A 57,671-nucleotide genomic window follows, 5' to 3' on the forward strand; every position below is an offset into this window, starting at 1 on the left:
CCGCAAGGACGGCAAACCCGGCCGGAAACACGCACTGGCGGGGCCACGGTCGTTGACGTGGACGATGGACCCACACATCCTCATCGACGCCTTCCGCGACGCCAAGCTCATCGGCCAGGACGAAGGCCTACGACTCGTCGAACGCCCCACCCGGCAGGGCCACGGGTGGGCGGTCACGGTCGATCTGCCCGCCACGCGGAAGGCCGCCGACGTGATCCAACGCCGCGACGCCCTCGCCTCCGCGTTGGCGGTGGATGAGGTGCAACTGCTCATCGAGCGGGTCCGCGGCAGCGGTGGCCACGCCGGACGCGTGGCCCTGTGGGTGGCCGACGCCGACCCCTACGACACCCCACCGGCACGCACCCCACTGGTGGACGCGGCCCGGTGGGACGTGTGGCGGCCCGTGCCGTTCGGCCGCGATGCCCGCGACCGGCCCGTCACCCTGCCCCTGGTCTGGACCTCCCTCCTGGTGGGCGCCATCCCGCGCCAAGGCAAGACGTTCGCCACCCGCCTCGCCGCCGCCGGGATGATCCTGGACCCGCACACCCGCCTATATGTCGCCGACTTCAAAGCGGGCAAGGACTGGGACGCCGCCCAGACCGTGGCCCACCGGTTCCTCTCCGGCGACGAACCCGACCACGTACTCACCCTGCGAGACTGGCTGACGGAGCTGGTCGGCGAGGTCCAAAGCCGCTACCGGCGCATGCGCACGCTGGATGATGCCACCTGCCCCGAATCCAAGATCACCCCCACCATGGCCCGCGATACCGCGCTGGACATGCCGATCACCGCCCTGGTCATCGACGAGGTCCAAGTGCCCCTGGAAGACCGCACCCCCATCACCGCGGGCGGACGGAAACTCACCGCCGGAGAACACCTCGGCGAACTACTCACCTGGCTAGCCAAGAAAGCACCCGCCGCCGGAGTTATCCTCATCCTGGCCACCCAGCGGCCCGACTCCAAAACCATCCCCTCCGGCCTACGGGCAGTGCTGGGCTCACGGTTCGCCCTGCGGGTGATGGACTGGCGCGACTCCAACATCATCCTCGGCGAACAGATGAACACCCGAGGCCACGACGCCAGCCGCCTGCTGGCCGCGCACAAGGGCGTGGGCATCCTCCGCCCCGACGGCGAGGCCGACACCCCCGGCGACGAGCTGGCCACCACCGTGCGCACCTACTACATGGCCGGACAGGACTGGCGCACGATCTGCCAACGCGGCCACGCCCTCCGCGAGGCCGAGGGCACCCTCACGGGACACGCCACCGGCAACGAACCCGTACCACGGATCGACCACGCCACAGCGGCCACAGCGATCAGCACCCGAAGCGACACCGCGGCCGGGACCGCTGGACTGCCGGAACCGCTCGCCTCCGTCGCCGACTATCTCGCCGAGGACCTCCACCCCGAGCACGGACGCACATTCATCCCCACCGCCGAACTGCTCGACGCGCTGAATGCCGAACCCACCGCGTTCGCACGGCACATGAGCGACCACGGCTGCACCCCCGTCCGCCGCCGCATCCCCGACGACGACGGCACACCCCGCCAAGTACGCGGCTACCGCACCACCGACATCCAAACCGCCATCCACACCCACCAGCCCGACCACAGTGACGATCGCGAGACCGATGACGATGAGGAGTAGCCCGTCACGACCACCCGTCACACCCCACGGGACGCGTCACACGGGGTGTGACGGGCTGGCACGGGTGGTGAACTGGGGAAACGCGACACGTGACGGGTGTGACGGTGGGTCGAGAACCCGTCACGCCCGTCACGATCCGGCCTGCTGCGGGCCGATATCGAGACCATCCGGGGAGCTGTCACAGCCGGTCTGCTCGACCAGCCGCTCCACGGTCTCGGCCAGCCGATCCACCCGCGCGGCCAGCCCATCCACCCGCGCGGCCAGCCCATCCAGCCGGGCCGTGATCGCCTCCAACCGAGCCGCGATCACCTCCACGCCGCCGCTCTCGCCAGGCTGCTCGTCGTCTAGCATCGCTGGCCGCACTTTGCGCAGACCTGCCCGCCGCCGCCTTGCACTGGGACCGGGGCATGCGCCCCACCCTGCGGGCACCCACCCAACGCGGGGGAATCAGGCGGTCCCGGCTGCCGCTCCGTCCTCGTCGTCGGGGTCGGTGGTGTGGGGGTGTAGGCAGTGGGCATCGGTGACGGCCTCCACGAACAGAAACAACACGCCGGTCGCGGTCGGGATATCGAGATACAGCGAGTCACCCCGCGAGGCGATCGCCAAATGCATGCGACGGGAACGGGCCAGATCCTCGGTATCGCCACAGCGCACCCACCGTTGTTCCGCCGGTGCCCACGTCTGACGCGGATGCAGGTACGTACGGGTGTGGTGCTCGATCCAGTCCGCGACCGCGACCGGATCGACCAACACCGCATCCGGCACCCGCGCCAACCGCGCAAACCGGCACCGCAGCAGCGGACACGCACCGTCGGCGCGGGCAATCACATAGCCGTGCCAATGCACCCCGGCCCAGTACCACGCGTCCGAGATCACCACCCGGCTAGCCATCGCCCGCACCACCATCGAGCCGTCCCCCGGGTGGAGGTGCCAGCAGCAAGCAGGGCTCACACGGCATACCCCGGATACCGTCCAGCAGCTCCAGCTCACCCGCGCCGAACGACGCCCCGCAATAGGCATCCAACCGCGCCACATCGTCGCTCGGTTCCGGGAAGACGTGCGTACCACGCCGGGACTCGCCGACCGTGCCCGGCAGCGGCCGAGCCAACAACAGACGCACCCCCATCACGTCTCACCCCAATCGGGGTGGAGACCGGTGGAAACGGGCGAGGTCGGGGTCATACCCGTTCCCACCGGAGCCAACAACCGCGCCAGACCACCCGCCATCGGCCCCGGCCAGCGGCGCTGCCGCAGCTCATGGGCGCGCTCCGGAGTGACAAGGCGCGGATGTACCTGCACGAACCGCACGCATCGCCGACACGGTGGGCCGGGCGGATCGACCATCGAGCCCGGCATCACCACATGCCCACACAACGCCCGATACAACCCGCGACGCCGGTAACTCGCCGACAATTCGGCATGGGCGACCACGTGCTCGCGGCCATCGCTGACACATCCCACCCATGACGCCCGCACCGCACGTTCCTGCCGCTCGGGCCGAGCCTCGTTCACCGTCGCCTCCACACACACGTCACCGGACTGACCAGGCACAACCGCCTATGTCACACTGAAATCAGCTTCTCGTTGACACATGAGACTCAGACAGGACACGAGCGGGACATAACGGGGACGTATCCGAACACCACGAACGGACGGGAGAATCCGCGATGAGCGCTGAACACGAGCACGCGCGGCCACCGCGCACGGTGCTCGAAAACAAGATCCGCGAGCGCAGGCAGACCCTCGAAGAGTTCGCCGACTACGCCGAGCAGTTCGCCCGCGAACACGGCGAACCCGGCACCCTCAGCGTCCGCCACCTGAAGCGGCTCGTCGCCGGACAAGGCACGCACGGGCAACCGCTCGGTCGTCCCCGACCAGCGACCGCGCGCCTGCTCGAACGCATCTTTGACATGAGCATTGACAAACTCTTGTCGCCCCCTACCCCAGCACAAGACGAACACGACGATGAACGCGAGCTTCGCCGGATGCTGCATACCGCCGCCCGCATCGACGGCACCGCCCTGGATCTACTCCGCGAACAGCTCAACGCCACCCGGCGGCTCGACCGCCAACTCGGCGCACCCATAGCCCACGACGAAGTGCTCACCAAAACCCGCCAGGTCACCCAACTCCTCCACCACAGCCTCACCCCCGCCACACGGAGCCAGCTCGCCGCGCTGCTGTCCGAGCTGTGCAGCCTCGCTGGATGGCAAGCCCTCGACATGGGCCAGATGCGCACCGCGTGGCAACACTACGAACGCGGCCGGATGGCCGTCAGCGAGACCGAACAACCCGCCTACCGCGCCCACACCATCGCCGGACAGGCCTTCGTGCTCATCGACCTCGGCGACACCACCAACGCAGCCACACTGCTCGCCACCACACGCGAACACACCGGCCGCACCACCAGCCCGCTCATGCGGGCGTGGCTCGCCGCCGCCCACGGCGAAACACTCGCCGCCGACGGCCAACCACACGCCAGCATGCACGCCTTCGACCAAGCTCATGCGCTCCTACCCCGCGACCTCGGCGACACCGAGGGGCCATACGTCGCCCTCGACCCCATACACCTCGCCCGATGGCGCGGCAACGCCCTCGCACGCACGAGCAACCTCGGAGCCACCGACGTCCTGTCCACCGCCCTTCGCCAACTCGATCCCACCTTCACCCGCGCTGAAACCGCGCTCCATGCCGACATTGCCACCGCGTACACAGCCCTCACCGACCACGAGCGCGCCGCATATCATGCGCGTCGGGCTGAACAGCTAGCGACAGAAATCGGATCAACGCGACAACAACGACGAATCTCAGCATTCGGGGCTCTCCCGGCATAGATGGGGTTAATCGAGCGGGACTACCTCAAGATCGATGGGTTCGGCCCGACGCGCCGACCTTGAGACAGTCCCATGCGGAGAAACGAGCGCCTCAATGGACCGGGCGATGACCCGATGTATTCGACGAAGCCGACGGAGACAGGCGCTCGGCTCGCTATCCCTCTCCAGCAGTGACACGGGAGCTCAGCACGCGGCTGGCCCTGTCTCTGCTCAGCCGCATGCTGACGCTCCGACACATAGCGCTCTCATCTCGTTTTCGATGCCCGTTGATCCCCATGCCTCGCCACGATCAACTGCGTCCGACCCCCGGCCCACGACTCACCAATACATTGACACAGTCAGATCCTGAGAATACGGTAATTCGCGTAACAAAGGAAGGGCGACCGCGATGGAACTTCATGCGCAATTGTGGGACGTCGTGGGGAGTGGTCCGGCTGGCGCGAGTGCTGCGTATGTGGCGGCGAAAGCAGGGATAAATGTGCTGCTGCTTGAGCGTTCAGAGCTGCCTCGCTACAAGACGTGCGGTGGTGGCATAATTGGAACGTCAGAGCGTTTGCTTCCTTCTCGGGGCACAGGTTCCTGTCAAGGATCGGGTGCGGGCAGTGACCTTTAGTCTCAATGGTCGATTTACCAGAACGCGCTGGTCCACCTTGCCGCTTTTCACCCTTGTTAGTCGTGACGAATTTGACCTTGCGTTGACGCGTGCTGCCGTGGAAGAAAGAGCGACCTTGCTCACTGGGGTCACGGTTAGTGGGGTCGAACGGGAGGAGCGATTAGCGGCCGAGAGCGCTGCGGTCCGCGTGGTTACGCGCAATGGTCCGACATTTCGCGCTCGTTCCGTAGTGGCTGCAGATGGAAGCGCCAGTCATATAGCCCGGTCCGTGGGGCAACCTACGATCAGGTCGATATGGGGCTCGAGGCCGAAATCCCTGTGGACCGCTCGGTTGCAACGCGATGGTCGGGGCGTATCGCCCTTGGCTGGGGGCCTTTGCCAGAATCATATGGTTGGGTCTTCCCGAAGGGCGACTCGCTGACGGTTGGGGTCATCGCACAGAGAAGCAGCGGAGCGGATGTCAGGGCTTAGCTCAACGCCTTCATCGGGCGATTGGGACTGGAGTCGTTCCCGCCCCGTATTCGTTCCGGGCATCTGACGAAATGTCGCGCGGTCGACTCGCCAGTGTCCCGTGACAAGGTCCTGCTCGCAGGCGATGCTGCGGGTCTCCTGGAGCCATGGACCCGGGAAGGCATCTCGTTTGCCCTTCGTTCTGGTCGATTGGCGGGCGAGTACGCCTCGCGCCTCGCCCGAACAGAGGATGCTTCGCACATATTGAGGTATGGCCGTTCCTATCACGACGCGATCGTGGCCGATGTCGCGTCCGAAATGCGTGCCAGTCGCGTACTCCTCAGCTCATTCTCACGTTGGCCATGGGCATTCCATGCGGCCGTAACGACGCTGAAGAGCACCTGGGACGGATTGGGTGATTTTCCCGTGGAAATGGATCGCTCGAACACATAGCGTACGACAAGACGGCTGTACGCAGAGTTGTCAAACATATCGCGGCGCGTTCTCTTCGATAGCCGACCGCAGACTCGTCCTCGCACCGCAGACACATTGGGCGTGTCGCGATAAGAACTCTGTCCATCGTTTGTGATCAACGGTAGCGCATTGTCAGGCGGCGGCTGCCACGGAACGGATCCAGCGGGGCGGTTTTGACCGGGTCTTTCCAGTCCTGGTCGTGCTCGTCGAGCCCGTCGGACAGCACCCTGACCGTGCGGCGTTCGACGACTTCCACCCGGTTATGTATCGCGGCGCCGATCCCGCCCGCCGCAACCGTGATGAGGTTGACTCACGTGTCCGTGGCGATCACGAGTCGCTCACGGTGATAGCGTGAGATGGGCACATGCGAGCGGCTTCGCGGACGAACTCGTACTCGTCGATGGGTGGCGTTTCCTGTCGCAGCTCGACGGTTCCGTCGTCTCTCTGATCGAACACGTCGGGAGAGGTCAGCACACACAGCCCCGTTCCAACGCAGCGGTTCTTGTCGACGGAGACTTTCATCGGAGACTTCCTTCTCTCGCCAGGTTACGGGTAGATCGTGCACGCCGTAGATGGCACTGTCGTGCTTGACCGGCAAGTCATCGACGAGCATCGCGAGCACAAGGGTGGGGATCCACTGAGCGAGGGTCCGTACCGCGACCTGCGGATCGACGCGGGCCAGGGTCTGGGCGAGACACTGATGTACGCCGGAGCCAAACGCGACATGCCGGCTCGCATCGGCGCGATGGATGTCGAACATGCCAGGATCCGCGAGAACATCCGGGTCTCGGTTGGCGATGTCGTGTAGGACGATCACCCCCTCGACCGATCCGGTTGGGCGACCGTTGATGTCGGTGTCCTGCAGGGTCGCCCGGCGACGACCCATATGAAAGATCGAGAGGTACCGTAACCGGTCGTCGTGGCTCACCGCGCCTGTGTTCAGATGGTTTGCGGCGAGACGGCTGACCATCAACACGCTCCGTACATCCTCGTATGCCGTGGCAAGCCAGGGTGTCGAGTCGTCCCGGATGCGTACCCGCCCGGTCCGCGTGTCGTCGCGCACAGCGAGGGGTTCCTGCGAAACGCCGAGAGGACAACGCCCCGCGACGGGGGACGCAACCGATGGTTGTTCGGCTGCGCTCATCTGTCGCTCCTCCATATCAGGCACCGCACGCGTTGCGATACGTACAAACGAAACATGTCATTATGTCAATAAAAACTGACTCCCCCGGCCCTGTCAAGGGAACGGCGAGCAGGGTGAGGCCGGCAGCGGGCACGTGCGCCACGGATTCCACCGCCACTGCGGCATCCGTCAGGCACCCACCTACTCACCAACCCAGTGACGCACGGCCCGACTCAGCGGCGACGCGCTCGAGAATCTCTACAACGCCCCTGGAGCCGTCCACGCGCACGACATCCCCGGTGTGAAGCACCTTCGTGCCGACGCGGGTATTCACGACACACGGGAAGCCGAGTTCCCGTGCCACCACGGCGGCGTGACTCAACGCGCCGCCGATGTCGACGACCAGCGCCTTGGAGACGAACATGATCGCCGACCAGCTGGGGTCGGTCGTCGGTGCGACGAGCACCTCGTCCGGCTGCACTTCGGCGAACGACGGGTCATGGACGACGCGGACACGGCCCTCCACCACGCCGACACTGACGCCGATCCCGCTGACCTTCTCGTGATCATCAATGATCGAATCAAACGATACCGGTTCGGGGTCGCCCTTCCACATCGCCGGGACGTCCACGCTGCGGTACATCTCGCGGCGGGCTTTGCGTTTGGTCACGAGGTCCGCTACGTCGGCAGGTAGCGGTTCACGCAACTCCTCAAACGTGAGGTAGAAGATATCCTCGCGCTCGAGCAGCGTGCCGTCCGCGACCATCAGCTCACCGACGCGGCGGGCCGCGGCGCGGTTGATGTCGATGCACTGCACCATGCCGCGTTTGGTCACCCCGCGCATCGGGATGCCCGCGGCGGCCATTTTCAGCAACTTGCGGACGATCGGGCGTTGCAGGCGCGGCAGCGACGCGACCAGATCCTCTTGCACCTTCGGTAGCCGCCGCTGCGCCTCGGCCGTGCGACGAAGCGGGTCGTCCGCGGCGTCCCGAGCGGCGTACTCGTTGACCATCCGGCGGAGCGGTTCGGGGTCCTCGCGCCAGACCTTGCTCGCCACCTCACCCTCCGCGGGGCCATGGAAGCCATGCTTAGCGAGAACCTGCTCGATCGTGATCTCGCCGCGCGACGCGCGCCATGCGTCACCGATGATGGCCATTTCGGCCCCGCCGACGCCACTGAGCGTGGCGATGTCGCCGACCCCCGTCTTCTCGACCAGCGAGACGACCGCCTGGTAAAGCGGGCTGACCACACCGAACACGACAACCCCCTGCATTACCAGGTTGCGCCGGAAGCGCTCATAGGCCTCGAACAGCAACGCGAGCGCTTCCTGCCGGTCGAGCGTTTCGACACGACGCAGGCTCGCGCGCCACCACTCGTCCGTTTCCGCGGCAAGCCTGCGCGCCGCGTGGGAAGCGGTGAGCAGTGTCTTCGGTAACCGCCAGGCGATGAAAGCGTACCGCCGAGTCGTGGGGTGAAAGATGAGGTCGTCTGGGACACGGCCGAGCACACCCTTGACCGACTCCTCCCCCGTCGTGCCCGGCATGCGGTCGCCGAGCAGAGCGTAGAACTCGGCTTGCATCGCGGCACGGCCGAAGAAGGGGCGCACCAGCAGGCGGTCGTCGGGTGGCCGGGTCACCTCCTTTCGGCTAAGCGCGCCGACGCTCCAGGCCGACTTCCGGGCTGCATGGTCGACTGATTCTTTCCACAGGCTGTAGCCCAGTGGCGTGAGCACGCCCGGGAGGCCCTCGCCGATATTGTCGGTGGACCAGTGCAGGTCCTCGGCGCCGGTACTGTGCAGCACGTCCCACTCCTCACCGACCTGCGACCAGTCTGCCTTCGCCTGCGCCACCGCGGCCGGCGCGAGTTCGGCGGCGCGGCGGCTCCATACCGTTTCGGCGCGCGCCTGCAGCGTGAAGAGCTCGCGGCCAGCTCCGCCGATGGCCCACTCGACGTCCATGAGGTGCTCGAAGTCGTTCTCGATCCGCACGCCGAGATCGGCGAGGGCCAGGACTTCGTCGGCAGACAGGCACGGCTCGTTCTGTTTCGCGGCCTCGACTTCCTGTAGCCGGGCCTCGCCGCACTGCGGGTCGAACTGGTGGGCGTGTGTCTTCTGCGCGATCTCGTGGCGGCGCACCTCGCGGGCACCCTTGTCAACCCAGAATCGGTCGACGCCTACGTCGCCCCGCACGACGCCCTCACCGAGGCCGTACGCGGCTTCGATGTAGACGACGGAGCGGTCGCCGTCCACGGGCTCCAGAGTCATCATCACGCCGGCCGCGTCCGGCACGACCATGCGCTGGACGACGACGGCGATCGCGAGGTCCTCGGGCATCACGTCGAGCCGGGAGCGGTACGCGATGGCTTGCTGGGTGAACAGGCTTGCCCAGCACCGGCGGACGTGCCGCATGACCTCGTCGGCACCGGAGACCCAGAGAAAGGTCTCCAGCTGGCCAGCGAACGACGCCTCGGCCATATCCTCCGACGTAGCACTCGAGCGCACCGCCACGGACGCTGCGCCGTCCTGCACGAGCTGCTCATAGGCTGTGACGATCGACGCGACGATGTCGCCAGGCATCGTGACGTCCTCGAACAACGCCTGGATCTCGGCCGACAGCCGACCCGACTCCGCAACGGCCTCTCCCGAAGCGAGGATTTCAGCGATCTTCCGCTCGAGACCAGTTTCCACGATCACACGACGGTAGGCATCGGTCACGACCACGAAACCATCGGGAACGTTCTGATGGTGACCAGTGAGGGCACCGAGCCCGGCAGCCTTGCCACCGACGTCCTCGACCGGCGCGTCCGCGCAGTCACTGGTCCACCGGATGTAGCTCATTCACTCGTCCTTCATGACAAGACCGATCTGGTGCGCGTCGCCGTTCGCAGGCGGAACAGCCTCCCACCCCGGCGCCCGGCGATTCCGCCGGGCGCGGCCAACCGTCACCGAAGAGGCGGCAGCTAGGCGTAACGGACTCCACACTTGAACTTGTGACAATATTTGTAATAATGTAATCATGCCTCAAGCCGGTCCTGCAGGTCACGATTTGCGTCACTGCCCGCGAGCGCGCACGCTGTGCTACCGCCATGAACGAACGCCCCGGGCTACGATGGGCGCGCTGAAGCACACCCGTACATCCACGGCCTCCTCACGCTGACCCGAGCAGCGATCAGGCATACTGAGAATCATGCCAAGGCCTACACATCCGCTGTTGAGCCGAGAAGCCGTGGTAGCGACGGCAGTTCGAGTAATCGATTCCGAGGGGCTGGCGGCGTGCAGTCTCCCTCGGCTCGCACGCGAGCTTTCCGTCAAGGCTCCCTCGCTGTATCACCACTTCGACGATCGAGCCGACATCATGGCCGAGGTCGCACGGTACATCGTTTGGCAGACTCCGATCCCGAAAGAGCAAACGGGTGACTGGATCGAGTGGTTCGTCGAACTTGCGGTCAATTTCCGTAGAACCATCCTCGACCATCCCAATGCCGCTCAAATCCTCCTAGAATACGTTCCGCGTGACGTGTTGAGCACGTTGTACGACAACGCAGCTCGGCGTCTCCAAGAGGCCAACGTCCCGAGCCACCTTCACGTGATGATCCTGGACGGCGTCGAAGCATTGTGCCTGGGATCCGGCCTGACACAGGCGATGAGAAAGTCCGGCGGGCGGTCGCAGATCTTCCCAGCGGTCAACCACGACCAATCGGCGCTGGCCGCCGCAGTCACGGCAAGCCACTGGACGACGGCTGAGGAAGTCTTCGCCGAGGTCTTGCGCAATTTCTTACGTGGCGTAACCATGTCTGACGAGCCAGCAAGATCGACGACGCCAGTGAGTCTGTAACGCTTTCAGTACAACATATCAAATCGGCCTTATTGGCGACGCGGCCCGGATCCACCGGGAAATTGTGTCATGATCAATTTCCTGATGGTTCGTTAATCCTCGTTCCGGGTGGGTCACGCGGTTGGGAGCGCGGAGTCTGCTGGCCTGACCTTCCCCGCACGGCGCCGCGCAGGCTAAGCTCACGCATCGGTCGTCCCCCAGGTGCAGCGGCTCACCGTGATCTGCTCCCGGTTGAGCCGCAACCACACCTTCCTGGCCCCATAGACGCCGAAGGTGGCCTCGTACACCCGTGTGATCTCAGCTTTGAGCCGCTCGTCACGACGGGCCCGAGCTGAACGGCTACGGGCCTGGTGATCGTAGTAGGTCGATGGGGAGATCCGGCACCCGTGCTCGGTCAGCACGACACACATCGACTCATGCCGGCCGCGCACCTCACCGAACATGCGAACCGCGCCCTCACGCAGCTCAGGCGGGTACCTCCGCAACGCGTTCCCCGACATGACCCCATCCTTCCCAAGGACCGGTGTCTCCAGACACGCCGCGGCGACTCAATCTCGACCGACCCGATATCGGTGGTCACCGTCTTGGTTCGAGCTCCGTTGCGCGAGAGCGCCCAGTTGCGCCCGGCCTGGTCATGCTTGTCGTAGCCGATATACTCGACCGGCTCCGCCTCCAGCGCCGTCCCAGGTGCCTGCTTGGTCAGCCCGGACAGCAGCCCGTTCGGGCCGGTCAGCTCTACACCCTCGGTACGGGACTTGCTGACCAACTCAGCCGCCAACTCCTGCTTGCTGCTCCGTGGTTAACGAGTCCATCGACTCGGTCATCTCGCTCGTCAACGATCCTTCCCGCCAAGCAAGCTCGGCGTGTCAAGACCACGTACAGTGTTCAGCGACAGGCCCATCGCAGCGAGGCAGCCGGTCGATGTCTGGCATGTTGCTATGATCGTTGTATGGGATCGCTGGCTGTGGGCAATCTGCCGGCTGAGCTGACCAGTTTCGTCGGTCGCCGGCACGAGCTGGCCCGGGCCAGGGAGCTGCTGACAACGACCCGGTTGCTGACCCTGACCGGGCCCGGCGGCGTGGGTAAGTCCCGGCTGGCTCTGCAATTGGCCGAGCAGTCACGCCGCGCGTTCACCGATGGGGTGGGGCTGGTTGAACTGGCTGACCTGCAGCAGGGCGACCTGGTCGCACAGAGCGTAGCGAGCGTGTTCGGGCTGCGCGACGAAACCTCCCGGCCAGTGGAACGGCTCGCCGACTACCTGCGGGACAAGCACGTCCTGCTGATCATGGACAACTGCGAACACCTGGTCGAGGCGTGCGCAGTACTGATCAGCAAACTGCTGGCCGCTGCCCCGCAGGTGCGCGTCCTGGCCACCAGCCGACACGTGCTCGGGACCGAGGGTGAGCAGGTGCTGCGGGTGCCGCCGCTGTCGCTGCCCGCGGATGAGGACCGGCAGCTCGGCGAGCAGCAGGTGGGCACGGACGCGGTCACGCTGTTCGCCGAGCGAGCCACGGCCGCCGATTCCACGTTTCAGGTGACCGAGGCGAACCGGGACGCCGTGATCGCGCTGTGCCAGCGGTTGGAGGGGATGCCACTGGCACTGGAGCTGGCCGCGGCCCGGCTGCGGGCCGTCGACATCGAGCAGGTGCTGGCGCGGCTGGATGACGCGCTGGGGCTGCTGACCACGGGGCAACGCACCGTACCCCCGCGGCAGCAGACGCTGGAGGCCACCGTGGCCTGGAGCTACCACCTGTGCTCGCCTGGCGAGCAGCACCTGTGGAACCAGCTTTCGATCTTTTCCGGCGGGTTCACCCTGGATGCCGCCGAACACATCTGCCGGGTACCCGATGACGAGCAGCACGGGGTGTTCGACCTACTGTCCGGCCTGGTCGACAAGTCCATCGTCCAACGCAGCCACCCCACCAACGACCAGCCGATGCGCTACACGCTGCCGGAGGTGCTGCGCCAGTTCGGGCACACCCAGCTCGCCGCCTCCGGTGACGAGAACGCGGTGCGTTCCCGGCACCGCGACTACTTCGCCGAGCTAGCCAGCCGAGGCGAGCAGGACTACTGCAGCAGCAGGGATCTGGACTGGTTCCGCCAGGTACACCGGGAGCACGCGAACTTGCGCGCCGCCCTGGACTTCAGCCTCACACAACCCGAGCAAGCTCCGACCACGTTAACCATCGCCATGCAGCTACGCCCCTTCTGGCTGCACAGCGGCTATAACCACGAGGGCTACCGATGGCTGTGTACTGCACTGGAACACGCGACTGCAGCCACACCACTGCGCGCACGCGCCTTGTCGACAGCCAGCCTGTTGGCGGCATTGTTATCTGAGACCGACAAGGCCAAGTACTTGCTGGCCGAATCCCGCCAGCTCACCAGTCAGATCCGTGCTGACGAGGCTGCCGCTGAGGCCACACTCGCCTCAGCGTTGCTCGCGTTCGCCGATGGCGACTCCGATGAGGCGCTGCGCCTGGCACGTCTAGCGGCCCAACGGTGCCGCGCGGCCGGCATACAGGGTGTAGCCACCGAAAGCCTGAGTGCCGCAACAGTGTTCGCCCTCGGAATCGACGATCCAACAGCGGGAGAGCTAGCTCAGGAGCTCCTCAGCCTGACCACGAGTCAAGAGGCGCACCTACTGAAGGCTCTTGCGCTGTGGCTGGTCGGGCTGGCCCACTGGCGCGAGAACAATCAGCAGGCCGCGCAGGAGCACCTGGGGCAGGCCCTCGAACTGTTCACGCAGTCCGAACAGCCACTGGTGATCGCCCATTGCCTGGACGGGCTGGCCTGGTCAGCAGCCAGCAGCGGCGACTACTATCGGGCGGCCCGGCTCATGGGCGCAGCCAGGACCCGCTGGAAACGCAACCACCTGAGCCTCGCACACGCCATGACAGCCCGATTCGGCGCAGATCGCCAGCACTTCGTGCGCGCAGCACTCGGCGATTCCGCCTTCAACGCAGCATTCGATCGCGGCGCCAACTCCACCTTGGAGGAGATAATCAACTACGCCCTCGGCAAACGGGCGCCCGAATCGCAACAAACCGCCCCCAGCGCAGCATCGGCCCTGCTGACCACCCGCGAAACCGAAATCGCAGAACACGTAGCGCATGGCCTGAGCAACAAGGAAATCGCCAGCAAACTCGTCATCTCCACCCGCACCGTCGACACCCACGTCGACCACATCCTCCACAAGCTCGGCGTCCACTCCCGCACCCAAATCGCCATGTGGATCAGTGACCACAAGGGACTGTCCTGATCTTTGTGTGTGGGGTGGTGATCCGACAGGCTGGAGCGGTTGCTTCGGCCGGAAAGGATCGCCATGACAGACGAGAACACGAGCGGCGAGGGTCTGGATGTGCAGCTGGCGCAGGAGCTGGTCGAGCGGGCTCGCCAGGAGGGAGTGTCGCTGGTGGGCCCGGACGGGCTGCTGGCGGGGGTGACCCGCACGGTGTTGCAGACCGCGCTGGATGCCGAGATGACCGAGCATTTGGGATATGCCAAAGGCGACCTGGTTACCGACACCAGTGGTAATCACCGCAACGGCACCTCGCCCAAGACGGTGCAGACTGAGGTCGGACCGGTACCACTGGAGGTGCCGCGGGACCGGCAGGGCAGCTTCGAGCCGCAGATCGTTCCCAAACACTCCCGGCGTGTCGAGGGATTCGATGACGCGATCATCTCGCTGTATGCCAAGGGCCTCACCACCGGCGAGATCCAGGCCCACTTGGCCGAGATCTACTCCACCGAGGTGTCCAAGGACCTCATCAGCCGCGTCACCGACCAGGTCGTTGATGAACTCAACACCTGGCAACACCGGCCGTTGGATCGCGTATACCCGGTGGTGCTGATCGACGCTATCCACGTGAAGATCCGTGAAGGCCAGGTCACCAACCGCCCGATCTATGTGGTTGTCGGCATCAACTGCGACGGCGAACGCGACGTGCTCGGCCTATGGGCCGGCACCGGCGGCGAGGGCGCCAAGCACTGGATGAACGTGCTCACCGAGCTACGCAACCGTGGCGTGGCCGACGTGCTCATCTGCTGCTGCGACGGCCTCAAAGGCCTGCCGGAGGCCATCGCCGAGGTCTGGCCCCTGGCCACGGTGCAAGAATGCGTGGTGCACTTAGTGCGCTCCAGCCTGCGGTATGCCTCCAAGAAACACTGGGGTCCGATCACCAAGGCGCTGCGCACGGTCTACACCGCCCCGACCCTCGAGGCCGCCGAAGCCCGCTTCGCCGAGTTCGAACAGGCCTGGGGTGGCACGTATCCGGCGATCATTCGCTTGTGGCGCTCTTCGTGGGAACAGTTCACACCGTTCCTGACGTTCCCACCGGAGATCCGCAAGATCATCTACACCACGAATGCGGTGGAAAGCCTCAACGCGCGGTTCCGGCAGGCCGCCCGCCGACGGGGCCACTTCCCGAACGAACAGGCCGCGCTGAAGGTACTCTACCTGGTCATCCGCAGCCCCCAACGCAACCGCACGAACGTCACCGGACGAACCCCCGGATGGAAGGCCGTGCTGAACACGCTGACCATGTTCTACGGTGATCGCATCACCCTGACCTAAACACCATCACCGCCCCACACACGAAAAATCAGACACACCCGACCACAACCGGGGGTCGGTCAGTTGAACGGCTCTGTCCCACATTCGTTGGTGACGGTGTGTGCCGGTGTTCCGGCCGGATACGGCATGTTATACCAGCGTGAGGCTCGTGCGACGTCGATCAACTTCTGAGACTGGTGTCCTCAGGATTGTCTTCCCTGGCCATCGAGGGTGTCGAGGATGATGCTGGGACGATCGTGGGCCGGGCATCGACGCCGTGCGGGCCGGTGGCTAGCCCGGTATGCGCCGTCGAGACGGGGTAGGTGCATGCCTGTGTCGAACGGCGGGTGACCGACGTGCCGGTGGATGGGCGGCGGTTACCAGTGCGGGCGCGGATGTGCTGGGCGACGTCGGCGTGCTCGCCGCAGACATCCCACAAACAGCCGGGCCGGTGTGGCCGAGCGATATCAGCGCCGCACTGCCCGGCTGGCTGTGCACGTCGGCCGTGTCGTGCGGGATCTGGCCGGGCGTACAGGCGTCACCCTCCTCCGCTACCGCAGACTGCTCGGCTCAGGCTACCCAACGCCACCGCCGAATGCGGGACAGAGCCATCAATCAGACAGTCGCCCTGCCCACGTGTCATGCGGACCGAAGAATTAGTTCCGCCGCACGCTCGCCGATCATCATAGCCGGGGCGTTGGTGTTACCACTGGTCACGGTGGGCATAATGGAGGCGTCTGCGACTCTCAGCCCCTTGACGCCATTAACTCGCAATTCTGGATCGACAACAGAGCGGTCATCGTTACCCATTTTGCAAGTACCCACCGGATGGTAAGACGACGTTACATATTCGCGCGCATACTGCTTCCAGTCGGCGTCAGTTCGACACATGGCTTCTGGTTCGAACGGTTCCCCGATCAAGTCTGCGATCGCAGGTTGCTCCATGATACGTCGAACCTCCCACGCTCCACTAATGATGTCGCGAACGTCTTCCTCCTCAGCCAGGTACTGATAGTTGATCAGTGGAGGTGCCTCTGGATCAGAGCTACGCAGGCTAACAGTCCCGCGCGCCCGTGGATGAAGCAGTGTGGATGAGGCGAGAAAACCGTCGTACTTTGCTGGCTGCACGTTGAAGGCGCCGTCTTCATCCACGCCGCGGGTAATGGCCACTGGGACGAACTGCAGCTGCAGATCAGGGGTCTCACGTGCCGGATCCGTCTTATGCATGACTTGAACCTGCACCATCGTGATCGCCAGCATCCCGCTTCCGTAGAGAGCATAATCGCGCAAACCCTTGAGGAGGGTACTTGCCCTCATCTTGTTCGCTGTCGGAATATTGGCATGCCAACGTTGCATGAGAAACGCGTGGTCATGCAAGTTCGCCCCCACACCAGGATTGACATGAACTACGTCGATGTCGAATTCGTTAAGGGTATCCCTCGGCCCGATACCTGAAAGCATCAAGATCTTCGGCGAAGAAAGAGATCCAGCACACAATATCACCTCTTCGCGTACTCGCGCGCGTTCTAGCTTTCCGTCGAGACGATACTCGACACCTATAGCACGATCGCCGTCAAAAAGCACACGATGCACCATGGCCTTCTTCTGCACGGTCAAATTGCCCTTTGGTGCCACGCTACGAAGGTATTCGCGAGAGGCCTGCGACCGGGTTCCGCGCTGCCGGTGATTAACTTGAATCAAATCGACGCCATCCTGGATGGCTCCGTTGTAATCTTCTGTACGTGGATGGCCAGCTTGAAGTGCAGATTCCAAGTAGGCCAGGTTTGCTTGGTCCCGATAACCTTGAAGCTTTACCGATATAGGCCCATCGCCGCCCCGATATTCATTGGCGCCGCGCTCCCAGCTTTCCATCCGTTTGAACGATGGAAGTACTGAATCATAATCCCAACCGGAACAACCGAGCTTCGCCCATCCGTCGAAGTCAGCTCGATTGCCCCTGACATACACACATGAGTTGATTGAGCCGCCACCGCCCAGTACCTTTCCGGCCATCCACGCTTCGGGCGAGTTGGTTCGGGTAGGATCAGGTTCGACCGGATATTTCCAGTTGAGTCGCTGGTACGCGGAAACCACGCCAGCTGGAATCAAAACATCCGGCCTCCGGTCGGTGCCTCCTGCTTCGAGCAGGAGCACTTTAGCTCCACCTTCGGCGAGGCGACTGCCGACGATCGCACCCGAGGAGCCACCACCCACAACGACGTAGTCGTAGTTCGCGGTGCGCATAGAAAACTCCTTGTCAACTCGAGGAAAGCGCTACTAACGGCGGCCACGGAAACGAGCTCAGTCTATGGGCTTGAATGTGCTACCGACTTTGGTGCCGGCAGTGAATGTCATGGGGAGTGCGACCCAGCTTTGGTTGACGCCGACGTCCGGCGAGATCGTTGGGTTGGAGTCGACAACGTAATCGGGCATTCGTTCGAGGACTTGCCACAAGACTGTTTCGAGTTCGAGCCGCGCGATGTGCTGGCCGATGCAGCGGTGTGCACCCAGGCCGAAGGCGGCATGTCGATTGGGTGAGCGTTGCAGGTCGACTTGCTCCGGGTTGTGAAACACTGTCGGGTCGAAATTTGCTGCGGAGAACATCATGAGAAGCCGTTCACCCGGGTGGATCTTCTGGCCAGCGATCTCATAAGGGCACGTGGCAGTACGGGCGAGTCCGCTGACAGGCGCAGACACGCGGAGGAACTCCTCGATCGCGGTCTTCATGAGCTCCGGACCGCCCGACTTCAGCCGTTCCCGCTCTTGCGGGTGCTCGCCCAGCCACTTAACCGCTGCTGTCATAGCGGCGGTCGTGGTATCAACACCACCAGCCACGAGGAGGACCGCGTGCAGGAGAATCTCATCATGCGTGAGCCGGCGCCCATCGAACTCGGTCGTACAGAGGAACGTGATGAGGTCCGCGGACTCATCGGTTCCCGGATTTTGCTGCCGATCAGTGATCAGCTCGCTTAGCTCCTGCATCACCGTCATCATCTCCTGCACGGCCTCGGCGTGGCCGGCAGAACCAGGCGCGTACATCGTTGTGTGATGATTCGCATCCGCCCACACCCGCCAGTTATCCGTGTTAGCACCCAGCATCATCATCGTGAGCGCAGCAGGGACCGGAGAAGAGATGTCCTGAACGAACTCACACGAACCGTCCTCGATCACTCGATCGATGAACGCGGTCACCAAATCCTCGACGACCGGGCGCCATCCCTCAACGGCCTTCGGAGTGAAGAACGGCATGAGCTTCTTCCGGATCGCCGTGTGCTCCGGAGGATCCATCTCGATAAATCCGAGCGGAACCGGATACGTCGGTGGGATGGTCACCCCCTCGAAGCCTTGACGATTCCCTTCTGGATCATGGTCCGAGGAGAACGACTTGTCATCACGAGAGATCTCCCGGATCTGCGGGTACCCTGTGACCAGCCAATAACCCCCATGGGCCTCCGTCCACGCCACCGGGCACTTCTCTCGGTACTCATTCATCAGCGGACCAACGCCAAGATCCGTTACCTGCGCCGATAGCTCCGGGGAGTGATGGTCAAAGTCGACCACAACCCGTTCTTCGTTATCGTCGGACACTGAGATCCTCCTTAATGCCTGCGTCGCAACAGGGGCCACCGTGCGGCAGTTACGCGTGCCAACGTCCTGATCCAGAGCCAAGCCCAGCCACGGCTGTGTACAGCATCAAGAAGTTGACAGGATGACGGATTTTGTTCGTTGCCTCAGAATGCTCGCACCCGCCTCCCCTTGTCAAGTCGTCCTGCCGGGTCGCGACACAGCAGTCGGAGCCACGTCCCCCGACCCGGGGCCGGTTGACGTGGGGGTGGTTGACCTGGGGGTGCACGGACCGGGGGCGCGAGGTACGATGGGAATCTAAATGTATTAGTTATATACGGTCAGGGCTGGATGGCGGTACGTCCATTCATCGGCACCACAGATCGACAGCGACGCACGGCTGACGGCAGGACCGTGCGCGAGAGAGGATGACCTGATGCCGGCTAAGACCACCAAAGCGAGCGCTCGCACCAAATCCCCCGACCCCGACCTCATTGAGATCAGGTGTCCCGCCGATGATCGTTTCGTCGGCACAGTGCCCAATCTCGGGCCAGCCGAGGTCGCCGCAGCTGCCAAGCAGCTACGAGAGGCGCAACCGGAGTGGGAGGCTCTCGGACCTCAAGGGCGCGCTGTACATATGTTCAGATTCCTTGACTGGATACTGGATAATGAGCGCAGCCTTGTCGAGCTCATCCAGCAGGAGACCGGGAAGTCGTGGGGCGATGCCTCGCTCGAGATCACCATGGCTCTCGATCTGATCAATTACTACGCTGGTCACGCCGAGGAGTTCCTAGCCGACCGCGAGGTTCGGTCGTGGGGTGCTGCTGGGCTCAACAAGCGGCTGCGAGTGTACGCTCGTCCATACCAGCTGGTCGGGATGATCACACCGTGGAACGGACCGCTCGGGGGCCCGATGCTGGATGGTATCGCAGCCATGATGGCGGGGGCTGCCGTACTCTTCAAGCCGTCAGAATTCACTCCGCTTACATGGGCAGAAGCGACCCGCGGGTGGGTCGAGGACATCAATGCGCCGCCAGTTATCGCAAACGTCACCGGTGGCCCGGAAACCGGAGCCGCAGTAGTCGATGAAGTCGACATGGTCATGTTCACTGGATCTCCCAAGACGGGCCGAAAGATCGCAGCCAGAGCGGGCGAGCGCCTGATTCCCGCGAGCCTGGAGCTAGGCGGCAAGGATGCGATGATCGTACTGTCCGACGCTGATCTCGAGCGTGCCTCGAGCGCGGCAACCTGGGGTGCCATGATGAGTTCTGGGCAGGCCTGCATCTCCATAGAACGAGCCTATGTCGAAGCTCCCGTATACGATGAGTTCGTATCGAAGGTGACCTCGAAGGTCAAAGATCTCCGCCAGGGCATGGACGCACCAGGCAGTTTCGATACCGAGATCGGCGCCATGGTCACCGACGCACAGCTCGATACCGTCGAACGTCACGTCGAGGACGCGGTTGCAAAGGGGGCGAAGATACTCACCGGTGGACGTCGGAGCAGCGAAGGTCGCTTCTTCGAGCCCACTGTCTTGACTGGCGTAGATCACTCGATGCTGTGCATGCGTGACGAAACGTTCGGCCCCACATTGCCCATCATGAAAGTTGCCAATGAACAAGAGGCTCTTGCCATGGCAAACGATTCCAGCTATGGCCTGAACTCTAGCGTATGGACGCGCGACTCCGTGCGCGCCGACCGCGTGGCTCGAAACATCGAAGCCGGAGCAGTGAACATCAACGATGCTCTGGTTAGTACATTCATGCTGCCGGTGCCCATGAGCGGATGGAAGGATTCCGGGGTCGGAAGTCGCTCCGGTGGTGCGGCAGGGATGCTCAAGTTCTGTCGACAACAGAGCGTAGTCGCGGAACGCGTTCGTTTGGGTTCCGAACCTCATTGGTATCCCTACATACCGTGGAAGAACCGGCTCATGGCTCGGATGGCCCGGCTTATTGGTGCACGCGACTGGCGCCGTCGTTTAGGTCTGTCCCCGAAGACGCGCATCGAAGACCGTAGAAGGAAGGTCTAAAAACGAAGTCCCGGCTGCGGGGCACGCCTTTACGGATCCGTGGCTGCATCCCGATCGGCGCCCATCGCTTCCCAGCGGCCACCAACCAGGTCAACACCGCCGCGACCTGGGTGTGACCTTGTGAACCGTCACGGTTAAGGGACCGGCTTCGGTTTCAGATCAGCGCCGGTCGGCGTGGCGGTTGTTGAGCGTAGTACGTGGACTCGTACTCGGCCGGGCTCAAGTAGTCCAGGTGGGAGTGCAGGCGCGTTTTGTTGTACCAGTCGCACCACTCCATGAGGGCGAACTCGACTTCGGTGAGTGTCGTGAACGGTCCGTGCCGCTTGACGACCCAGGTCTTGAACAGGCCGATGATCGATTCCGCCAGGGCGTTGTCGTAGGCGTTGCCAACCGAACCAATCGACGCCGAGAGTCCGTGTATGGCAAGGGATTCAGTGAATTTCACAGAGGTGTACTGGGCGCCCCGGCATCCGTGTGGAATATCAGGTCAGGCTCGACCGGATGACCATAGTGGTCGCGCCGCCACACCGCTATGTTGAGTACCTTGGTAACCAGCGCTGCCGTCTTCGAACTCGCCCGCGGCCCAGCCGACGATCGCGCGGGAGAACGCGTCGAACACAAAAGCCACATACGCCCACCCGATCCAGGTCGACACGTACGTGAAACCGGCGACCCACACGTGGTTCAGTGCGGCAGCAGTGAAGTTTCGGTTAACCTTGGCACCAGAACGTATCCCGTCCTTGGCCGGAATCATGGTCCGGTGTTTCCGGCCCTTGACCACACCATTGGAGCCCGCCTCCCGCATCAACCGGTCGACCGTGCAGAACGCCACCCCGTGGCCCTGTCGCCGCAGGTAACGGGTAATCTTCCGCCGTCCATACATCGCTTCGGGCCGAGCCTGCAGATCACGCAGGGCAGTTTAGACCTGCGCGTCCGTGATGCCACGGTCCGAGGCCGGCCGATGGAGGGCCTTGCGGTAGGTCCGTGGCGTGATCTGCATCCCGTGCGCGCGCAATGCGCGGCAGATCGACTCGACGCCATAGACCTGACGGTATTCGTCGATGAACCCGACGATCAGCGATGTCGCAGGTCGAGTTCCCGCGCGAAGAACTTGAGGCAAGCTTCAGGATCTCGTTGGTCTGCTTGAGATTTCGGTTCTCTTTCCGCAGCCGCTGCAGCTCTTCCCTCTCGACCGACGACAGGCCCGATACGGTCGGCTCGCCCGCTAGTTCGCCGGCGGCGAGGGCCTTCTTGATCCACAACCGCAGCGTCTCGTGATGCATATCGACAAGCGGGCCGATCGCGCGAGCAGCGGCATACGCGGATCCGTACTCATCGAGCCGGTCGAGAACCAGACGCACAGCCTTCTCCCGGACTTCGGGCGGGTAACGCTTCGACATGATGGTGACCATCTTCGTCTACGCAAGAAGCGGCCCCCAAACCGTGACGGTTCAGTTCAGGATCGTAGGTGAGCTATGCCGGGGTACTCACTCTGATGCGCGACGAGGCCGCCGCAGGATTATGGCGCGGGCCGGCCAGCGGCTTCTCGCTCGCGGGCGCGGGCCATGATGCCCTCGTCACTGCAGAAGCCACTCTGGTGGCGTTTCAGGCACAGCAGCCCGAGCAGGCGGTGGTTGGTGTCGATAACCGCTAGACGGCGTCCGGAGGCGACGAGGCGTTCATGAATGGCGATGATGCGTTCGTCGGGATTGGTGGTGCGGTCTGTCAGTCTTGCCAGGGGTAGGGCCAAGTCGGTGGGAGCTCGCGTGCTGAGCAGGTCGGTTCGCAACAACGTGCCATGCAGGACGCCGTCGTCTACCAGTAAGAGCATGCGCACGTGAAGGTCGTCGTCGAATATTGCCCGGGCTTCTTCGAGGCTTGTGTCGATCGGAAGCGTTTTTGGGCGGGTGACCATCACCTCGGCCGCGGTGTGTTGGGCGAACTCGGCCCCCAGCTGCGTCTCGGCACCGAGGGTGTGGGCGCGCGTGCAGTAGCGCTCCGAGGTCTGCAAGATGACAACCTCCTTCGCGTCGTGGGTCCCAGCGAGCGACATCACGTGCGGGTTGACTTGGTTGCGGAGCAGACTTCCGTGGATATGTAACTCATCATCGTATTATGTGAAACAGGGAAGTGCCATTGACGTGGCTACCAAGGAAACACCACCCCCGACCCTACATTCAGGTCGGACCTTGAGCGGCGCATCTGCGGCAAAAGGCACTCCTGATCTGGGACGACGCGAAGTACTGCGGCCCGTATCTGACCAAGGTCGAGCAGCGCCTTCGAGGTGAACGTTACCGGGTGGTCGCGGGGTTTGGAAGTCACCGGCCAGGCTCTGAGGAGATCGTGCCGCCTGCCGGGCAGCCGCTGCTGCGCGGTCTGGCCGACAAGCCCGGCCTTACCGCGGGCCTGTCGCGGATGCTGGCCGGCGCCCGGCTGCTGGTGCAACGGGTTGACAGGGTCACTCCGACTGGCCTACCTTATCCCTTTAGGTAAAGTTGGAAGAGAGGCCTGAGCCTTCGACACGCCGGAAGTCTTCGAGTTCCGCGTGGTCGAGAGTGCACATGGTGGACCGCACCGACATGGCCGGTCTCTGTCGTCAGTCAGGTGGAGACGAAGAGAATCTGACCACCGATAGGGGCGCGGGATGCCGAGCGCGGCCAGCCTCACCGTCGTAGGGATGATTCGAAGTATCGCCCGATAGGATGTGATGGCACATATGTCCACGCGTACTCGTGAGAAGCGCACTTACTGCGGGATCTGTGAGGCAGTGTGCGGGCTCATCGCGACCGTCGACGAGATGGAGACGGAGGTCAGCGTCCGCCCGGACAATGACCACCCGTTGTCGGCGGGTTTCGCGTGTGCCAAGGGTATGGCGTACCCCGATGCCCGGAACGACCCGGACCGGGTGACTCGGCCGTTGAAGCGCCAGCCTGATGGCTCGTTCGCGGAGGTCGATTGGGAGCAAGCGCTTGACGAGATCGCAAGCAGGCTCAAGGACGTCATCGACCGGTACGGTAGCGAGTCGGTGGGCCTCAACGGCGGAAACCCGATCGGGTCCAATTATGGGTTATTTCTGAGCCTCTTCGGGATGGCTGCCGCACTTGGTACCAAGCACTTCTATATCGCGGCCTCTAGTCGACGTCAACAACTACTGGGTCGTCGGGGAGCTGCTGTACGGCCACGCACTCGTGAACTCGTTTCCGGACCTCGACCGCACTGATCACCTAGTGATGATCGGTGCCAACCCGGTTGTGTCGCACGGGAGCATGATGACCGTCGGCCGAGTCCGCGAGACCCTGCTTGAGATCCCTCGGCGCGGCGGACGCGTAACGGTTGTCGATCCACGCCGGTCCGAGACCGCTAGACTGTTCGAGCATGTGCCGATCCGACCTGATGCGGACGCTTGGCTGTTGGCCGGCATGCTACGTGTGATATTCGACGAGGAGCTGCAGGACAATGAGGCTCTTGCGCGCCAAACCACTGGTGCCGACTTCCTGCGTCGGCTGGTGGCGGGGGTCGACCTCGACCGGGTCGAGCACGAGACCCGAATATCTATCGACAAGATCGCTCAGCTCGCGCGTGACGTGGCGAACGCGCCTTCTGCGGCCGTATACGGCCGATGTGGGGCTTCCTTGGGTGCCCGCTCCACATTGGTGAAGTACCTGATCGACGCTGTCAACTTCGTGACGGGGAACCTAGATCGCGAAGGGGGTATGATCTTCGGTTATCCCATGATCAATCTGGAGAAGTTGCTGTATCGCTTTGGACTTACCGGATACGACCGCTGGCGCACGCGAGTGGACGACTTTCCCGAGGTGATAGGCACCTCGCCGCTGGCTACGCTAGCCCGCGAGATCACGACGCCCGGCAAAGGACAGCTCAGGGCGCTGATCTCGGCGTGTTCCAACGTGGCGAACACCGGTCCGGCATGCGAAGAGATCGACGCGGCGCTTCCGCAACTGGATCTGTTTGTTTCCCTCGACCTCTACCGGACGGAGACCAACCGTCATGCCGACTTCATCCTGCCCTCTGCCCACGCGCTTGAGCGTGACAACTTTCCAATATTCACACAGGGGCACAGCTACGTCCCCGTGGCGAAGTGGAGTGAAGCCGTCGTGCACGCCCGCGGAGAAGCCAAGGATGACTCGTGGAGCCTCGATCAGATCTGCCGCCGAACCAGGCTTGTGCCTTCGCCCCTGAAAGTCGGGAGATTGTTAGGACGGGTCGGCATCCGACCCAAGCCTGCGACTATGGTCGATCTGTTACTGCGAACCGGTAAACACGGTGACTGGTTCGGCCTGCGCCGTGGCGGCCTTAGTCGACGCAAGCTGTTGGCGAGCGGCCCGCTCAAGCTCGCCGACCGATGCCCGACCGGCACCCTCCAAAAGCATGTGTTCCACAAGGACGGCAAGGTGCACCTGGAACACGAGATAATCGAGTCGGAGTTTCAGCGGATGCTCGACTCACCCGCGCCTGAGGTGGGCGAGTTGCGCTTAATCAATCAGCGCCAGCTGCGCGGCCAGAACTCAAGTCTGAACAACATCCCGAAACTAATGGTCGGTGATCGGAGCCAGCGACTGTCGGTCAATCCGCAAGACGCCGAGGCCGTGGAAGTACTGGACGGCGAGACGGTCGAATTGACTTCCCAGTACGGGACGGGGACGATCACGGTCCCGGTGAGCACAACCGACGACGTCGCACCCGGGGCGGCTGCGCTGCCGCCAGGTTTCGGCCACAACGGCGGCTGGCAAGTCGCGAATGCCGCCGGCGGTGCGCGGTACAACGTACTCACACCCAGTCATCGAGAGAATGTCGATTTGCCCTCTGGTAACGCGAAGCTCAACGGGATCAAGGTAACGATGCGCCCTGTGCGAAACGATAGCCGGTCCAGGTCGCTCGGTCAGATCGACGCATGAGGCTTGACCATGAGCAACGATACGCGATGTGAGACCGGCACGGCCTGGCGTCCTGATTCCTGGTGTGGAGGTATCCACCCAGCCTGCGACCGTTGCCGTCCGGACGAGAGGAGTTCAACATGGCTTTCGTGATCACTGGCACGTGCGTGGCGGATTACTCGTGCGTTGAGGTGTGCCCGTCGAACTGCATACACCCAGGTCCGGAGGAGCCAGGATTCGAGCAGGCCGAGCAGCTCTACATCGATCCGCACGAGTGCATCGACTGCGATGCGTGCCTAGAAGTGTGCCCAGTCGATGCGATTTTCCCGGCAGACGACATTCCGGCGCAGTGGCAGCACTATACGCAGGTAAACGCCGACTACTTCCGGAGTGACGGCCATGATTGACAGCCGCCCGTTTCGAGTTGCAATCGTCGGGGCTGGACCCGCGGGAATGTACGCTGCGCGCCACTTGCTGGAGCCGCCTGCAGGGACGTACCTCGACGGCAGGTTAGTGAACCTGGCAACTTGTCCTGTCGAGGTCGACGTGCTCGAGCGGCTGCCCACCCCATGGGGGCTGATCCGTGGAGGTGTCGCGCCCGACCACCCCGAGAAGAAGGCCATCACCCGCGTATTCGACGAGGTCGTGCGGCGACCGGGCTTCCGATTCTTCGGGAACGTCGAGGTCGGCCGGGATGTGCTTCCGCAGGAGCTGTCGGCCTGGTACGACGCGGTGATCTACGCGGTCGGCGCCGCCGGCGACACGCACATGGGCATCGAAGGTGAGGACCTGCCCGGCTGCTACTCGGCGCGCGAGTTCGTTGCCTGGTACAACGGCCACCCCGATCACAGCGACCTGGACATCGACCTGTCCGTCGAGCGGGCGGTGGTGATCGGCAACGGGAACGTCGCCATGGACGTCGCGCGCATCCTGACCACCCCGATCGACGTCCTCGAGCGGACCGACATCGCGGACTACGCGCTAGCTGCGCTGCGGGCCAGCCGCGTCCGCGAAGTGATAGTGCTGGGCAGGCGCGGACATCTGCACGGCGCGTTCAACAACCCCGAGCTCGAGGAGCTCGGCGAGCTCCCCGGAGTGGACATTGTGGTGGAAGGTGAGGACCTGCCCGGCGACGGTGAGGTCGTCTTGGACGACGCGGACGCGGCGACGCTGCGCAAGGTGGACACCCTGCGGCGGTACGCCCATCGGCCGATCGTTGGCCATCCCCGGCGGATCGTGCTGCGGTTCCTCACGTCACCCGTGGAGCTGCTGGGCCACGACCGGGTCGAGGGCCTGCTCGCCTCCCGCAACCATCTCGAACACGACCCCGCCACCGGCCGGTTGCGGGCGCGGCCGACCGGCGAGGAGGCCGTCATCGACGCCGGCCTCGTGCTGCGTGCCATCGGCTATTTCGGCACCCCCATTGCCGGGTTGCCGTTCGACGACCACAAGGGCGTCATCCCCAGCGCGGACGGCCGCGTCCTTGACCACGGCACACCGGTACCGGGCACCTACGTCACCGGCTGGGTCAAACGTGGTCCGAACGGCATTATCGGCACCAACAAGAAGTGCGCTCGCGATACCGTCCGGTCGTTCTGGGCGGACGCCCACGCAGGTCGCCTACCCAGAGCTGACACGGTGGACGCACCGACCGTTCGCGAGATCGTCAAGCAAAGGCAGCCTGCTCTCGTCGAATATGACGGGTGGAAGGCGATCGACCATCATGAGCGACAGTCTGGGCAGGTCCTGGGACGACCGCGAATCAAGCTCACTAACACGACCGATCTTGTGGCGCAGGCCAGATGCCACCAGTGATCGTCATGTTGAGGCTTCCCGAGTGTCAAATGATCGATTGCGAGCACTTCGTCCTAGAGTTGGCGGCCAGCCTCGCACAACGCAGCGTGGCCGACATGATTACCACGCCGAACGCATGACCGGTCGGGATCACGGTTGACGAGGCGTGCGCGGCACTCCAACACTCGCACGTCCACATACTCCTGTTGACGCGCGAGAGCACGCGCTACGAGGCCCTTCTGCGCGTCGAACTGTCGGCGACCCTGCCTTCCACCACTCCTGCAGTCGATCGCACTACGCTGATAAACCATACAGTCGGGCCAGACGAGCGCATCTCGAGATTGGATCCTCGCGCAGGTACACCGCCGATTGTTGGCTCACCGATCCAGCGAACCCGACGCCGGGACGCGGGTATAGTGACGACAGCACATGGGACGGACACTCGGACTGCCCGCCATCTTCTAGCCGCGCACCGTATATCAGTGGCTGTTTCGTTCGCCACGTAGTATAAAACTGCTGGAGATGGTTGACACCGGGGCTTGATGATCATAGGGAGTTCTGGTGAGTCAGCTTCAGATGGAGGAATGATCAGAACCTGTGGATGGTCCTCGGCGAGGTGACGTGAAGGGGCGCACCTTCCCGAGGATGATCTGGAAGTCCAAGTAGTTCTGATCAGGACCGGCGTTGGCGCGCTGGTTCGGGAAGGTACGCCCATGCTCAAGGTAGTCCATGACGAGTCCGAGGCCAACGCGACCGGCGGAGCGGGCGGCGGGTCGTTGATCGATGAGATCGTGCGCGACGGTGCCCGTCGGATGTTGGCCGAGGCGTTGCAGGCGGAGGTGGATGCCTACATCGCTCGCTTCGCCGACGAGCGCGACGGCAACGGCCACCGGCTGGTGGTGCGCAACGGTACTCATCGGCCGCGTGAGGTGTTGACCAGCGCCGGCGCGGTGGAGGTGACCGCGCCGCGGGTGAACGACAAGCGCGTCGATGCCGCCACCGGCGAGCGGCAGCGGTTCTCCTCGGCGATCCTGCCGCCGTGGGCGCGCAAGACACCGAAGATCACCGAGGTGCTGCCGCTGCTGTACCTGCACGGGCTGTCCTCGGGCGATTTCGTGCCCGCGCTGGGCCAGTTCCTCGGCTCGGCCAAGGGCCTGTCGTCGGCGGTGATCACCAAGCTGACCGAGACCTGGAAGGCCGAGCAGCGCGCGTTCGCCGAGCGGGACCTGTCCGAGGTGGACTTCGTGTATCTGTGGACCGACGGCATCCACGTCAACATTCGCCTCGAGGAGCACAAGCTGTGCCTGCTGGTGATGATCGGGGTGCGCGCTGACGGCCGCAAGGAGCTCGTCGCGCTGGCCGACGGCTACCGCGAGTCGGCCGAGTCGTGGGCCGACCTGCTGCGCGACTGCAAGCGCCGCGGCATGCGCGCCCCGGTGCTCGCCGTCGGGGACGGCGCGCTCGGGTTCTGGGGCGCGCTACGCGAGGTGTTCCCGCAGACCCGCCAGCAGCGCTGCTGGTTCCACAAATCGGCGAATGTGCTGGCCGCACTGCCGAAGTCGGCCCACCCCGGAGCGAAGAAGGCGCTGGCCGAGATCTGGGGCGCCGAGGACCGCAGCCACGCACTCGCCGCGGTCCAGGCCTTCGATGCCACCTACGGTGCCAAGTTCCCCAAGGCCGTCGCCAAGATCACCGAGGACGTCGAGCAGCTGCTGGCCTTCTACGACTACCCGGCCCAGCATTGGGTGCATCTTCGCACTACAAACCCCATCGAATCGACCTTCGCCACGGTTCGACACCGGACAAAGGTGACGAAAGGACCAGGATCACGAGCCGCTGGACTGGCGATGGCATTCAAGCTCATCGACGCCGCGCAAGCCCGTTGGCGCGCGGTCAACGCACCCGAACTCGTCGCGCTCGTCCGCGCCGACGCCCGCTTCGTCAACGGCAAACTCGTCGAACGACCCGACGAACACGCCCCACCATCAGCCGCCTAAAAGATCTTCATCCACAGGTCTTGACAATTTCTCTTCAGATGGACCGCCAGGTGCGTCGGCGCCTGGCGGTGTTACGTCATGTGGAGAAAGTGTCAGCGAACGTGGCGCTGACGTGCCGCTATTTCGGCATCAGCCGTCCTACGTATTACCAGTGGTGTCGCCGGTACGAAGGCGGGCGAGTGGTCACCGTGCACTCCCCTGTCGGCCGTGGGCGTCAACGCCGATGGGCACCGCGAAATCCTCGGCTTCGAGGTCACCACCGATGCCCACCCGGAGTTGGTTGAGGCGATCCGCTCAACACTGCCCGGCGCGGCCTAACAGCGATGTCGGACCCACTACCTGCGAGATCTGCTGGTCAAGATCTCCAAGAGCAGCCAGCCGTGGGTAGCCACGCTGGTCCGCACGATCTTCGACCAGCCCGACGCCGATCAAGTGCACGCCCAGTATGACCGGGTTATCGCCGCGCTGCAGGACACGCTGCCGACCGCCGCTGACCATCTGGCCGGCGCGCGGGAGGACCTGCTGGCCTTCACCGCCCTGCCGCGGTCGGTGCGGCGGCAGGTGTGGTCGTCCAATCCTCAGGAGCGACTCCACCGCGAGCAGCGCCGCCGCAGCGACGTCGTTGGCATCTTCCCGGACCGTGATGCCATCACCCGCCTGCTCAGGGCAGTGCAGATGGAACACAACGACGAATGGACCGGGTACCGCCGCTACACCAGCATCGAAACACTCACCACAGTAGACGCACCCACAGCGACAGACGCCGAGGAGTTGAAGACAATCGAACCCCTCAGCGCCTAGACTAGCCACGGATCACACGGTGGCACCCCAAACACCACCACCACGGACGTGACCCGACGAGGGTTCGGTTCAAGCCCACAGATACAGCCCGAGGACGATGGCGCAGGCCGAAATGATCCAGACGTGGAACCCGCGCCGCAATGGTTCCATGGCATGTCGCAACTCCATGAAATACATACCTACGATGTGAGCCTTTGCGAACAACACGATAATCATAGCCGCCGTAGCCGCCGTCATCGAGTCCAAGCCCGCGCTGTGTCCGCTGTCTCCGGCTCCGAGCCACCACGAAACGCCCGTCAGGAGCATCAGCGCGAGCCAAGCGCCCACCACCGGTTTTTCCTTCACATATGTAAGCACCGCATCCTCCTACTGCATCAGATAGAACAGGCCGAACAGAACAATCCAGAGCAGATCCACCATGTGCCAATAGCAAGCGCCGGCTTCCGTCGCTCGCACATATTTGTGCCCGACACGCTCCCTGCGTGCTATTGTCCAAAGCATGATAATCGTACCGAGCCCTACTACCACGTGAACAAAATGGAGTCCAGTCATAACGTAGTAGAGCTCGTAAAATTTGTTTTCATCAGGAGTTTGTCCTGCTCCAACTTTTTCGGTCCACTCCCCTGACTTGACGACTGCGAATGCCAGCCCGGCAAGGAAGGTGCCGATGAACCACTTCTGTGCCGCAACTGCGCGCCGCCGGCGCAGGGCATCGACGCCGAGAGCCACGCAGAGCGAGGAGGTTAGCAACAGCAATGTGTTGAATGCGCCGACGCCGACGTTTAGGGTTTCCGTCGACTGATTGAATAGCGGCAACTGCTCTGAGCGCTCGTACATGAACAGCGCAAACAGCAGCAAAAACACTGTCAAGTCGATGAAAATGAATACCCAGATCCCAGTTTCCCCTGGGATCCAGGGTCGTCGGTCGCTTTGGGTAGCGACACGCGGGCTCGCAACGGTAGACGTTGTGGCTTCGTCAGCGTCTTTGGTCATTCTTCGATCCATCTCCTAGCATGTACGCTCGGCACCTGTTCCTAGTATATATACTCACTCGGTGCGGGCCCTTCCGAATGCAACCTGCTCGGTACCGAGTTCTCCGAATGCCACGTTCCGTCTTCGTCACCAACTTGTCCGTCTCCGTCACCAATTCCTGTGTGACGGTACTTCCTCTCGTACTGCCGGATTGCCCGTTCCGTGTACACAGTCATGACGAGGGCCCAGGTCAGGATCTCCGCCATGAGAACATAGAATGCGAGTAGGCCATTCCACGCCAGTGGTCCGGTTTTGAAGAATATCAAGAATAGTCCTGGGAACATCAGGAGGGCGCTACAAAGGGAGTAATATCCGACCCAGCGCGGGTAGGCTTGGTGTTTGCCGGGATTCCAGAGAATGCCAAGTCCGATTGCAGCTACCCAAATGATAAACGGCGGCACGTCCATGAGGAACATAAACCAGCCGAAATCATTCAACATTTGTGTTATTTCCGGCGACGTTTCAAGAGGCCGGAATGTAGCCACGCCCCACGGAATGTAAAGGATCACAAATATTGCTACGCCGCAACCGAGGGATACCAGTTGGGTGTAGGTCAGGACCGGGAAGCCCGCCTCGGTTCGCCTGGTCCAGACCGAAATTGCCACCCCCCACGGACCCATTATAGCAGCCCCGCACATCATAATCGCCATACCGATCTGCATCGAGACTTGGTTATCGGCGTACATTTGTGCGACCGCGTCTGCGCCAAGCTCCGGGCTCGGAGGTGGCATGAAACCTGCGAAGATAACGAATCCTATTGCCAGCAGCCCGACCCACACTGGACCAGCCCAGGTGCACCACCGTAGGGCTTTAGTGGTCATCCGCATTTCCATATCACTGGCCGTCCGCGCGTCCGTATCACTAGCCATCCGCGTGTCCATAGCAACTTGCTCCCATTTGCAGGGTCCTGCACATCGTTCATCTTGTCGTTTCGTCTGTAACGAGATCGACGATTAATTTCAGCCCGACCTCGTATTGAATTTCGCCCTATTCACTACGAGGAGAGCGAAGTTTAGGTAGTCGCGGCGTGTGCCCGCAGGACTTCGGCGACTCGAGACCGAGGAATGGTCTGGCTTTGTTGATCACCTCCCAGTGCGTAAGCGGGCCGGCTGAGCTCGTGTCCCTGCTGCGTGCTTCTCGGCACTGGCGATTGCAACCTGCTTATCCACTATGTGAGCTTCTCAGGGCGTTCGGGACGGAAGATCCGCAAAACTACGTAGGTCGGTTCGTATATCGAGTCGGCTGTCGCCGCGACGTCCTGGTGGTTCGGCCTACAAGTTGAGCCTGTCGTTGATGGAAGATGCCCGCCGAGCCGTCATGGTGGGCCACTTCCAGTTGATGCAGTCGCTATCACCGCACGTGGGTCATTTCGCGGTCCGCCGTCTGTGACGGGTACAAAGAGCAGCACATTACGTCCGTGGTCGTCGCTGAGCGCCAAACCGTGGTGAACGGCGGTCTCGGAGGCCGACGCGTCGCGTCGGCATGGTCGCCGACGGCAGACCGGTGAGAGTGCGTTGAACGGTTGCCGTGCGCAAGCGCGGTGACGCCAGGGGTAGCGGAACTTTGGGGGTCACGGTGTCGGTGTCGACATGTTTGGTCAGCTGCCCGCTCGCCGGCCCCGGGGCAGTCGCGGAGGACGTCAGTTCCGAGTCTTTCCGGCTCATTCCGTAGACCGGCCCCGGAGAGTTGAAGCAGGTTCGGTGCGGCAGTCGCGCCTGCTCCCACGACGACTTGGTCGCGGATGTGCGTACGGTGGCGCCTTCCGCGGAGTCGGTACTCGACTCCGATCGCACAGTCGCCGCGCACGTACACGCAGGAGTCAATCGATCCGCTGGCGCCGAGCACCTTGCCGGCCATCATCGCCTCCGGTTTGCCGGTGCGCATCGGGTCCGGACCCATGGGATATCTCCACTTGAGGCGCTGGTTGGCAGAAATCACGCCGGCGCGGACCAGGACGACGTATCGGCGGTCGGTACCTCCGGCCTCGAGGGGGGTACCTTCGCTCCCGTCTCGGCGAGGCGACCGCCGACGATCGCCCCTGAGGAAAGTCCCCCACGACAACGTCGTCGTAGTGATCCGTGCTCAGAGATCTCCTTGCTGCTTTCTGAGAGCATCGGCACGCACCCTGACCTGCCATGCTCGGATACAGGTCCTGCCTCTCGGGCGAGCACGGCCTCATCGTGTGTGAGTTACATCCACGTCAATCTTAAAGCTTAAGATTTGGCTCGTCTACCCTACCCGGCCGGGTATAACTACTGCCGGTGACCTCGGGTTCGCGGCAGAGTTGACCAGGGCGACGGGCGGCGAAATGATAACACAAAAACAGTCCATGTCACTGTGTCTGACACGATGATGCGACCAACGACGTGCTTCGACTCCACGGTCTTGCTCGCTTTGGACCTGTCCGATGAGCGGTGCATCCGGACCGGCACGCCGAGCGTGGCTCGGCGAACAGACCAGTCGTGCACGAGATGATGAGCCGATGTCGGCTCCGATCGATCAACGCCAGCTTGTGCAGCCATGGGTGGAGTCCGCCCGCGGCGAGGGGGTCGAACTGGTCGGCCCGGACGGGATGTTGACCGGGCTGACCGATCAGGTGTTCGAGATCGCGCTGGCGGCGTAGATAATCGAGCACCTCGGCTACGGGCGCCGCGATCCTGCCAGGCATCACAATGCGAACTCGCGTTGTGGTGGCCGGGCTAACACGGTGGGTGACCGAGATTGGGCCGGTCGTCATCGAGGTGCCGCAGGATCGGGACCGCAAGTTTCGAGCCGCAGCTGGTCAAGAAGCGTCAGCCACGGCTCTCCGATCGCCAAGGCATAGGCGCGGCCGATCGTTGAGCTCGGTGGCGGTCTCGTCGAGCTGCCCGGCTGTCCACGAGCTTCGATCGGTTCCCTCCGGTAGGTACTGGCGCAGTACGCCGTCGACGGTCTCGTTGCTGCCACGCTGCCAGGGCGACTGCGGGTTGACGAAGTAGATCGTGACGCCGATGGCGTGTTCGATATCTGACGTTCAGGTACCCGCTGTAGCCGCGATGCAGGTCATTATGGGCACTCAGACCTGACTCGACGCTGCTACCACCAGCTACCGCGCCTCCGGTTCCGACTAACAGACGCGTACGGTTATTAGTTATACTGTTTCTTACGTTATACTCTCCAAGGTGCGGCTAGTAGCTGTCCGAGCGGCTAGGAGAACCGATTCGGGACAAGAATTTTATAATCGAACGAGTGGCTATTTGTCGTTTGTCTTCCGTGACAGCATGTGTAGCGTTATCAATTTCGACGTACTGGGCATGCGGGACGACCCGAAAGAACTCCCTCGCATCGTTTTCATCTACGAGTTCACTGCTACCCCCTCGGATCAACAGAACCGGATTTGAAACATTGCCTGCTGCGGATTCGAATCTTTCCGGGGTTCCTCGAGTAAGATGTAAGCTTTCGGGATCGAGAAATGCGGGATCCCAATGCCACCGCCAGTAACCATCGTCGCACTTCCGCAGGTTCTTCAGCAAACGTTCCGAGCCTCTGTTTTGGCTGCTGGAAGGCAGAAATCGGGATATCGCCCTAGCGGCGACTTCCAGCGATGGCCAACCTTCGATGCCGGTGCGCATGAACTCAATGATCCGTTGACTTCCCGCAATACTGATACGGGGCGTAACGTCCACCAAGACGAGAGCGACGCAATCCACCGCCGGATGTTCACCTGCCGCGGCGAGTGCCGCGAGCCCCCCCATGGACGCTCCGACGAGCATGGCGGGTTTGTCGAATTGGCTAGCTACCGCACGGACGTCGTCAACCAACGCATCCATTGAGTAATCGCCATCAGGCGCCCACCCACTTTCCCCGTGTCCGCGCAAATCGACGGCCACGGTGCAAAACCCGCAGTGCGTTAGTGCCGCGACGGTGTCGCTCCAACTGCTCCTGGTTTGCCCAGCTCCGTGTAGCAGAATGACCGGCTGACCATCTGATGGCCCACTGATCTCACATACCAGCGTCACACCTCCCGGTACCCTAAATTGTACGTGAGACATACCGCCAGCCCCTCCTCGCAGGTATCAGGCGAACGCTTGCTCGGTTCCGCAATGCTCTGATGGCAACATCAGAACCGTTCACGCAAGGCGCAACCTCGGAATTTGGCAACTTAACAGTGCAGCCTCGAAGAATGAGGGTTGATCGCCCGTTGAGTAACATTCTGCCTCGTTCTACAGCCTGATTCAGATCCTCCACCGTCGGCTTTTCGGCCTTATGCTCCTCCGCTGCGCAATTACCGTAGAAATTAATTTCATCCAAACATAATTTGTGGCCTATATTCTTGATTCCCATTTTCCTGCCCATAGCATTTTTCTACATGATTTGCGGGGCGTAAAATTGATGACACGGTCCAGGTGTCGTTGCCGGTGAGTACGGCTTGCAGGTCGGCGGGCTTGTCGTGGCGTGCTTTGCTGACCTGCTCGCGAGCGGCGTCGTCGTAGGTGGGGCGTTGCACCTGGCGGAAGATCCCGGTGGGGGTGTGGGTCAGGGTCTGGTCGTCCAGGCGGGACAGCGCGAAGGCGTAGGCGGGGTCGTCGATGGTGGGGTCGTGGGTGACGATGTCGGCGGTGGCGACCTCGCTGGTTGCGGCGACCTCGAGTCCGCCGAAGCCGGAGCGGACCACCGCGTACTCGCCTTGTGGGCCGAAGGTGACCGGCTCGCCGGAGCGTAGCGGGATCAACCTGCTGGCTGCTTCGTCCTTGTCCTTGAGGACGTCGAACGCGCCGTCGTTGAAGATGGGGCAGTTCTGGTAGATCTCGACCAGCGCCGAGCCGCGGTGGGCGGCAGCGGCGCCCAGTACCTCGGACAGGCCCTTCTTGTCGGAGTCCAGGGCCCTGCCCACGAAGGTGGCCTCGGCGCCCAGGGCCAGCGAGATCGGGTTGAACGGGGTGTCGACCGAGCCCATCGGGGTGGACTTGGTTACCATGCCCTGGTCGCTGGTGGGGGAGTACTGGCCCTTGGTCAGCCCGTAGATGCGGTTGTTGAACAGCAGGATGGTCAGGTTGACGTTGCGGCGCAGCGTGTGGATCAGGTGGTTGCCGCCGATGGACAGGGCGTCGCCGTCCCCGGTGACCACCCACACCGACAGGTCGGGCCTACTGGTGGCCAGACCGGTGGCGATCGCGGGGGCGCGGCCGTGGATGGAGTGCATGCCGTAGGTGTTCATGTAGTACGGGAAACGGCTCGAGCAGCCGATCCCGGAGACGAACACGATGTTCTCCCGCTTGAGCCCCAAGCTCGGTAAGAACGACTGCACCGTGTTGAGCACGATGTAGTCACCGCAACCGGGGCACCAGCGCACTTCCTGGTCGGACTTGTAGTCCTTGGCCTTGCCCGGCTCCTCGGTCGTGGGCACATCGTCCAAGCCGCCCAGGGCGGGCAGCCCGAGATCAATCACGGTCATACGGATCTAGTCCTTCCCCGCTCACGACGTCCTGTTTCCGTCGAGACAACTTCCCGAGGAGCCCCCTCTTCGCTCCTCGAGGCGCGGGTGCGAAGCGACACCAGGTGTGGCCGTGCCGCGCTCCCACACCGGGGACGAACCCTTGCGCTGGGTGGCCGCACTCGCTGCAGGCCATCTCGTAGAGGGGGTAGAGCTTGATTGGCTCTGTGTCATCCGACTGTGGCGTGGCCTCGTTCGACGACATGGCAGAACACCTCCTGGAGTTCTTCTGCTTTGAAGGGCTGGCCGGCGACCTTGGTGTGGCTGATGATGTCGACCAGGTAGCGCGCGCGCAGCAGCTGGGCGAGCTGGCCGAGGTTCATCTCGGGAAGGATCACACGGTCGTAGGCGGCCAGTATCTCGCCGAGGTTGGCAGGCAGGGGGTTGAGGTGGCGCAGGTGAACTTGGGCGATCGGCAGGCCCGCGGCTCGCACGCGGCGGCAGGCCGCGCCGATCGGGCCGTAGGTCGAGCCCCATCCGAGGGCGAGCACGCTGGCGTCGCCGGTCGGGTCGTCGACGGTGGCCTCCGGCACGGTGATGCCGTCGATCTTGGCCTGCCGCAGCCGCACCATGCGCTCGTGGTTGTCCGGGTCGTAGGAGATGTTGCCCGCGCCGTCCTGCTTCTCCAGGCCGCCGATGCGGTGTTGCAGGTCCGGGGTGCCGGGCAGGGCCCACTCGCGAGCCAGTGTCTCGGCCTCGCGGACGTAGGGCCAGAACTCGCCGGAGCCGTCGGTGGCGTTGGGCTCGGTGGCGAAGTCCACGCGCAGGTCCGGAAGGGTCTCGACGTTCGGGACCAGCCAGGGTTCGGAGCCGTTGGCGATCGCCCCGTCGGAGAGCAGGAACACCGGGGTGCGGTAGACCAGCGCGATGCGGGCGGCTTCCAGCGCGGCATCGAAACAGTCGCCCGGTGAGGCCGGCGCCACGATCGGCACGGGGGACTCACCGTTGCGCCCGTGCATCGCCTGCAGCAGGTCGGCCTGCTCGGTCTTGGTCGGCAATCCCGTCGAGGGGCCCCCGCGCTGCACGTCGATCACGATCAGCGGCAGCTCGGTCATCACGCCGAACCCGACCGTCTCGGACTTCAGGGCCACCCCGGGCCCGGAGGTCGAGGTCACGCCCAGCGCGCCGCCGTAGGAGGCGCCGAGTGCCGCGCCGATACTGGCGATCTCGTCCTCGGCCTGGAAGGTGGTCACACCGAAGTTCTTGTGCTTGCTGATCTCGTGCAACACATCCGAGGCCGGGGTGATCGGGTAGGAGCCGAACATCACCGGAAGCTCGGACTGCTGCCCGGCGGCGAGGATGCCGTAGGCCAGCGCGAGGTTACCGGTGATCTGCCGGTACGTGCCGGACGGCAGCGACGCCGGGGCGACCTCGTAGGTCGTGGCGAACGACTCGGTGGTCTCGCCGTAGTTCCACCCGGCCCGGAACGCCAGCACGTTGGCCTCGGCCAGCACCGGCTTACCCGCGAACTTCTCGCGCAGGAACCGCTCGGTGCCCTCGGTCGGGCGGTGGTACATCCACGACAGCAACCCCAGGGCGAACATGTTCTTGGCGCGCTCGGCGTCCTTCTTGCCCAGGCCCGTCTCCTCCAGGGCACCCTTGGTCAGCGTGGACATCGCCACGTGATGCACGGTGTAGGGCTCGAGCGAGTCATCGGCCAGCGGGTCGCTCTCGTAACCCACCTTGGTCAGGTTCCGGGAGGTGAACTCGTCGGTGTTGACGATCACCGTCCCGCCACGCGGCACATCACCGATGTTGGACTTCAACGCGGCCGGGTTCATCGCCACCAGCACATCCGGCCGATCGCCAGGGGTCAGGATGTCGTAGTCGGCGAAATGCAGCTGGAACGACGACACACCGGGCAACGTGCCCTGCGGCGCCCGGATCTCCGCCGGGAAGTTCGGCAACGTCGCCAGGTCATTACCGAACGCGGCGGCCTCCGAGGTGAACCGATCGCCCGTCAACTGCATACCGTCGCCGGAGTCGCCGGCAAACCGCACCACAACCCGCTCCAGGCGAGTCACCTCAGTAGAACGGCTTGCACGCAGTGCCGTGGAATCATCGGTGGTCATCAGTGAAGAGCTCTCGCTTTCCCGATAGGTGCGGCCTCGCTGCCTTGCGTGTCCCTAGTTGGCCGCTTCCTCGCTGAACGCATGCATTAACCTAATGCCTACAGGTTAGGTTAATGTGTGCACGGCGAGCAAGGCATTCGTGTGCCTGAGGTCATCTGTGTGTCTGACGTCATCGCAAGTGCACCAGCGACGCCAGACCCCTGAATCGCCTGCACGCTCCGGTCCAACCGCTAGCCGGATCGGCACCGAAATCCGGCGTCGATACACGGTTTGACCTGGACGATGACAGCGTCGGGCTCGGAGGTGACGATCCGAACGAGGCGGCCTGCTCGGTGAGCAAGGCGTCGCCGGCGGCTCCCACATTGATGACGTCTTCCGGCGAGTACGTCTGCCAGGTAAGCGCATCAGCGGCACCTGGAAGCAGGTGCTATTCCGCGCCACCCCGGAATCGGGCACTGGACAGATTGATCTCGATCATCTATCCGATCGAGCAAGGTTCCCGCCAGCCGTTGCGAGACGCTTCTCGACCGCGGGCAACGGCTTCCCGATGTGAACGCCCATGCCTTTCGCGGCAGTGATAGCCGCCGGGAACCGGTACCGACCTCACACGACGGTCAAAATCTTACTTCGGGACAGCGAGCCCGGTGGTCCTCCGGCACCTACCTAGCCGACATCGCACGTCAACTCCGCCGGATGTGGAGTATAATGTTGACTGTGAGCGACGTCAACAGGACTACGCCCACTCACCATCCCGCGGCCGCGGACGATAGTCTCGGTCGTCACCGCATCCGCAACGGCCAAGCCGTGATCGTCACCCTGCGGTAGCGGCAGGTTCGCCGCTCGCCGGACTGATCGGCCACATCGGCAGCTACCCTCCGCGGCCATCACACGGCCACGAGCGCCGTGGCGGGATACTGACCCGGCCGCGAGTACTGCGCACCCCGCCCTGACTACGCGCTCATCATCACCATGACGTGCCAAACCGTACACGGGACCCGACCCCACCGCCCCGTGCCACGGACCCGGTGCGACAGGCGAGGTCAGTTACCTGCCCTGGCACCGAGGAAAGATCAATACCTGCTCCAATGGCCCGAACGCCGCCACCAACTCGCAGACTCGGGTCAGAGACCCTACCAAGCCGGCGGAGATCGAAGCTGACGTGACCTGGGCGTATTGACAATCGCTTCGCCTGGGCTAGACTAATGCTTATAGGTACCGTCGGACGCCTCGCGTGGGCGTGGAGATGCCCGTATGGTAATGCGCTTACCTGAACGGGGTCCCGTAGACCTTCACTGGCCGCCAGTGAGTCGGCGTTAATAACTCTATGTCGATCCGTTTTGCCGGAAGTGTGGACGCTTCCGTGAAGGGAGTTTATCTTGGCCACGTCACCGAAGCGGCCTGAGGATTTCAAGTTCGCGTCCCCCGAAGTTAATGCTTGCCCCTATCCCTTTTACGCCGCAGCGCGCTCTGAGTGCCCAGTATATGAGATTCCCGGCCAGAAGAACACCTATCTGGTCAGTCGATACGAGGATGTTCAGTACGCTGCCAACACTCCTGAGCTGTTCTCCAGCCACCGGCCAGCGTTCGGAGCCGGAGATCCTGAGATGGAAGCGATCGCGGAGGAAGGATACCCGATGGTCCCGGCGATCGTGACTAACGATCCACCGGAACACACTCGCTTTAAGAGGCTGGTGAACCGGCCATTTACCCTTCGTTCGGTTAAGCGCCAGGAGCCCGCGATGGCCGATAGGGTGGATAAGCTTATTGATTCGTTCATCGACGACCGTTCGGTCGAGTTGATGGATCAGTTCGCCAAGCCGTTTCCTACGCACGTCATCGGAGATTTCCTTGGCGTTCCTGAGGAGGATCAGAAACGCTATTTTCAAAGATGGGCCGATGATATCGCTGACTCGGTGTCACTGCAGATCACGAGAGAACGTGCGCTGGAGTGCAAGCGTAGTCTTGTCGAGATGCAGAAGTATTTCGCTCAGCTGATCGAGGAACGCAAGTTGAATCCGGGTGACGACCTGATCAGCGATATGGTCACCGCGCGGAGCGAAGACGATAATCCGCTGGATGTTCCGGAGATCCTGGAGCTTATTCGAAACTTTGTTGCGGGCGGCGTGGAGAGCACCGCAAGTCTAATTGGTTCTGCGATGTATCACTTGCTGCTGAACCCACAGCAGCTTGATTCCGTCTACAACGACCATTCCCTGATACCGCAAATGCTGGAAGAGGCGTTGCGTCTTGAGGCGCCCGTTCAGTGGAATCCTCGGCTGATCGAGCGAGAAGATGTGAGTCTGCGAAGCGTACAGCTTCCGCAGAATTCTCGGGTCATGCTCGGGTGGGCTGCGGCGAATCATGATCCAGAGGCATTTGGCGACGATGCCGATGAGTTCAACATTTTCCGAAAGGATCCTCACAAGCACCTTTCGTTGGGCAGCGGTATTCATACTTGCTTGGGCGCGACGCTTGCGCGGAGCGAAGGCCGCATTGCTTTCGAGCGCCTCTTCACGCGGTTGCGTGACATCAAGCTGGCTGTGCCTGCCGATGAGGTTACCTACGTCGGCGCGTTCACCCGTCGGCTGGATCGATTGCCACTGGAGTTCGACATCGCCGCATGACGCACTCGCCCTGACCGCCGAAGTGATGCGACCCGCGACGGAAAACGTGGGTGGACGATGGTCGAACCTATGCCGAAGGAGAACATTTGATGCGTTTGGATAAGAAGGTCGCGATCGTCACCGGTGGAGGCGCCGGGCTCGGTCGGCAGTCAGCATTGCTCTTCGCTGAGGAGGGCGCAAGCGTGGTGATCGCGGACCGGAACGCGCAACGAGCGGACCAAGTGGCCGCGGAGATCACCGATAAGGGCGGGTACGCCATCGGTGTGGAGACGGACGTTTCCAGCGAGGATCAGGTCGAAGCGATGGTGGATCGCACAATGGGGACATTCGGTAAGCTCGACATCCTGTTCTGTAACGCAGGAATACCGGCTCCCCGTACAGCGTTCGAAGATCAAAACGTCGACGAGTGGCGTAAGGTACTCGATGTGAATATCATCGGCTACTTGACATGTATCAAGTATGCTATTCCACGGTTGCGTGAAAATGGTGGCGGCGCGATTCTCACCTGCTCATCGGGAGCAGCGATTTCGGCGGTACCTGGCGTACCCGTGTATTCGGCCACAAAAGGAGCGATCAACGCGATGACCCGGGCGTTCTCTCTGGATCTCGGCGCTGACAACATTCGCGTGAACGTGCTCTGTCCCATGGGTGGTATGTCAGCCAACTTTTACCGCAACCCGGACGACCCGCTCATCGACGAGAACACTCTGTACGTCGACTACAAACCAGAAGACTCACCCGGACCGTTGCACCGACCCAATCCACCGCGGCTGATCGACCACGCCCGGGCCGCTCTGTTCCTCGTCTCCGACGAGGCGGCGTGGGTGACGGGCGTAGAGCTCCGCACGGACGGTGGTATGGCGGTTCGTCCGCAAGTCGACGTCGAAGGCACGATCCGAGCCTACGAGACCGCGAAGTTCGTGTCGTGAACACGGATCCACCTGTCCCGAAGCATTTTATTCGAGGGAACCGGACCCTACTGCCGGCCACACCCCAATCGCAGCGTGCGTATATCAGGAGACCAGTTCCATGAGTAACGTGACAACCAGGGCCACCTTCGTCTCAGCTCCACCCGATAAGGTTGCCGCTGTCATCACCGACTTGGAGTCCTATCCTTCCTGGCAGAAGGAAATGCAATACGTTGAGATATTGACGAAGGACGACCAATCAAGGCCGGTCAAAGTGAGATTCGATATATCGGCTATGGGACAAGAAGCCAGCTACACCGCAGTATTCAGCTATCCCGAGGAGGGCGTGATCGAGTCCCACCTCCTCGAGGGCGACATGATAACCAAACAAGATCAGCGCTACGTACTGTCACCTACGAACGATGGAACCGAAGTCAGCTACACGCTCGAACTCGACGTCAAGTGGCAAGTACCCGACGTCATGCTCAAAGCAATCATAAATAAAGGAATCAAGACCAACCTCGACGGCATAAAGAAGCGATCCGAAACATAACCCGCGCAATTCAGAACCAATGGCCCTGCGACACACATCACAAAAGGAAATAGACACTGACTCGGAACGCGCCTCGTCGTTGGAACGGCTAATCCGGCGCAGCAGCCGGATTAGCCGCTCTAACCTGACCGGAACGCGGGAAGGACAAATGTGCGGATCATCGACCTGTACTCGTCTGCAGTATTCTGATCACGTTCCATAAGGCGCATCAACATCAGCCCGACCTCGGCAAGCCAACGGTAAACTTCACGGGTATCCAATTCTGCCGACATCTCCCCGCGTTGCACCGCGGCATCGAGATAGCCGCCCCAGAACTCTCGGGCGAAATCTGCTGCCGACCCTGTCGAGTCGAGAACATCCGTCAACTCCGAGTCGTCCATTTTCACGAGATGCCGGGTAAACGGATCGCGCCGCCCGTGGTCAGCCACGTAAAGCAATCCCTCGACAAGCGCATCTTCGAACGTTGGCTGTTGCTCAATGAAACGGTGCGCTCGTTCATTGAGCGCCCGTGAGTGCTCGGCCATCAAGGCGATTAGCAGATCTTCACGATCCTGAAAGTAGCGGTAGACGCTGGGACGTGAGATCCCCGCCTCCCGTGCGATGTCGTCCATCGTAGTCTTCCGGATGCCATGTCGATCGATGCATCGCTCGGCAGCCCTCATGAGCTGCTCCCGTGCCTCATCGGGGCCTTTTCCGAGACTACTTCGCGGGGACCTGCGTGCCATGCATCGATGTTACAAGATTCGTGTTCGTGTCCGCGTATCGGCCCGACGATGCGGGATAGTTGTCGCGGGGAACGAGCACAGGATGCTGGCGCCACACGTCGCCGGCTCGTCCAGCTGTGGTGTGTTCCGGGGTTGGCGGAGTCGGGTTGGTGGATCTCATACCGCAGCCACCAGTCGGGTGCCTGGAGTCGGTGGTGCCACCGGGCGCGGGCTGGCGGCTGGCATGGCCGTGCCCAGCGCGTTCGTCGCCGGTGCTGAGGTGGGTGACGAATCGTTCGGCCATTCCACCACGCGACGGGAGTGGTCATCGAGCACGAGCGCTTCCTCTCTTGGGGTACTACCTCTCGTATCAACTCGATGCCCCGCTGGACCGCACGCAACTCGGTCTTCAACTCGACAATCCGACACTTGGCTACGACCGGCTCGGCCTTCGCGACGCTGGTCAGGCCCGGCTCGAGACCGCGGTCGCTACGCTCCCGCCGACACCACGTGTAGCTCGATTGATCACTGAATCCCTGGTCACGTAGCACATCGGCCAGCGGTCGACCGGCCTCTACCAGGTCCAGAACTTTACACCGGAACTCCGCCGAATACCCACGTCATCCCATGCCACTCTCCGTTCACGGCCGAGTGGCACACAGTCCAACAACTCACCACCGGGCAACCCGAGACACACCGGGGCGGTTCAGGAGTCACATCAGGCGCCGAGCGGCTGGCGCTAACCCTGCCAGCCGGCCCCAAGCCAGCCATCATCCACACTTCCAGGTGGTTCAAGACCTGCGACATCCACAGATCGGTACCCCGAGACCGAGGTCGCGACGGCGCTCACCAGCCTCCAAAACGACGTCGACGAGCAACGGAACCCACGTACCAAGGCGACCGCCAGCCAACTACTGGACAGATACCTGAACGTCACCACCGTCGACCCCGCCACGATGCGCGGCTTCATGGGCTACTACGGGAACCACATCAAGCCGCTGCTCGGCGAGACTCAGGTTGGCAACATCGACGCGCACGTGCTCGATTCGTTCTACGCGAAGCTACGCCGATGCCGCTCCCATTGCGACGGCAGGAAACGGGTCGACCACCGGACAGGAAAGCCGCACAGATCCGTACCGAGGCCGGAGACGATCCGGACCGGGCCACGCTGATCTGGCTCGCGATGACCACCGATGCACGTCGCGGTGAGCTATGCGCGCTGCACTGGCGCAACGTCGACCTGACACTGAGACGATCTCCGTACAACGGAGCATCGACCAGGCACGACGGAAGCAGCCGTAGCGCGGCCGATACCTCCTCGCCGGTGGGATCGACACCGAGTAACGGCAGCACCTGCGGCGGGTTGACCACCGGGGTGAGCCGGTCGCCGCGACCACCGCCGCCACGGTGCGGGCCGAGACGCGGTGAGCCAGATACGTCGGTTAGTAAGCGGCCGTGCGCAGCAACGCGGTCGGAAACGCCAGCACACCCAGCGACGGGGCCGCTGGCCAGACCGTGTGGCTGCCCGTCGAGACAACCACTGCGGTGCTCATCACGCGACAGGCGCGGCAACGGCTGGACCTGGACCGCGAGATCAAGGACACCGGCCCGCTCATCCGCGACCGCTTCCGAACCCACCCGTAAGACGAGACCATTGAGTCGCTGCCCGACCTCGGCCCGATACTGGGAGCGGAGTTCGTCGTGGCAACCGCCTGGCCTCCTACGTCGGGCTCGTGCCCGTGCCGCATGATCCCGGCCGCGTCACCGGCAACCTGCGCCGACCCAAGCGCTATAACCTCAGCCTTAACCGAGTGTGCTACACGGCCTGTCCAGCATCAAAACCGGCGGAACCTCGCGCACCTTGCACGGCAACAAACGCGGCGAACGACTGATCCACATCCGCACTGTTTTCGCCCTGGCCAGATGCCTCGTCGACGTACTGCGGACGCTGCTGCGCGACAGCCGGCCGTTCACCCCAACCGCGCCACAACCGATCAACACGGCAGCTTGACGCGATCATTCAGATTCCTTCCCATTGGCGGAGTTTGGGCACGACGTCGGCGGCGAACTGTTCGAGGAAGCGCTGCTGGTCGTGACCGGGCCCGTGCACCACCAGGTGGGTGAACCCCGCCTGCAGGTAGGGTTCGATCCCGCGCAGGGCCTCATCCGGGTCCGCGGCCACGATCCAGCGCTGCCGCACCTGCTCGATCGGCAGATCGTCGGCCAGTCGCTCCATCTCCTCGGCAGTGGTGACCGAGTGTTTCTGCTCGGCTGTCAGCGACAGCGGCGCCCAGAACCGGCAGTTCTCCAGGGCCCGTTCGTAGTCGCGGTCGTAGGAGATCTTGATCTCGATCATGCGGTCGATGCCCGCGGCGTCCCGCTCGGCGGCAGCCGCGCCTTCTTCCACGGCTGGCTGCAGCTTGTCGGTGTAGAGCTCCATGCCCTTACCGCTCGTGCAGATGAACCCGTCGGCGGCGCGACCGGCATAACGGGCGACCATCGGCCCACCCGCGGCGACGTAGACCGGCACCGGGATCTCCGGCCGGTCGAAGATGCTGGCGTGCGACAGCGTGTAGTAGTCGCCGTCGAAGGTAATGTCATCGTCGGTCCACAGCTGTCGCATCAGGCGCACCGACTCGCGCAATCGGGCGAAGCGTTCCTTGAACTCCGGCCACTCACGGCCACTCACGGCCACCTCGTTGAGCGCCTCCCCCGTCCCGACGCCGAGCATGACCCGGCCCGGATACAAACACCCCATGGTCGCGAAGGCCTGGGCCACCACCGCGGGGTTGTAGCGAAACGTCGGCGTCAGCACAGAGGTGCCAAGCTGCACGCGCCGGGTGCGCTCGCCCACCGCACTCATCCACGACAGTGGATCGACCACCTACGAGGTCGCCGCCGCCCTGCGCACCCACGAGAGCCTGACCGTGATCACCAACGACCTGCGCATCGCCAAGTTCATCGCCACCGTCCCCGACATCCGGTTGCTGGTCACCGGCGGTGAACTGCTCGGATCGGTATACACACTCGTCGGCGACCGCGCCGAAGCCTTCCTGGCAGACTACGCCGCCGACTGGACCTTCCTCGGCGCCGATGCCATCCACCCTGCCGCCGGCATCACCAACACCAACACCCTCGAAGTCCCCATCAAACGCGCGATGATCGCCGCGGCCGTCTCCACCATCGTCGTCACCGACAGCTCCAAGTTCGGTCACCACACCCTGGCCAAAGTGGCCGCCCTCGACGAGATAACCCAGATCATCACCGATCCCCAGCTGCCAACCGGCACAGCGGAACAGTACGGCGACCAGCTCACGCGCACGCCCCACCGAGTCCAAACGAAATCCCGCGCCGTCATCGAAGATGAATATAGCGCGCGATGATCTCGACAGTAGCGTCCGTGCCGTCGACACGGAGTCGCTCCCCGAAGCCGATCACCTCGGTTACGGTACATGTCCCAATGACGCACGGCATCCCCGGCTCACGCCCAAGCGCGAGCGTGTGACTAAGCGGACTGCCGTTGGTCAATGACAACCGTGGTCGCGGTGAACATGGTCGAGCTCCAGCCGGGATCGCTTGCGCGGCACTACCAGAATTCCGTCTGGTACCAGCTGATCAGCCGATCCTTCTTACGCTACTGTTGATCAGAGGCATGCAGAGTGAACATGGAGTGAAGCCCTCTTCGACTGCTTCCTCCCGAGTGAGCTCGTCGCTTCGTCGATCCACCAGCAAACTACAATCCGGTTGGTGAAAGCGCTTACGGCCGGCAATCACGTGTACCCACTCGGTGTCGTGGTCCGGCACGGCACTATCGTCAGTTCCGGCGGATACCTCAACATCGTGTACGGCTTCGCCGCTGTCCGCCCTCTCCTCCTGCCCCAACGCCACGGCAATTCCGTCGGCGGGCCGCACATCGGCTCCAGATTCGCCGATATCCTCGCTCGTAATTCGCTCCGTTTCCGAAACTATTCCGTCACGCTCCACAACGTCGCTTCCCGCAGGAGCCGTGGCGCCATCGCCGCACGCGTACGTCGCTGCGATCTTCCTCTGGCGGGTGCGTCGATCTGCCCACGCACGCCAGGTCACCATCACGATACTGATCAGCGAGAAGACCATGGCGGCAGCGGCAAGTTGCGTCACGCCGCTTATCTGTGATACCAGAAGCAGCACCGCCGCCACACCGATGAGCACAAAAGCAATCATGCTACTTCACCTGTTCATTGGTTATAGTGGCGATCCCGTCTGGCGATGTTCCCAGCCTGCCCTGGCATGCCTAGACATGATCGCCGCCTGGATTCTTCGGGCCTCTCCGCAACCCGTGCACGCCGGTCGCTCATCGTGTTCCACTCGTCGCGGACCGCAGCAGGCCGGGTCACGCGCTCATCGTTCAGGACTACCTCGGACAAGCGGCGGATGGCTCGATGCTGAAGTGCGCGCACGGCACGCTCGTCGCGTTGCATGATCTCAGCAGTCTCACGTACCGACAGGCCCTGAAAGAACCGCAGCCTCACACAACGGCGCTGCGGCCGTGATAGTCGCTGCAGGTATCCGTCGATCTCGGCCGCAGTGCATCGTTCGATTACGTCGGCCTCAGGCCCACGGGACGCCCCGGCATATGGATCAACATCGGCTGTCGTTACCACCGACGTGCCCCACCACGACTTGGCGAGGTCGATGACGATGTTGCGCGCGATAGTGCACAGCCATGCCCTGAGGTCCTTCCCGATGTCTGTCACGAGCTCGATCCTGCGCAAAGCGCGCAGAAATGTCTCGCTCGTGACGTCCTTCGTCACCTCTACATCACCGGTGCGGTGGTAAACATAGGCCCATACCACACTCGCGTACCGTCGATAGATCTCCGCGAAAGCGGCGGTATCACCTTCTTGAACGGCTTCAACCTGCTCCCATACCACGGAGCTGTCGGGTGCGTCGACAACAGCACCGGTCATATTGCTCACCACCGTACAGTCCGCCTAAGCGGAATGGGCGCGGCATGAGGCATCGCGAGCAGGTATGTCATGACGTTCTCCACTTGGCTCACGCCCTATCGGGGCGCATCGGTCGGCGGCGCGTCTGGGTCGTCCGGGCGGTACTCATCTGCATAGGTGACGTCAGCTTCCGCAATCCGCTCACCGAGCCAAGTACGCCACGTGTCGAGGGTGCGCCTGCTGTTCATGTCGGCTTCAAGGTCGTCTTTGACCTGGTCGAACGACAACTGTTCCTCCGGAGTAATCTCGAGAACCTGGCCGACGTTGAAGCCGTGTTCGGTATCCACAGGCCCGAATACCTCTCCTTCCTCGGCCTGGAATGCGGCTTCGGCGTACCGTTCGTCGAGCTGGTCAGCAGTCACTGTGCCCAGGTCGCCGCCGTCGTCCTTGGTGCTCTGGTCGAGCGAATGCTCAGCCGCTAATGTCTCGAACTCCATCCCATCTTTGATTTGCTGCACGATGCTGTTGCCTTGTGCTTCGGAGTCCACGACAATATTGCGCAAGTGCCGCTGTTCGGGCGCGACCATCTCGTCTTCACGGTCCTCGAACTCCTGCTGCACTTCCTCGTCGGTGACCGGCTGAACGTCATCGGTAACCTTCTCGAAAAGCCTGCTGGTCGCCAGCTGTCGTTTGACTTCGTCGACGACGTCGCGTTCGGACACGCCCCTTGCACTCAGAAACTGGACGAGATCGTCGCGGCCTCCGGGCAGTTGCTCTTCGACCATTTTATTGAGAGTGTCTTGTGCCTCCTTGTCCGCGATCACGATCCCGTGGTCTCGAACCGCCCGATCGATAATCGAACTAACCGCAACCGACTTCGCAGCATCCCGCTTGAAGTCCTCCCGCTTGGGACCTTTCTCGGGCGGTTCGACGCCGTAGAGCGCTTGGAGGACATTCATCCGGTCCTGGAACTCGTCCTCGGTGACGACCGTGTCACCTGCGCGGAACACAGCGCCGTCTGGTAGCCCACCCATCACTCCCACGGCTACCTGGGTGGACGCCCCGGCGAACACCAACACACCTAGCACCAGGCTAATCACCCGGGCGCGGCCGCGCGGCACCAACTTTGGCCAGCCTCGCACGGTCGCCAGGGCAGGACCGGGGGCAATGCGGATCTTCGGGAGCCTCATGGTGTCACGCCTATCCTGTTCAAAACGCCTTGTCTCGACTCGGCTGGACCATCGGCGGGAGTCGGGCTACGCCACGGCAGCGCCCACAGCACGACAAGGGCTGTGAGGTATGAGAACACCACGCTCGCGGCCAGCAGCAGACCGAACTCCCGCAGCACCGCGATCCCGGACAGAGCCAGAACCAGGTAACCGACCGACCCGGCCAGGGCCGCGGTACCCACGCCGCGCCACAGACGGCTGCGGTGCTCCCGGCCGTAGCTGGCGAGCATCACCGCGAACTCACAACCGGTCGCAGTGGTCAGTGAGGCGATCGCCACCGTCAGGGGACTGAGCGTCCCGCTGAGCGACCAGGCCAAGGCCAGCACACAGCCGGTCGCCAGCAGCACCGTCAGGATGGCGCGCCCCGCATCGCTACGGTGCCGAAGTCCCGCCAGCAGCACCAGGCCTGCGCCGCCGACACCGACTAGGTTGATCAGAACACCACCGTCGGACACGAGTTCCAAGCCTCGAGCCGCCGCTACTGGCAATCCGACCAACTCGACCTCGTAGCCTTCAGGAGGAGGCGGGAGTACCTCGCGCACCTGCCCCAGCAGGGCACGCTGCTGCTCAACGTCACGCAGTCCGACGCCGAACGCCATCAATGCGGCCTCGCGGTCAGGCCGGATCACCGCCGAGGTCAAGTACCTGGGCAGCAGCTTCGCGCCCGCCGCGATTTGCTCACCACTCGGTTCGTCGCCGAGGAATTGCAGCAGACTCGACATGGTGATAATGGGATGCATCTCGTCACCATGCTGACGGACCACAGCCTCCTCGGCCTGCCGCGTCCACTCCACCGCGTCGGGAGCGAGCACATTCTCGCCTCGCAACACGACACTGACCTCACCGGAGGAGCCCAACACTTCTTCGGCGTAGCGGGCGTCCTGTAGCTCAGGCAACCCACGTGCGAGCTCCTCGGGGCGAGTCTCGATATCCATCTGTGGGACTGCGATCCAGCCGATCCCGGAGACTCCAACCACGGCCGCGAGTACAACGACTCGCTTCCACAGGGCAGCTCGAGGCAAGACATCACCGCCGAGATCCGGCCGTGGTGGTGCAGGCGCGGCTGCGCCGAACATCGCACGCATGCCCAGCGCAATCCCCACGGTCACCACGATCCCCACTGCGACCGCCACTCCCAACTCGCGCACGAACGGCAGCGGTGATAACGCCAACGAGCCGAAAGCCGCGGTCGCGGCTACGGCGAGGACCAGTACACGTCGTCGCCGACCGGGCTGGGACAGGTAGAACGGGAAGTCGCTGCCGAGACTGAGCAAGATCGGCAAGAACGCCACCACACCCAATGACAGTGGATGTTGAAACCAGCCGAACACGGCCACCGTCACCGCGGTACCCGCGACCGCCGCCACCAACGGCCGCAGGCGGGCACGCCGCGACCGGCTCCACGGGACAAGGAAGAACACTAAGCCCACTGCCGCCAGCGCAACCCCGCCCAGCAACGGAAGCTCGCGCTGCGCCCGCTCGGTCAGTCCTGATGTCACTACCGGCACACCTGTGACGGTGGCCTTCTGCACTTCCAAGTTTGATTGGTCCACCGCTGAACGCACCGAATCCGTCAGGCGACCCGCAGCCGCCTGGTCGAGCTCCGCCCTCGGACGCACCAGCACGGCGACCGTGTCCTCGTCCGGTACGACAAACTGCCACTGCGATCGAGGTGCGCCATCCTCGGTGTAAAGCACCGTCGAAACGAACTCGGAGTTGCGCAGAGTCGGCAATCCGGCGGGCAATCCTTGCACCAACAACGCTCCGTAGCGACGGTCGAACTCGGCCACCGCTTTCTCACCAGCCGCCTCGACCTCAGCTCGCCCGGCACCGTCATCCTTGGCCTTCTGCCGGGCCTCGTTGCGTACCGCGTCCCGCCGACCACTGATCTGCGCCAGCAGATTCTGCGCCGCGCCCGCTGTCTGATTCAGCACCGTCGCCGGGCCATACACGCCAGCCACATCTGGCAGCTCAGACAATTCACCTTCAAGCCGCAGCAGTTCCAGTAGCTGCTCCGACAGTAGCTCTCGCGGCTTTTCCGACTCCAACAACACCACCACCGGATCGCCACCGAAGGAGCGTGCCTTGTCCTGCAATGCCTCATACGCCCGATCACCCGAAGGCAAGAACGAACCTATGCCCGTGTCCACCCGCACCTGGGCAAGCCCACCTCCGGTAAGTCCGGCCAGGATGACGATCAGCCCAGCAGACAGCCAGGAGTAACGTCCTCGTGGCCGACGCGCCAGCAGCCACCGAAGCCCAGGCCTCGCCCGGAGCCTTCGAACCAAACCGGCGATCATTTCGGAGCGCGCTCCACCTTCGGGTAGTCACCCTCGAACGGCGCCGGATCCGCTGCCTGACCTGGTGCCGGATACGGGTTGTTCCAATGGTTCGGATCCAGCTCCGTCAGCGGTTCAGTACCACCACGCAGACTGCCCGTGTTGAAAATCGGCGCCAACCGGAGCGGGCGAACAACTCCGTTCTCGACCACCTTGTTCATTGAATCGCCAAAGTTGGTCAACATCGCGCCGACATCGCGACCATAAGGCTCGAGATACGCCAGCATCGGGTTGACATCGCGCAGCAACAGTTCCGCCTCGGGCACCAGAGACCGAACGTCAGTTCCAAAGGTCGGTACCCGATTGAGCGTCGCGGGTGCCTTGTCCAAGACGCCGTCCAAATCTGGCAACAGGCCACGGAGATCCGCGCTAACCGCCGGGAGCTGGTGCAAGGCCTGATCCAAATCGGGAGCCGCGGCGCGCAAGTCCGCCGCCACCGGGTCAAGAGGCTTCGACAGTTCGCCCAGTTCGCCTGTGGCCGTCCGTGCTGCGTCGAGGAGTTCTGGCATACTCCGCATGGTCCGCTTGATCGCCTCATCCTGTCCGGCCGTGGATTCGGCAAGACGATTTGCGTCGCGCACGACGTTCGCGATCTGTCCTCGTCCGGTGTCGAGCGCATCCAGAAGCGTCGATGCTTCCTTCGTCAGAGTCTTGAGGTCGTCGGACTGAGCGGCGATCGCGTCCAGCGCAGTGTGACCCTCACGGCCCAGGTCCCCGAGACCGGACATCAGCTTTTGGATGTCCTTGTCGCTGCCTTTAGTGGCTTCGCCGAGCGAGCGAACCGTCTCACTGAGAGCCTCGCGTGTCTCGGAGTCAAGCGCCTTAAGCACTTCGTCGATCTCGACAGCCGGTCGTACAGCCGATTTCGGCAACGTCGCGCCGTCCGGGAGCTCCGGGCCATCGCCGTCTTCGATCGCGACCTGGGATTGCCCAGTGACCGATTTCATGCCGACTCGGACCGCAGCTCCTTCATGAAGCGGCGCTACCTCTCTGTCGAGACTGAGCACCATTCGCGCGCCATCATCCTCAAGGGTCTGCTCGGCGACTCGACCGACGACTACGCCAGCGACCGTCACGTCGCTGTCCGCTCGAACGTTTTTCACGTCGTCCGTTTGGAATGCCACTTGATAGTCGTCTGCATCGTTGACACCTGGCACTACGCCACCGGCTTGTGTCCAGAGGAAAGCGAAGCCAAAAACAAAGATCGCTACGAAGCCCGCCACCGAACACATGCGGACGACACGCTGAGAGATTCTGTGCGATCTCATTCGCCGCCTCCTTGCGTCCCTTGTTCCTCATGCGTATCGAGTCCACCCGAAGGGTTGGTGACGTCGAGAGTGAAGTTCGCGCGCCCGAATCCACCGTTATCGTCGTGAATGCTGAATGCGGATGACGTCTGGTATACAAACGCGGCGAGGTGGTCCAGCCACGGCACTATGCGCTCAGTCGCGTCCGGCAGGTGACCGGTCACTGGAGCAAGGTCACCCAACGTTGCGTTTACATCTCTCGCCAATGGCTTCAAGTCAGCGACGACAGGCTTAGCCTTGTCTACGACTGGTGCAGCCTCATCAACAACCGTCCCCGCGGAGCCGACGGTTTCGGTCAGGCCTCGCAGCGTGTCGGGAAGCTCGTCAGATACCCCATGCAACGCGGACAGCGTCGGATCCAGTTGCTCGGTGAGAGCACTCGCGCTCGTCATCGCGTGTCTGACATCCTGAGTGAGTCCGGGCAGCTCAGCAAGAGTCGCATCGAGCTCCTTGTCCCGATTCGCCAGGACACCCAGGGACTCCTGCAACGACGCGACCAACCTTGCCAATCGCTCGTCATCTTCTCCCACCGCGGCGGAGACTCGGGCAAGCGAGGTTACCAAGTTCGAAATAGTTTCACGTCGCGTCTGTAGTTCCTCGAGTACTGGCCGGAAGCTTGCCATAGTTTCGTCTGCAGCGCGCAGTCCGTCGGGAAGTTGCTCCGGCGCTGACACGAGGGCAGCATCGGCTTGATTAATCAGCGACGTCGTCGCATCGCGCGCTCGTTCATCAAGCTTCTTGAGTGTCTCGTAAAGGTGGATCGGCCGCTCGGTCTGCGAGACAGGGATTGTGCCGTTCTCCGGGAGCGGATCTCCCGGCGGACCGCCAGGATCCAGTGCTACGTACATCACATTGAGTGGCGACTTGGAACGCAGTATCAGCCGCGCGTTGGTATAGACGGTATGGTCCGACTCGATGGACATCACGAGCCGCGCCTTGTCGCCGTCCTGAGGCTCCGCCGATTCGATCTCGCCTACAGGGACGCCGGCGATGCGCACCTCCTGAGGACTGGAAGGATTGACACCAGGAGCATGTTCGAACTCCGCCGCGAACTCGAATGAATCGTCGGACCACGGCACATTCACTCCGTAATTAGCGAAGAGATAGCCGGTGGAGATAAGGCCCACCGCGAAGAAGACCGTCAGCACAACGACATTCCGAAGAAGTCCGGGAACCGTCCGGACGCGCTCAGCCATCCGCTGCAGGCGTCTCATTGTGTACCTCCCGAGTACTTCTCAATCTCGTCAAGCAGATTCGGCAAGGTGAACGGTGTCCCTACGACCGACCTCGAGTTGGCGCCGACCTGGAATCCGATCAGCGCCCCATGCCTGTCCTGCGTCATTGCTGCCCGCGCCATGTTCGCAGTCAAGAATCCTAGTTCTTCGTAAAACTTGTTGTCGGCTTGCACACCACCGCCACTGTTCTCATAAGGACCGCTGCCGCGCCAGGTGTTCATCACGGTCTCCGTAACCGGACCGTTGACGCGTTCCAGCACGGGCCCACTGAAGTCGTCGAGTACGCCAGTGCCGCGCTGTGCGACCGGCACCAGTTCGTCAACGACCGGACGAGCATCCTCGAGCAGCGGTCGCAGGTCTTCCATAAGCGGCCTCGCCTTCCGCAGCACCGGATCCAACCGCCGCAGCAATGGTTCCAGCTCCCTCGCGGCCGGCCGGAACGACTCCGCTGTCACCGTCAACTCATCCAAGGTGCCACGCAAATCGACCATCCCCGAGCGAGTGTCGCGCAGCGTAGCGGGCATGGATTCGATCCCATCCGCCAACGGCCGGCTCTGGTTGGCAAGAACCGTCGTGGTGTCACGTAGTGACTGAACGACATCTCCCAGCTGCCCCTGGTTGCGACTGAGCACATCCGCGATCGAATGGAAGTTGGTGACGATCTGCGGGAGGTCTATGCCCGGTCGAGTGCCTTGTGCGGCTTCAAGGACCGTGCCTGCCGGATCGAGCGTTTCCGGCGCATTGGCCACGATGTCTCGCAGCGCCTCCTTGCCGCCCGCGGCAAGAGTGTCATCGAATTGACCCACCGTGTCCTGTAAGCTCTCTCGCGTAGGACCCGGCAATGACTCGAGTACCCGATCCAACTCAACCGGAACTTGCGTACGCTCCCGCGGAATGAATCCGTCTTCGAATCGCCCGGTGCCCCCTCCGCGCTTGAGTTCGACTACGTACGCACCACCCAATACGGTATTCGGCCGTACCTCCGCCGACGGTTTCGATCCGAGGGAGCTGATGACATCTTCGTCAACCTTCATCGCGACCCGGACTGTCTCGTCATTGACGTGCTCGACATCACTAACAACACCGGCCTCGAGACCCGCTACATACACTCTGTTTTCATCTGCGTGCAGCTGGTAGTCCCTCTCCAGCTCCATCGTTATCGTCTCGCCCGACCGCAGGAACGTCTGGATCGATGGTTTGAAGTAGAGCATCAACAGCACGAACATCAAAGCCGCGAGTAACGCGAGGCCTAATGCCAGTCCGGCTCGCCGACCGTCTCGCCGGACACTGAGCGCCCCCGCCTTCAGGGATCCGATTTTCATCATCGGTTACCTCCTGACTCCGGTGCTTCCTCGGCGCCCTCACCCGGCTCGGGATACGGGTTCGTCTCAACCGTGGGATCTGGCAGACCCACGTTGTACAGCCCCGGAAAAGCGGCCATGGCGCTGAAGTAATGTTTATCAGGGGCGAAACGGCCACTGAGCATGTCGTGGTGACTGAGCATACGGCCAATGCCGGTCGAATACGCCGCCAGATCGCCCAGTGCGGGACTTGCTTTTTCCACAGCCCTCGCAACACGCGGTACCAGCGGGCGAGCATCGGAGATCGTGTGCGTCAGATCTTCGACCGCCGGATTAGCGTCCTCGCTTACGCCGGGCAACTTGCGCATCGGATCGACAGCCTCACGCAATACGCCACGAAGGTCATCGGCCGCCGCTCCCAGCGCCTGTCCCCCGGGTTCCAAAGTGACCAATGCCGATTCCAGATCAGCAAGCGGCGCATTCAACGCATCTAACCCCCGCCGAGCTTCACGCAAGGTCGATGGTAGTGCCTGAATACTGTGTTCGAGTGGCTCGCCATTATCGACACTTATTGCGTCAAATGTCGTGTTTAAGTTTTCGAGCAGGGACGTAAGCTCACGCTCCCGGTCACGGAATCGTCCAGCGAACCGGTTCGCGCTACTCAGCATGGCCGGAAGCTCAGCTTCTTCGCTACTCAATGCGCCACTAACCAGACCGAGGTCACTGAGCATATCTGGCGAACTACGGATTACGTCACGCAGATCCTTACTGTGGCCAATTATTCCCCCACCCAGCTCCTGCAAGCTTGACTGGAGCGCTTCGCGAGTCGGCTCGTCGAATGCGGAGAAAACATCATCGACCGCTCTTGAACTGCTGGTCTGAGAGGTGGGTACGATCCCCGAATCGAGCGGTCCACCGTCCGGGGTACCCGGATCAAACTCTATATACTTCTTTCCCAGAGCCGATTCGTTGAGGACTTCCGCCCGCGCGTTCCCGAACACTTTCCGCTGCCCCTCCAATCTCAGCACAACGTGGGCAACGTCCTCTTGATAGTCAATCGAGTCGACCGTTCCAATTCGTACTCCCGCCTGCGTGACATTTTGCCGTTCGGTCAGCGTTCCGACGTCCTCGAATGCCGCGGTGACACGCGTATACGCCTTTCCCGGAACATCACCACCACCCTGGACGCTCGCGCTGGCAACCGCGATCACGCCGGCCACGATTATGACGATGACACCTATCAGAATGTTTCGTGCGTTATTCCGGTGTACTCGTTGCGGCATGTCACGACCCTCCAAGCAGTTGGTCGAGCATGGACTGCTCCTGTTCTTGAGTCAGTCCAGTCGCATTATCAGG

General features: G+C 62.9%; 51 protein-coding genes and 7 pseudogenes (1 of these 58 running past the window's edge). 23 read left to right on the forward strand and 35 right to left on the reverse strand.

Annotated features, from left to right (window positions below):
* A partial coding sequence (locus H0B56_RS14315; RefSeq protein WP_180893573.1) for an FtsK/SpoIIIE domain-containing protein occupies positions 1 to 1,648 on the forward strand: 1,648 nt, incomplete at its 5' end.
* A gap of 129 nt (positions 1,649 to 1,777) precedes the next feature.
* On the opposite strand, the gene H0B56_RS14320 is transcribed toward H0B56_RS14315, so the two are convergent.
* The 3 genes from H0B56_RS14320 to H0B56_RS14330 all read right to left on the reverse strand — a co-directional run bounded on the left by H0B56_RS14320 (position 1,778) and on the right by H0B56_RS14330 (position 2,774).
* On the reverse strand, positions 1,778 to 1,999 hold the full coding sequence (locus H0B56_RS14320) for a hypothetical protein (RefSeq protein ID WP_180893574.1): 222 nt from the start codon (positions 1,997 to 1,999) through the stop codon (positions 1,778 to 1,780).
* Positions 2,000 to 2,095: 96 nt separating this feature from the next.
* Positions 2,096 to 2,539, reverse strand: coding sequence for a hypothetical protein (locus H0B56_RS14325; protein ID WP_180893575.1), 444 nt, complete (start codon positions 2,537 to 2,539; stop codon positions 2,096 to 2,098).
* Positions 2,532 to 2,774, reverse strand: a complete 243-nt coding sequence (locus H0B56_RS14330; RefSeq protein ID WP_180893576.1) for a hypothetical protein — start codon at positions 2,772 to 2,774, stop codon at positions 2,532 to 2,534. The genes H0B56_RS14325 and H0B56_RS14330 overlap by 8 nt, the downstream gene beginning before the upstream one ends.
* A gap of 541 nt (positions 2,775 to 3,315) precedes the next feature.
* On the opposite strand from H0B56_RS14330, the gene H0B56_RS14335 reads away from it, so the two are divergent.
* Both H0B56_RS14335 and H0B56_RS23645 read left to right on the forward strand, forming a co-directional pair.
* The gene (locus H0B56_RS14335) at positions 3,316 to 4,482 is read left to right on the forward strand and encodes an NsdA family TPR-like regulatory protein (RefSeq protein WP_180893577.1); all 1,167 of its coding nucleotides are present in this window, start codon (positions 3,316 to 3,318) and stop codon (positions 4,480 to 4,482) included.
* Positions 4,483 to 4,870: 388 nt separating this feature from the next.
* The gene (locus tag H0B56_RS23645) at positions 4,871 to 5,095 is read left to right on the forward strand and encodes an NAD(P)-binding protein (protein ID WP_219632778.1); all 225 of its coding nucleotides are present in this window, start codon (positions 4,871 to 4,873) and stop codon (positions 5,093 to 5,095) included.
* 1,039 nt (positions 5,096 to 6,134) lie between these two features.
* Here the strand turns inward: H0B56_RS23645 and H0B56_RS14345 are convergent.
* A complete protein-coding gene (locus tag H0B56_RS14345) occupies positions 6,135 to 6,275 on the reverse strand; it encodes a hypothetical protein (protein ID WP_180893578.1) in 141 nt (46 codons plus the stop codon).
* Positions 6,276 to 6,346: 71 nt separating this feature from the next.
* A complete protein-coding gene (locus H0B56_RS14350) occupies positions 6,347 to 6,541 on the reverse strand; it encodes a ferredoxin (protein WP_180893579.1) in 195 nt (64 codons plus the stop codon).
* A gap of 37 nt (positions 6,542 to 6,578) precedes the next feature.
* Here H0B56_RS14350 and H0B56_RS22925 point away from each other — a divergent pair, with 37 nt between their 5' ends.
* A complete protein-coding gene (locus tag H0B56_RS22925; protein WP_246361198.1) occupies positions 6,579 to 6,827 on the forward strand; it encodes a hypothetical protein in 249 nt (82 codons plus the stop codon).
* Here the strand turns inward: H0B56_RS22925 and H0B56_RS23650 are convergent.
* Positions 6,726 to 7,178 (reverse strand): annotated as a pseudogene (locus tag H0B56_RS23650) (hypothetical protein); the annotation flags it as partial. The gene H0B56_RS22925 and the pseudogene H0B56_RS23650 sit on opposite strands and share 102 nt — an antisense overlap.
* Before the next feature lie 169 nt (positions 7,179 to 7,347).
* A complete protein-coding gene (locus tag H0B56_RS14360; protein ID WP_180893580.1) occupies positions 7,348 to 9,978 on the reverse strand; it encodes a PEP/pyruvate-binding domain-containing protein in 2,631 nt (876 codons plus the stop codon).
* Positions 9,979 to 10,351: 373 nt separating this feature from the next.
* Between H0B56_RS14360 and H0B56_RS14365 the strand changes: the two genes are divergently transcribed.
* A complete protein-coding gene (locus tag H0B56_RS14365) occupies positions 10,352 to 10,975 on the forward strand; it encodes a TetR/AcrR family transcriptional regulator (protein ID WP_246361199.1) in 624 nt (207 codons plus the stop codon).
* 179 nt (positions 10,976 to 11,154) lie between these two features.
* Here H0B56_RS14365 and H0B56_RS14370 read toward each other — a convergent pair whose 3' ends face one another.
* Positions 11,155 to 11,475 carry an IS3 family transposase gene (locus H0B56_RS14370; protein ID WP_246361200.1) on the reverse strand — a complete coding sequence of 107 codons (321 nt, stop codon included), beginning with the start codon at positions 11,473 to 11,475 and terminating at the stop codon, positions 11,155 to 11,157.
* A 38-nt stretch (positions 11,476 to 11,513) separates the two neighbouring features.
* Positions 11,514 to 11,787, reverse strand: a pseudogene (locus H0B56_RS23655) (transposase); the annotation flags it as partial.
* A 239-nt stretch (positions 11,788 to 12,026) separates the two neighbouring features.
* Here H0B56_RS23655 and H0B56_RS14380 point away from each other — a divergent pair.
* On the forward strand, positions 12,027 to 14,237 hold the full coding sequence (locus H0B56_RS14380; protein ID WP_219632779.1) for a LuxR C-terminal-related transcriptional regulator: 2,211 nt from the start codon (positions 12,027 to 12,029) through the stop codon (positions 14,235 to 14,237).
* A 63-nt stretch (positions 14,238 to 14,300) separates the two neighbouring features.
* Positions 14,301 to 15,551 carry an IS256 family transposase gene (locus H0B56_RS14385; protein ID WP_180893862.1) on the forward strand — a complete coding sequence of 417 codons (1,251 nt, stop codon included), beginning with the start codon at positions 14,301 to 14,303 and terminating at the stop codon, positions 15,549 to 15,551.
* A 618-nt stretch (positions 15,552 to 16,169) separates the two neighbouring features.
* On the opposite strand, the gene H0B56_RS14390 is transcribed toward H0B56_RS14385, so the two are convergent.
* Positions 16,170 to 17,774 carry a GMC family oxidoreductase gene (locus tag H0B56_RS14390; RefSeq protein WP_180893584.1) on the reverse strand — a complete coding sequence of 535 codons (1,605 nt, stop codon included), beginning with the start codon at positions 17,772 to 17,774 and terminating at the stop codon, positions 16,170 to 16,172.
* 57 nt (positions 17,775 to 17,831) lie between these two features.
* Positions 17,832 to 19,118 carry a cytochrome P450 gene (locus tag H0B56_RS14395; RefSeq protein WP_180893585.1) on the reverse strand — a complete coding sequence of 429 codons (1,287 nt, stop codon included), beginning with the start codon at positions 19,116 to 19,118 and terminating at the stop codon, positions 17,832 to 17,834.
* Positions 19,119 to 19,530: 412 nt separating this feature from the next.
* Between H0B56_RS14395 and H0B56_RS14400 the strand changes: the two genes are divergently transcribed.
* On the forward strand, positions 19,531 to 21,123 hold the full coding sequence (locus H0B56_RS14400; RefSeq protein WP_180893586.1) for an aldehyde dehydrogenase family protein: 1,593 nt from the start codon (positions 19,531 to 19,533) through the stop codon (positions 21,121 to 21,123).
* A 154-nt stretch (positions 21,124 to 21,277) separates the two neighbouring features.
* On the opposite strand, the gene H0B56_RS14405 is transcribed toward H0B56_RS14400, so the two are convergent.
* The 4 genes from H0B56_RS14405 to H0B56_RS14420 form a co-directional block, all read right to left on the reverse strand.
* A complete protein-coding gene (locus tag H0B56_RS14405) occupies positions 21,278 to 21,568 on the reverse strand; it encodes an integrase core domain-containing protein (RefSeq protein ID WP_180893587.1) in 291 nt (96 codons plus the stop codon).
* Positions 21,569 to 21,610: 42 nt separating this feature from the next.
* A complete protein-coding gene (locus H0B56_RS14410) occupies positions 21,611 to 22,006 on the reverse strand; it encodes an IS3 family transposase (RefSeq protein ID WP_180893588.1) in 396 nt (131 codons plus the stop codon).
* A 22-nt stretch (positions 22,007 to 22,028) separates the two neighbouring features.
* Complete coding sequence (locus H0B56_RS14415) at positions 22,029 to 22,535, reverse strand: transposase (protein WP_180893589.1); 507 nt, start codon at positions 22,533 to 22,535, stop codon at positions 22,029 to 22,031.
* 107 nt (positions 22,536 to 22,642) lie between these two features.
* Positions 22,643 to 23,134 (reverse strand): CBS domain-containing protein, encoded by a 492-nt coding sequence (locus H0B56_RS14420; RefSeq protein ID WP_180893590.1) that lies wholly within the window; start codon positions 23,132 to 23,134, stop codon positions 22,643 to 22,645.
* Positions 23,135 to 23,839: 705 nt separating this feature from the next.
* On the opposite strand from H0B56_RS14420, the gene H0B56_RS23660 reads away from it, so the two are divergent.
* From H0B56_RS23660 to H0B56_RS14450, 7 genes and pseudogenes are all read left to right on the forward strand, one after another.
* A complete protein-coding gene (locus H0B56_RS23660; RefSeq protein WP_219632780.1) occupies positions 23,840 to 24,343 on the forward strand; it encodes a molybdopterin-dependent oxidoreductase in 504 nt (167 codons plus the stop codon).
* Positions 24,225 to 26,039: a molybdopterin-dependent oxidoreductase gene (locus tag H0B56_RS23275; RefSeq protein ID WP_281373664.1), complete on the forward strand. Its 1,815-nt coding sequence runs from the start codon at positions 24,225 to 24,227 to the stop codon at positions 26,037 to 26,039. The genes H0B56_RS23660 and H0B56_RS23275 overlap by 119 nt, the downstream gene beginning before the upstream one ends.
* A gap of 119 nt (positions 26,040 to 26,158) precedes the next feature.
* Positions 26,159 to 26,425, forward strand: a complete 267-nt coding sequence (locus tag H0B56_RS14430) for a 4Fe-4S dicluster domain-containing protein (RefSeq protein ID WP_180893591.1) — start codon at positions 26,159 to 26,161, stop codon at positions 26,423 to 26,425.
* Between the two features lie 64 nt (positions 26,426 to 26,489).
* A complete protein-coding gene (locus H0B56_RS14435; RefSeq protein ID WP_246361203.1) occupies positions 26,490 to 27,833 on the forward strand; it encodes a ferredoxin--NADP reductase domain-containing protein in 1,344 nt (447 codons plus the stop codon).
* Positions 27,834 to 28,525: 692 nt separating this feature from the next.
* The gene (locus tag H0B56_RS14440) at positions 28,526 to 29,809 is read left to right on the forward strand and encodes an IS256 family transposase (protein WP_180893593.1); all 1,284 of its coding nucleotides are present in this window, start codon (positions 28,526 to 28,528) and stop codon (positions 29,807 to 29,809) included.
* 38 nt (positions 29,810 to 29,847) lie between these two features.
* A pseudogene (locus H0B56_RS23665) lies at positions 29,848 to 29,961 on the forward strand (IS481 family transposase); the annotation flags it as partial.
* A gap of 15 nt (positions 29,962 to 29,976) precedes the next feature.
* A pseudogene (locus H0B56_RS14450) lies at positions 29,977 to 30,610 on the forward strand (transposase); the annotation flags it as partial.
* Positions 30,611 to 30,679: 69 nt separating this feature from the next.
* Here the strand turns inward: H0B56_RS14450 and H0B56_RS14455 are convergent.
* The 4 genes from H0B56_RS14455 to H0B56_RS23670 all read right to left on the reverse strand — a co-directional run bounded on the left by H0B56_RS14455 (position 30,680) and on the right by H0B56_RS23670 (position 33,541).
* Positions 30,680 to 30,967 (reverse strand): cytochrome C oxidase subunit IV family protein, encoded by a 288-nt coding sequence (locus tag H0B56_RS14455; RefSeq protein WP_180893595.1) that lies wholly within the window; start codon positions 30,965 to 30,967, stop codon positions 30,680 to 30,682.
* Between the two features lie 9 nt (positions 30,968 to 30,976).
* On the reverse strand, positions 30,977 to 31,603 hold the full coding sequence (locus H0B56_RS14460; RefSeq protein WP_180893596.1) for a cytochrome c oxidase subunit 3: 627 nt from the start codon (positions 31,601 to 31,603) through the stop codon (positions 30,977 to 30,979).
* A 41-nt stretch (positions 31,604 to 31,644) separates the two neighbouring features.
* On the reverse strand, positions 31,645 to 32,463 hold the full coding sequence (locus H0B56_RS14465; RefSeq protein WP_180893597.1) for a hypothetical protein: 819 nt from the start codon (positions 32,461 to 32,463) through the stop codon (positions 31,645 to 31,647).
* A 529-nt stretch (positions 32,464 to 32,992) separates the two neighbouring features.
* The gene (locus tag H0B56_RS23670) at positions 32,993 to 33,541 is read right to left on the reverse strand and encodes a GMC family oxidoreductase N-terminal domain-containing protein (protein WP_180893598.1); all 549 of its coding nucleotides are present in this window, start codon (positions 33,539 to 33,541) and stop codon (positions 32,993 to 32,995) included.
* 583 nt (positions 33,542 to 34,124) lie between these two features.
* Between H0B56_RS23670 and H0B56_RS14475 the strand changes: the two genes are divergently transcribed.
* Positions 34,125 to 34,265, forward strand: a complete 141-nt coding sequence (locus tag H0B56_RS14475; protein WP_180893599.1) for a hypothetical protein — start codon at positions 34,125 to 34,127, stop codon at positions 34,263 to 34,265.
* A 159-nt stretch (positions 34,266 to 34,424) separates the two neighbouring features.
* Here the strand turns inward: H0B56_RS14475 and H0B56_RS22940 are convergent.
* The 4 genes and pseudogenes from H0B56_RS22940 to H0B56_RS14490 form a co-directional block, all read right to left on the reverse strand.
* Positions 34,425 to 34,637: pseudogene (locus H0B56_RS22940) on the reverse strand (IS30 family transposase); the annotation flags it as partial.
* Positions 34,638 to 34,809: 172 nt separating this feature from the next.
* Positions 34,810 to 35,673 (reverse strand): alpha/beta fold hydrolase, encoded by an 864-nt coding sequence (locus tag H0B56_RS14480; protein WP_246361204.1) that lies wholly within the window; start codon positions 35,671 to 35,673, stop codon positions 34,810 to 34,812.
* 344 nt (positions 35,674 to 36,017) lie between these two features.
* Positions 36,018 to 37,076: pseudogene (locus H0B56_RS14485) on the reverse strand (2-oxoacid:ferredoxin oxidoreductase subunit beta); the annotation flags it as partial.
* Between the two features lie 209 nt (positions 37,077 to 37,285).
* Complete coding sequence (locus tag H0B56_RS14490; RefSeq protein ID WP_180893602.1) at positions 37,286 to 39,187, reverse strand: 2-oxoacid:acceptor oxidoreductase subunit alpha; 1,902 nt, start codon at positions 39,185 to 39,187, stop codon at positions 37,286 to 37,288.
* Between the two features lie 1,376 nt (positions 39,188 to 40,563).
* Here H0B56_RS14490 and H0B56_RS14495 point away from each other — a divergent pair.
* From H0B56_RS14495 to H0B56_RS14505, 3 genes are all read left to right on the forward strand, one after another.
* A complete protein-coding gene (locus H0B56_RS14495; protein WP_219632782.1) occupies positions 40,564 to 41,811 on the forward strand; it encodes a cytochrome P450 in 1,248 nt (415 codons plus the stop codon).
* A gap of 89 nt (positions 41,812 to 41,900) precedes the next feature.
* Positions 41,901 to 42,740, forward strand: coding sequence for an SDR family NAD(P)-dependent oxidoreductase (locus H0B56_RS14500; RefSeq protein ID WP_180893603.1), 840 nt, complete (start codon positions 41,901 to 41,903; stop codon positions 42,738 to 42,740).
* 100 nt (positions 42,741 to 42,840) lie between these two features.
* Positions 42,841 to 43,272: an SRPBCC family protein gene (locus H0B56_RS14505; protein WP_180893604.1), complete on the forward strand. Its 432-nt coding sequence runs from the start codon at positions 42,841 to 42,843 to the stop codon at positions 43,270 to 43,272.
* Positions 43,273 to 43,391: 119 nt separating this feature from the next.
* On the opposite strand, the gene H0B56_RS14510 is transcribed toward H0B56_RS14505, so the two are convergent.
* Complete coding sequence (locus tag H0B56_RS14510) at positions 43,392 to 43,997, reverse strand: TetR/AcrR family transcriptional regulator (RefSeq protein WP_343063900.1); 606 nt, start codon at positions 43,995 to 43,997, stop codon at positions 43,392 to 43,394.
* Between the two features lie 947 nt (positions 43,998 to 44,944).
* On the opposite strand from H0B56_RS14510, the gene H0B56_RS14515 reads away from it, so the two are divergent.
* The 3 genes from H0B56_RS14515 (at position 44,945) to H0B56_RS14530 (ending at position 45,987) form a co-directional block, all read left to right on the forward strand.
* Positions 44,945 to 45,148, forward strand: a complete 204-nt coding sequence (locus H0B56_RS14515; RefSeq protein WP_180893606.1) for a hypothetical protein — start codon at positions 44,945 to 44,947, stop codon at positions 45,146 to 45,148.
* Positions 45,149 to 45,431: 283 nt separating this feature from the next.
* The gene (locus H0B56_RS14520; protein WP_180893607.1) at positions 45,432 to 45,620 is read left to right on the forward strand and encodes a hypothetical protein; all 189 of its coding nucleotides are present in this window, start codon (positions 45,432 to 45,434) and stop codon (positions 45,618 to 45,620) included.
* A 169-nt stretch (positions 45,621 to 45,789) separates the two neighbouring features.
* On the forward strand, positions 45,790 to 45,987 hold the full coding sequence (locus H0B56_RS14530) for a hypothetical protein (protein ID WP_180893608.1): 198 nt from the start codon (positions 45,790 to 45,792) through the stop codon (positions 45,985 to 45,987).
* A gap of 9 nt (positions 45,988 to 45,996) precedes the next feature.
* Here the strand turns inward: H0B56_RS14530 and fgd are convergent.
* Positions 45,997 to 46,848 (reverse strand): annotated as a pseudogene (fgd, locus tag H0B56_RS14535) (glucose-6-phosphate dehydrogenase (coenzyme-F420)); the annotation flags it as partial.
* Here fgd and H0B56_RS14540 point away from each other — a divergent pair.
* Positions 46,817 to 47,359 carry a DeoR/GlpR family DNA-binding transcription regulator gene (locus tag H0B56_RS14540; protein WP_343063901.1) on the forward strand — a complete coding sequence of 181 codons (543 nt, stop codon included), beginning with the start codon at positions 46,817 to 46,819 and terminating at the stop codon, positions 47,357 to 47,359. The pseudogene fgd and the gene H0B56_RS14540 overlap by 32 nt on opposite strands.
* Here H0B56_RS14540 and H0B56_RS23675 read toward each other — a convergent pair.
* The 10 genes from H0B56_RS23675 to H0B56_RS14590 all read right to left on the reverse strand — a co-directional run.
* A complete protein-coding gene (locus H0B56_RS23675) occupies positions 47,331 to 47,510 on the reverse strand; it encodes a PEP-utilizing enzyme (RefSeq protein WP_425484534.1) in 180 nt (59 codons plus the stop codon). The genes H0B56_RS14540 and H0B56_RS23675 overlap by 29 nt on opposite strands.
* 81 nt (positions 47,511 to 47,591) lie before the next feature.
* The gene (locus H0B56_RS14550; RefSeq protein ID WP_180893612.1) at positions 47,592 to 48,179 is read right to left on the reverse strand and encodes a hypothetical protein; all 588 of its coding nucleotides are present in this window, start codon (positions 48,177 to 48,179) and stop codon (positions 47,592 to 47,594) included.
* 14 nt (positions 48,180 to 48,193) lie between these two features.
* A complete protein-coding gene (locus H0B56_RS14555; RefSeq protein ID WP_246361223.1) occupies positions 48,194 to 48,925 on the reverse strand; it encodes an RNA polymerase sigma factor in 732 nt (243 codons plus the stop codon).
* Positions 48,926 to 49,020: 95 nt separating this feature from the next.
* Positions 49,021 to 50,094 (reverse strand): foldase protein PrsA, encoded by a 1,074-nt coding sequence (locus H0B56_RS14560; RefSeq protein ID WP_281373665.1) that lies wholly within the window; start codon positions 50,092 to 50,094, stop codon positions 49,021 to 49,023.
* A complete protein-coding gene (locus H0B56_RS14565) occupies positions 50,091 to 52,289 on the reverse strand; it encodes an MMPL family transporter (protein WP_343063902.1) in 2,199 nt (732 codons plus the stop codon). Before H0B56_RS14565 ends, H0B56_RS14560 begins: the two co-directional genes overlap by 4 nt.
* Positions 52,290 to 52,429: 140 nt before the next feature.
* Positions 52,430 to 53,740 carry an MlaD family protein gene (locus H0B56_RS14570; protein ID WP_246361206.1) on the reverse strand — a complete coding sequence of 437 codons (1,311 nt, stop codon included), beginning with the start codon at positions 53,738 to 53,740 and terminating at the stop codon, positions 52,430 to 52,432.
* Positions 53,737 to 54,993, reverse strand: coding sequence for an MlaD family protein (locus tag H0B56_RS14575; RefSeq protein ID WP_246361207.1), 1,257 nt, complete (start codon positions 54,991 to 54,993; stop codon positions 53,737 to 53,739). Before H0B56_RS14575 ends, H0B56_RS14570 begins: the two co-directional genes overlap by 4 nt.
* Positions 54,990 to 56,339, reverse strand: a complete 1,350-nt coding sequence (locus H0B56_RS14580; protein ID WP_180893615.1) for an MlaD family protein — start codon at positions 56,337 to 56,339, stop codon at positions 54,990 to 54,992. Before H0B56_RS14580 ends, H0B56_RS14575 begins: the two co-directional genes overlap by 4 nt.
* Positions 56,336 to 57,535, reverse strand: coding sequence for an MlaD family protein (locus H0B56_RS14585; RefSeq protein ID WP_180893616.1), 1,200 nt, complete (start codon positions 57,533 to 57,535; stop codon positions 56,336 to 56,338). Before H0B56_RS14585 ends, H0B56_RS14580 begins: the two co-directional genes overlap by 4 nt.
* A 64-nt stretch (positions 57,536 to 57,599) precedes the next feature.
* Positions 57,600 to 57,671, reverse strand: partial view of an MlaD family protein gene (locus tag H0B56_RS14590; RefSeq protein WP_343063903.1) — the final stretch only. Its footprint extends 1,299 nt past the window's final position; 72 of the gene's 1,371 nt are visible here — the last part of the coding sequence; its start codon lies beyond the right edge, outside the window; the stop codon is at positions 57,600 to 57,602.

Origin of the sequence: Haloechinothrix aidingensis, from assembly GCF_013450155.1 — a bacterium.
Lineage (GTDB): Bacteria > Actinomycetota > Actinomycetes > Mycobacteriales > Pseudonocardiaceae > Haloechinothrix > Haloechinothrix aidingensis.

What these genes read in the sequence shown, in the direction of transcription:
- H0B56_RS14320 (WP_180893574.1), bottom strand. Translation starts at nt 1,999, where the DNA reads ATGCTAGACGACGAGCAGCCTGGCGAGAGCGGCGGCGTGGAGGTGATC.
- H0B56_RS14325 (WP_180893575.1), bottom strand. Translation starts at nt 2,539, where the DNA reads ATGGCTAGCCGGGTGGTGATCTCGGACGCGTGGTACTGGGCCGGGGTG.
- H0B56_RS14330 (WP_180893576.1), bottom strand. Translation starts at nt 2,774, where the DNA reads ATGGGGGTGCGTCTGTTGTTGGCTCGGCCGCTGCCGGGCACGGTCGGC.
- H0B56_RS14335 (WP_180893577.1), top strand. Translation starts at nt 3,316, where the DNA reads ATGAGCGCTGAACACGAGCACGCGCGGCCACCGCGCACGGTGCTCGAA.
- H0B56_RS23645 (WP_219632778.1), top strand. Translation starts at nt 4,871, where the DNA reads ATGGAACTTCATGCGCAATTGTGGGACGTCGTGGGGAGTGGTCCGGCT.
- H0B56_RS14350 (WP_180893579.1), bottom strand. Translation starts at nt 6,541, where the DNA reads ATGAAAGTCTCCGTCGACAAGAACCGCTGCGTTGGAACGGGGCTGTGT.
- H0B56_RS14360 (WP_180893580.1), bottom strand. Translation starts at nt 9,978, where the DNA reads ATGAGCTACATCCGGTGGACCAGTGACTGCGCGGACGCGCCGGTCGAG.
- H0B56_RS14370 (WP_246361200.1), bottom strand. Translation starts at nt 11,475, where the DNA reads ATGTCGGGGAACGCGTTGCGGAGGTACCCGCCTGAGCTGCGTGAGGGC.
- H0B56_RS14385 (WP_180893862.1), top strand. Translation starts at nt 14,301, where the DNA reads ATGACAGACGAGAACACGAGCGGCGAGGGTCTGGATGTGCAGCTGGCG.
- H0B56_RS14390 (WP_180893584.1), bottom strand. Translation starts at nt 17,774, where the DNA reads ATGCGCACCGCGAACTACGACTACGTCGTTGTGGGTGGTGGCTCCTCG.
- H0B56_RS14400 (WP_180893586.1), top strand. Translation starts at nt 19,531, where the DNA reads ATGCCGGCTAAGACCACCAAAGCGAGCGCTCGCACCAAATCCCCCGAC.
- H0B56_RS14410 (WP_180893588.1), bottom strand. Translation starts at nt 22,006, where the DNA reads ATGTATGGACGGCGGAAGATTACCCGTTACCTGCGGCGACAGGGCCAC.
- H0B56_RS14415 (WP_180893589.1), bottom strand. Translation starts at nt 22,535, where the DNA reads ATGGTCACCATCATGTCGAAGCGTTACCCGCCCGAAGTCCGGGAGAAG.
- H0B56_RS23660 (WP_219632780.1), top strand. Translation starts at nt 23,840, where the DNA reads ATGTCCACGCGTACTCGTGAGAAGCGCACTTACTGCGGGATCTGTGAG.
- H0B56_RS14430 (WP_180893591.1), top strand. Translation starts at nt 26,159, where the DNA reads ATGGCTTTCGTGATCACTGGCACGTGCGTGGCGGATTACTCGTGCGTT.
- H0B56_RS14440 (WP_180893593.1), top strand. Translation starts at nt 28,526, where the DNA reads ATGCTCAAGGTAGTCCATGACGAGTCCGAGGCCAACGCGACCGGCGGA.
- H0B56_RS14460 (WP_180893596.1), bottom strand. Translation starts at nt 31,603, where the DNA reads ATGACCAAAGACGCTGACGAAGCCACAACGTCTACCGTTGCGAGCCCG.
- H0B56_RS14465 (WP_180893597.1), bottom strand. Translation starts at nt 32,463, where the DNA reads ATGACCACTAAAGCCCTACGGTGGTGCACCTGGGCTGGTCCAGTGTGG.
- H0B56_RS23670 (WP_180893598.1), bottom strand. Translation starts at nt 33,541, where the DNA reads ATGGGTCCGGACCCGATGCGCACCGGCAAACCGGAGGCGATGATGGCC.
- H0B56_RS14475 (WP_180893599.1), top strand. Translation starts at nt 34,125, where the DNA reads ATGTCGGCTCCGATCGATCAACGCCAGCTTGTGCAGCCATGGGTGGAG.
- H0B56_RS14480 (WP_246361204.1), bottom strand. Translation starts at nt 35,673, where the DNA reads ATGTCTCACGTACAATTTAGGGTACCGGGAGGTGTGACGCTGGTATGT.
- H0B56_RS14490 (WP_180893602.1), bottom strand. Translation starts at nt 39,187, where the DNA reads ATGACCACCGATGATTCCACGGCACTGCGTGCAAGCCGTTCTACTGAG.
- H0B56_RS14500 (WP_180893603.1), top strand. Translation starts at nt 41,901, where the DNA reads ATGCGTTTGGATAAGAAGGTCGCGATCGTCACCGGTGGAGGCGCCGGG.
- H0B56_RS14505 (WP_180893604.1), top strand. Translation starts at nt 42,841, where the DNA reads ATGAGTAACGTGACAACCAGGGCCACCTTCGTCTCAGCTCCACCCGAT.
- H0B56_RS14510 (WP_343063900.1), bottom strand. Translation starts at nt 43,997, where the DNA reads ATGGCACGCAGGTCCCCGCGAAGTAGTCTCGGAAAAGGCCCCGATGAG.
- H0B56_RS14515 (WP_180893606.1), top strand. Translation starts at nt 44,945, where the DNA reads ATGGGCTACTACGGGAACCACATCAAGCCGCTGCTCGGCGAGACTCAG.
- H0B56_RS14550 (WP_180893612.1), bottom strand. Translation starts at nt 48,179, where the DNA reads ATGATTGCTTTTGTGCTCATCGGTGTGGCGGCGGTGCTGCTTCTGGTA.
- H0B56_RS14555 (WP_246361223.1), bottom strand. Translation starts at nt 48,925, where the DNA reads ATGACCGGTGCTGTTGTCGACGCACCCGACAGCTCCGTGGTATGGGAG.
- H0B56_RS14560 (WP_281373665.1), bottom strand. Translation starts at nt 50,094, where the DNA reads ATGAGGCTCCCGAAGATCCGCATTGCCCCCGGTCCTGCCCTGGCGACC.
- H0B56_RS14570 (WP_246361206.1), bottom strand. Translation starts at nt 53,740, where the DNA reads ATGAGATCGCACAGAATCTCTCAGCGTGTCGTCCGCATGTGTTCGGTG.
- H0B56_RS14575 (WP_246361207.1), bottom strand. Translation starts at nt 54,993, where the DNA reads ATGAGACGCCTGCAGCGGATGGCTGAGCGCGTCCGGACGGTTCCCGGA.
- H0B56_RS14580 (WP_180893615.1), bottom strand. Translation starts at nt 56,339, where the DNA reads ATGATGAAAATCGGATCCCTGAAGGCGGGGGCGCTCAGTGTCCGGCGA.